The 57381-nt window shown below is 70.1% G+C and carries 52 protein-coding genes, 1 pseudogene and 1 riboswitch (2 of these 54 running past the window's edge); of the genes and pseudogenes, 34 read left to right on the top strand and 19 right to left on the bottom strand.

The annotated features are described in order from the left end of the window. The 3 genes in view from F8178_RS14955 to F8178_RS14945 are tightly spaced (at most 46 nt apart) and all read left to right on the top strand, a layout consistent with a single transcriptional unit that may run on beyond the window. Positions 1 to 815 carry the 3' portion of an MlaD family protein gene (locus tag F8178_RS14955; RefSeq protein WP_317495408.1) on the top strand. The gene continues 433 nt to the left of window position 1, outside the view, so the window shows 815 of its 1248 coding nt (coding positions 434-1248); its start codon lies off the left edge, out of view; it ends in the stop codon at positions 813 to 815. 3 nt (positions 816 to 818) lie between these two features. After that, the gene (locus tag F8178_RS14950; protein WP_317495407.1) at positions 819 to 1370 is read left to right on the top strand and encodes a hypothetical protein; all 552 of its coding nucleotides are present in this window, start codon (positions 819 to 821) and stop codon (positions 1368 to 1370) included. Positions 1371 to 1416: 46 nt separating this feature from the next. Continuing rightward, entirely contained in the window at positions 1417 to 1812 is a 396-nt protein-coding gene (locus tag F8178_RS14945; RefSeq protein ID WP_317495406.1) for a cupredoxin domain-containing protein, read from the top strand. Between the two features lie 62 nt (positions 1813 to 1874). Here the strand turns inward: F8178_RS14945 and F8178_RS14940 are convergent, their stop codons facing one another. Further along, entirely contained in the window at positions 1875 to 3656 is a 1782-nt protein-coding gene (locus F8178_RS14940; RefSeq protein WP_317495405.1) for an AMP-binding protein, read from the bottom strand. A gap of 574 nt (positions 3657 to 4230) precedes the next feature. Between F8178_RS14940 and F8178_RS14935 the strand changes: the two genes are divergently transcribed. After that, positions 4231 to 4569: an iron-sulfur cluster biosynthesis protein gene (locus F8178_RS14935; protein ID WP_317495404.1), complete on the top strand. Its 339-nt coding sequence runs from the start codon at positions 4231 to 4233 to the stop codon at positions 4567 to 4569. A gap of 25 nt (positions 4570 to 4594) precedes the next feature. Here F8178_RS14935 and F8178_RS14930 read toward each other — a convergent pair whose 3' ends face one another. After that, positions 4595 to 5554: a proline dehydrogenase family protein gene (locus tag F8178_RS14930; RefSeq protein ID WP_317495403.1), complete on the bottom strand. Its 960-nt coding sequence runs from the start codon at positions 5552 to 5554 to the stop codon at positions 4595 to 4597. A 130-nt stretch (positions 5555 to 5684) separates the two neighbouring features. Between F8178_RS14930 and F8178_RS14925 the strand changes: the two genes are divergently transcribed. From F8178_RS14925 to F8178_RS14880, 10 genes are all read left to right on the top strand, one after another. Continuing rightward, positions 5685 to 7334 carry a helix-turn-helix domain-containing protein gene (locus tag F8178_RS14925; RefSeq protein ID WP_317495402.1) on the top strand — a complete coding sequence of 550 codons (1650 nt, stop codon included), beginning with the start codon at positions 5685 to 5687 and terminating at the stop codon, positions 7332 to 7334. A gap of 61 nt (positions 7335 to 7395) precedes the next feature. Further along, positions 7396 to 9054, top strand: a complete 1659-nt coding sequence (locus tag F8178_RS14920) for an alkaline phosphatase D family protein (RefSeq protein ID WP_317495401.1) — start codon at positions 7396 to 7398, stop codon at positions 9052 to 9054. An 80-nt stretch (positions 9055 to 9134) separates the two neighbouring features. Then, positions 9135 to 12026: an FAD-linked oxidase C-terminal domain-containing protein gene (locus tag F8178_RS14915; RefSeq protein ID WP_317495474.1), complete on the top strand. Its 2892-nt coding sequence runs from the start codon at positions 9135 to 9137 to the stop codon at positions 12024 to 12026. Positions 12027 to 12105: 79 nt separating this feature from the next. Further along, positions 12106 to 13338: a hypothetical protein gene (locus F8178_RS14910; RefSeq protein ID WP_317495400.1), complete on the top strand. Its 1233-nt coding sequence runs from the start codon at positions 12106 to 12108 to the stop codon at positions 13336 to 13338. 13 nt (positions 13339 to 13351) lie between these two features. Then, a complete protein-coding gene (locus F8178_RS14905) occupies positions 13352 to 14281 on the top strand; it encodes an Abi-alpha family protein (protein ID WP_317495399.1) in 930 nt (309 codons plus the stop codon). Positions 14282 to 14364: 83 nt separating this feature from the next. Further along, complete coding sequence (locus F8178_RS14900; RefSeq protein ID WP_317495398.1) at positions 14365 to 14967, top strand: TetR family transcriptional regulator; 603 nt, start codon at positions 14365 to 14367, stop codon at positions 14965 to 14967. Between the two features lie 55 nt (positions 14968 to 15022). Further along, the gene (locus tag F8178_RS14895) at positions 15023 to 16180 is read left to right on the top strand and encodes a PLP-dependent transferase (protein ID WP_317495397.1); all 1158 of its coding nucleotides are present in this window, start codon (positions 15023 to 15025) and stop codon (positions 16178 to 16180) included. A gap of 39 nt (positions 16181 to 16219) precedes the next feature. Next, a complete protein-coding gene (locus tag F8178_RS14890; RefSeq protein WP_317495396.1) occupies positions 16220 to 17302 on the top strand; it encodes an alcohol dehydrogenase catalytic domain-containing protein in 1083 nt (360 codons plus the stop codon). A gap of 84 nt (positions 17303 to 17386) precedes the next feature. Beyond that, the gene (locus F8178_RS14885; RefSeq protein ID WP_317495395.1) at positions 17387 to 17650 is read left to right on the top strand and encodes a hypothetical protein; all 264 of its coding nucleotides are present in this window, start codon (positions 17387 to 17389) and stop codon (positions 17648 to 17650) included. Next, a complete protein-coding gene (locus F8178_RS14880; protein ID WP_317495394.1) occupies positions 17647 to 18057 on the top strand; it encodes a type II toxin-antitoxin system VapC family toxin in 411 nt (136 codons plus the stop codon). The genes F8178_RS14885 and F8178_RS14880 overlap by 4 nt, the downstream gene beginning before the upstream one ends. Before the next feature lie 36 nt (positions 18058 to 18093). On the opposite strand, the gene cobN is transcribed toward F8178_RS14880, so the two are convergent. Continuing rightward, positions 18094 to 21771 (bottom strand): cobaltochelatase subunit CobN, encoded by a 3678-nt coding sequence (cobN, locus tag F8178_RS14875; RefSeq protein ID WP_317495393.1) that lies wholly within the window; start codon positions 21769 to 21771, stop codon positions 18094 to 18096. 58 nt (positions 21772 to 21829) lie between these two features. Then, positions 21830 to 21974: riboswitch (cobalamin riboswitch) on the bottom strand. A gap of 91 nt (positions 21975 to 22065) precedes the next feature. Between cobN and cobG the strand changes: the two genes are divergently transcribed. From cobG to F8178_RS14860, 3 genes are read left to right on the top strand one after another with little or no spacing between them, the layout of a single operon-like run. Further along, complete coding sequence (gene cobG / locus F8178_RS14870; protein WP_317495392.1) at positions 22066 to 23373, top strand: precorrin-3B synthase; 1308 nt, start codon at positions 22066 to 22068, stop codon at positions 23371 to 23373. Further along, positions 23370 to 24020, top strand: coding sequence for a precorrin-8X methylmutase (locus F8178_RS14865; protein WP_317495391.1), 651 nt, complete (start codon positions 23370 to 23372; stop codon positions 24018 to 24020). The genes cobG and F8178_RS14865 overlap by 4 nt, the downstream gene beginning before the upstream one ends. Then, complete coding sequence (locus F8178_RS14860) at positions 24017 to 25567, top strand: precorrin-2 C(20)-methyltransferase (protein WP_317495390.1); 1551 nt, start codon at positions 24017 to 24019, stop codon at positions 25565 to 25567. The genes F8178_RS14865 and F8178_RS14860 overlap by 4 nt, the downstream gene beginning before the upstream one ends. Positions 25568 to 25579: 12 nt before the next feature. Here F8178_RS14860 and F8178_RS14855 read toward each other — a convergent pair whose 3' ends face one another. The 6 genes and pseudogenes from F8178_RS14855 to F8178_RS14830 all read right to left on the bottom strand — a co-directional run bounded on the left by F8178_RS14855 (position 25580) and on the right by F8178_RS14830 (position 29221). Continuing rightward, complete coding sequence (locus tag F8178_RS14855; RefSeq protein WP_317495389.1) at positions 25580 to 25993, bottom strand: hypothetical protein; 414 nt, start codon at positions 25991 to 25993, stop codon at positions 25580 to 25582. Positions 25994 to 26113: 120 nt separating this feature from the next. After that, a pseudogene (locus F8178_RS14850) lies at positions 26114 to 26614 on the bottom strand (alpha/beta hydrolase); the annotation flags it as partial. Positions 26615 to 26626: 12 nt separating this feature from the next. Next, positions 26627 to 27511 (bottom strand): hypothetical protein, encoded by an 885-nt coding sequence (locus F8178_RS14845; protein WP_317495388.1) that lies wholly within the window; start codon positions 27509 to 27511, stop codon positions 26627 to 26629. Then, a complete protein-coding gene (locus F8178_RS14840; RefSeq protein ID WP_317495387.1) occupies positions 27508 to 27699 on the bottom strand; it encodes a hypothetical protein in 192 nt (63 codons plus the stop codon). The genes F8178_RS14845 and F8178_RS14840 overlap by 4 nt, the downstream gene beginning before the upstream one ends. A gap of 113 nt (positions 27700 to 27812) precedes the next feature. Beyond that, the gene (bluB, locus tag F8178_RS14835; protein ID WP_317495386.1) at positions 27813 to 28475 is read right to left on the bottom strand and encodes a 5,6-dimethylbenzimidazole synthase; all 663 of its coding nucleotides are present in this window, start codon (positions 28473 to 28475) and stop codon (positions 27813 to 27815) included. Then, positions 28472 to 29221, bottom strand: a complete 750-nt coding sequence (locus F8178_RS14830; protein WP_317495385.1) for a cobalt-precorrin-6A reductase — start codon at positions 29219 to 29221, stop codon at positions 28472 to 28474. Before F8178_RS14830 ends, bluB begins: the two co-directional genes overlap by 4 nt. Before the next feature lie 12 nt (positions 29222 to 29233). Between F8178_RS14830 and F8178_RS14825 the strand changes: the two genes are divergently transcribed. Continuing rightward, positions 29234 to 30304 carry a cobalt-precorrin-5B (C(1))-methyltransferase gene (locus tag F8178_RS14825; protein WP_317495384.1) on the top strand — a complete coding sequence of 357 codons (1071 nt, stop codon included), beginning with the start codon at positions 29234 to 29236 and terminating at the stop codon, positions 30302 to 30304. 12 nt (positions 30305 to 30316) lie between these two features. Here the strand turns inward: F8178_RS14825 and cobM are convergent, their stop codons facing one another. Continuing rightward, the gene (gene cobM, locus F8178_RS14820) at positions 30317 to 31084 is read right to left on the bottom strand and encodes a precorrin-4 C(11)-methyltransferase (protein ID WP_317495383.1); all 768 of its coding nucleotides are present in this window, start codon (positions 31082 to 31084) and stop codon (positions 30317 to 30319) included. Next, entirely contained in the window at positions 31081 to 32319 is a 1239-nt protein-coding gene (gene cbiE, locus F8178_RS14815) for a precorrin-6y C5,15-methyltransferase (decarboxylating) subunit CbiE (protein WP_317495382.1), read from the bottom strand. The genes cobM and cbiE overlap by 4 nt, the downstream gene beginning before the upstream one ends. A 308-nt stretch (positions 32320 to 32627) precedes the next feature. Between cbiE and F8178_RS14810 the strand changes: the two genes are divergently transcribed. From F8178_RS14810 to F8178_RS14775, 8 genes are all read left to right on the top strand, one after another. Further along, entirely contained in the window at positions 32628 to 34697 is a 2070-nt protein-coding gene (locus F8178_RS14810; protein WP_317495381.1) for a putative cobaltochelatase, read from the top strand. Beyond that, a complete protein-coding gene (gene cobO / locus F8178_RS14805; protein WP_317495380.1) occupies positions 34697 to 35311 on the top strand; it encodes a cob(I)yrinic acid a,c-diamide adenosyltransferase in 615 nt (204 codons plus the stop codon). The genes F8178_RS14810 and cobO overlap by 1 nt, the downstream gene beginning before the upstream one ends. After that, on the top strand, positions 35305 to 36708 hold the full coding sequence (locus F8178_RS14800) for a cobyrinate a,c-diamide synthase (RefSeq protein ID WP_317495379.1): 1404 nt from the start codon (positions 35305 to 35307) through the stop codon (positions 36706 to 36708). The genes cobO and F8178_RS14800 overlap by 7 nt, the downstream gene beginning before the upstream one ends. Beyond that, entirely contained in the window at positions 36701 to 37753 is a 1053-nt protein-coding gene (cobC, locus tag F8178_RS14795) for an Rv2231c family pyridoxal phosphate-dependent protein CobC (RefSeq protein WP_317495378.1), read from the top strand. Before F8178_RS14800 ends, cobC begins: the two co-directional genes overlap by 8 nt. Positions 37754 to 37878: 125 nt before the next feature. Continuing rightward, positions 37879 to 38292: a hypothetical protein gene (locus F8178_RS14790; RefSeq protein ID WP_317495377.1), complete on the top strand. Its 414-nt coding sequence runs from the start codon at positions 37879 to 37881 to the stop codon at positions 38290 to 38292. Further along, positions 38293 to 38919 carry a DUF3558 domain-containing protein gene (locus tag F8178_RS14785; RefSeq protein ID WP_317495376.1) on the top strand — a complete coding sequence of 209 codons (627 nt, stop codon included), beginning with the start codon at positions 38293 to 38295 and terminating at the stop codon, positions 38917 to 38919. It begins immediately after the preceding gene. Then, positions 38919 to 40274, top strand: coding sequence for a hypothetical protein (locus tag F8178_RS14780; protein WP_317495375.1), 1356 nt, complete (start codon positions 38919 to 38921; stop codon positions 40272 to 40274). Before F8178_RS14785 ends, F8178_RS14780 begins: the two co-directional genes overlap by 1 nt. 42 nt (positions 40275 to 40316) lie before the next feature. Further along, complete coding sequence (locus F8178_RS14775) at positions 40317 to 41060, top strand: ESX secretion-associated protein EspG (RefSeq protein WP_317495374.1); 744 nt, start codon at positions 40317 to 40319, stop codon at positions 41058 to 41060. Here F8178_RS14775 and F8178_RS14770 read toward each other — a convergent pair. From F8178_RS14770 to cobU, 4 genes are all read right to left on the bottom strand, one after another. Beyond that, positions 41026 to 41937, bottom strand: coding sequence for a hypothetical protein (locus F8178_RS14770; protein ID WP_317495373.1), 912 nt, complete (start codon positions 41935 to 41937; stop codon positions 41026 to 41028). The genes F8178_RS14775 and F8178_RS14770 overlap by 35 nt on opposite strands. Before the next feature lie 101 nt (positions 41938 to 42038). After that, positions 42039 to 42797 carry an adenosylcobinamide-GDP ribazoletransferase gene (locus tag F8178_RS14765; protein WP_396345575.1) on the bottom strand — a complete coding sequence of 253 codons (759 nt, stop codon included), beginning with the start codon at positions 42795 to 42797 and terminating at the stop codon, positions 42039 to 42041. After that, positions 42797 to 43852, bottom strand: a complete 1056-nt coding sequence (gene cobT, locus F8178_RS14760) for a nicotinate-nucleotide--dimethylbenzimidazole phosphoribosyltransferase (protein WP_317495372.1) — start codon at positions 43850 to 43852, stop codon at positions 42797 to 42799. The genes F8178_RS14765 and cobT overlap by 1 nt, the downstream gene beginning before the upstream one ends. A gap of 2 nt (positions 43853 to 43854) precedes the next feature. Beyond that, the gene (gene cobU / locus F8178_RS14755; RefSeq protein ID WP_317495371.1) at positions 43855 to 44508 is read right to left on the bottom strand and encodes a bifunctional adenosylcobinamide kinase/adenosylcobinamide-phosphate guanylyltransferase; all 654 of its coding nucleotides are present in this window, start codon (positions 44506 to 44508) and stop codon (positions 43855 to 43857) included. 65 nt (positions 44509 to 44573) lie between these two features. Here cobU and F8178_RS14750 point away from each other — a divergent pair, with 65 nt between their 5' ends. The 3 genes from F8178_RS14750 to F8178_RS14740 all read left to right on the top strand — a co-directional run bounded on the left by F8178_RS14750 (position 44574) and on the right by F8178_RS14740 (position 48119). Beyond that, complete coding sequence (locus F8178_RS14750; protein ID WP_317495370.1) at positions 44574 to 45509, top strand: alpha/beta hydrolase; 936 nt, start codon at positions 44574 to 44576, stop codon at positions 45507 to 45509. Positions 45510 to 45573: 64 nt separating this feature from the next. Continuing rightward, a complete protein-coding gene (locus F8178_RS14745; protein ID WP_317495369.1) occupies positions 45574 to 46578 on the top strand; it encodes a cobalamin biosynthesis protein in 1005 nt (334 codons plus the stop codon). Continuing rightward, positions 46575 to 48119, top strand: a complete 1545-nt coding sequence (locus F8178_RS14740; protein WP_317495368.1) for a cobyric acid synthase — start codon at positions 46575 to 46577, stop codon at positions 48117 to 48119. The genes F8178_RS14745 and F8178_RS14740 overlap by 4 nt, the downstream gene beginning before the upstream one ends. 19 nt (positions 48120 to 48138) lie before the next feature. Here F8178_RS14740 and F8178_RS14735 read toward each other — a convergent pair whose 3' ends face one another. The 3 genes from F8178_RS14735 to F8178_RS14725 are packed head-to-tail and all read right to left on the bottom strand — an operon-like array spanning position 48139 to position 50940. After that, positions 48139 to 48621, bottom strand: a complete 483-nt coding sequence (locus tag F8178_RS14735) for a GtrA family protein (protein WP_317495367.1) — start codon at positions 48619 to 48621, stop codon at positions 48139 to 48141. 21 nt (positions 48622 to 48642) lie between these two features. Then, positions 48643 to 50655: an SDR family oxidoreductase gene (locus F8178_RS14730; protein WP_317495366.1), complete on the bottom strand. Its 2013-nt coding sequence runs from the start codon at positions 50653 to 50655 to the stop codon at positions 48643 to 48645. 60 nt (positions 50656 to 50715) lie between these two features. Further along, positions 50716 to 50940, bottom strand: a complete 225-nt coding sequence (locus tag F8178_RS14725) for a hypothetical protein (protein WP_317495365.1) — start codon at positions 50938 to 50940, stop codon at positions 50716 to 50718. 243 nt (positions 50941 to 51183) lie between these two features. Between F8178_RS14725 and F8178_RS14720 the strand changes: the two genes are divergently transcribed. The 3 genes from F8178_RS14720 (at position 51184) to F8178_RS14710 (ending at position 54463) form a co-directional block, all read left to right on the top strand. Next, positions 51184 to 52071, top strand: a complete 888-nt coding sequence (locus F8178_RS14720; RefSeq protein WP_317495364.1) for a hypothetical protein — start codon at positions 51184 to 51186, stop codon at positions 52069 to 52071. Continuing rightward, positions 52071 to 53846, top strand: a complete 1776-nt coding sequence (locus F8178_RS14715; protein ID WP_317495363.1) for a GMC family oxidoreductase N-terminal domain-containing protein — start codon at positions 52071 to 52073, stop codon at positions 53844 to 53846. The genes F8178_RS14720 and F8178_RS14715 overlap by 1 nt, the downstream gene beginning before the upstream one ends. Before the next feature lie 164 nt (positions 53847 to 54010). Continuing rightward, the gene (locus tag F8178_RS14710) at positions 54011 to 54463 is read left to right on the top strand and encodes a MarR family winged helix-turn-helix transcriptional regulator (protein WP_317495362.1); all 453 of its coding nucleotides are present in this window, start codon (positions 54011 to 54013) and stop codon (positions 54461 to 54463) included. A 23-nt stretch (positions 54464 to 54486) separates the two neighbouring features. Here F8178_RS14710 and F8178_RS14705 read toward each other — a convergent pair whose 3' ends face one another. Then, complete coding sequence (locus F8178_RS14705) at positions 54487 to 55776, bottom strand: MFS transporter (protein ID WP_317495361.1); 1290 nt, start codon at positions 55774 to 55776, stop codon at positions 54487 to 54489. A 74-nt stretch (positions 55777 to 55850) separates the two neighbouring features. Here F8178_RS14705 and F8178_RS14700 point away from each other — a divergent pair, with 74 nt between their 5' ends. Continuing rightward, positions 55851 to 56780 (top strand): LysR family transcriptional regulator, encoded by a 930-nt coding sequence (locus F8178_RS14700; protein ID WP_317495360.1) that lies wholly within the window; start codon positions 55851 to 55853, stop codon positions 56778 to 56780. Positions 56781 to 56818: 38 nt separating this feature from the next. After that, on the top strand, positions 56819 to 57381 hold the 5' portion of the coding sequence (hrpA, locus tag F8178_RS14695) for an ATP-dependent RNA helicase HrpA (protein WP_317495359.1). 3490 nt of this gene lie beyond the right edge of the window; 563 of the gene's 4053 nt are visible here — the first part of the coding sequence; it begins with the start codon at positions 56819 to 56821; the stop codon falls past the right edge of the window.

Below are 57381 nucleotides of genomic sequence, written 5' to 3'. Positions count from 1 at the left end.
AACTGCTGGTCAATCTGATGCGGTTGACCGACAACATCGACCCGGAGGCGCTGTCGCTGCTCTCCGACGAGGTCGCCACCGGGCTGGCTGGGACAGGGCCGGAACTGGAGCGGCTCGGCGATAACTCCATCGAACTCATCGAGCGGTTCACCGAGCTGGAGCCGACCGCGTCCAATCTGATCGACAACACGCTGGAGTTCCTCGCCGCAGGCGAGGACACCGCGGGGAGGTTGCCCGAACTCACCGCGACGCTGGCCGATGCCACCGAGCAGATCCGCAACCAGACACCGCACGGCATCGAGCTCGCCAGGACGGTCCCCGAAGTCACCGAGGAAGTGGTGCCGCTGCTGCGGGAACTCGAACCGTCCGTCGCGGTCCTGCTGTCCAACCTGGTGACTCCCGCGCAGATCGTCGCGCACCGCATCCCCGCGTTGCGGCACGGCTTGATCGTCATCCCGGACGCCTTCGGGCAGCTGTCCACCATCGGCGACGGCGACAGGGCGAACTTCGAGTTCGTCACCACTCAGGGCGGTACCTGCTACTTCCCCGAGGAGCGGCGCACACCGACCGACACCTCACCCAAGGACCCCGAGCTGACCTACCACTGCCCGTCAGAAGGCCCGACGGTGCGCGGGGCGGCCAACGCGCCACGTCCGGAAGGTGGCAGCGGCAACCCTGTGGTCACCTCGAACCCGGAGACGGGACGTACCCAGGTACCGGGTTCGGAACCGGTCCGGATGGGATCGGCGGGTGGCTATCGGGAGCTGCTCGGTGACCAGTCCTGGTACGGGGTGTACCTGAACGCATTGGAGTAGACGATGACCGATCGAGCGGGTGGCGATACGCCGTCACCGACGCCGCGCCCCCGGTCGGAGCCCGAGGAGACACGCCACCGGCGGTTCTCGCCTGCCGCGGTGGCGATGGTCGCGGTGTGTCTCGGGCTGCTCGCGGTCACGGGGACCTTCGGGTACCTGTGGTGGGGCCAGCACAGGGCCGAGGCACAACGTGCCGAGGCGCTCGACGTGGCGGAGACGTTCGCCGAGGAGTTCACGACCTACCACTACACCGAGCTCGATGAGAACTTCGAGCGCATCACGGCAGGCTTGACCGACCGCTACGCCGAGGTGTATGGGGATACGTACGAGTCTTTCGCCGAGTTGCTCGAAGAGAACCAGGCCGATTCGGAGGGCGAGGTCACCTATGCCGGTGTCGCCGAGTTCTCCGGGGACACCGCCGTGGTGCTGGCCTTCGTGGACCAGACCACGACGAACGTCAACACGCCCCAGCCGAGGATCGATCGCAATCGCATGGTGCTGACGATGGTGCAGTCGGAGGGCGAGTGGAAGGTCGATCAGGTGGAGTTGAGCTGAGTACGGGGGCGCCCGCGCGCCGTACGGTGAGATCGAGGTGATCACGATGAGTGCGCGTAGTACCGTGACGGCACTGGCGGCCACCGCCGCGCTGGCATTGGCCGCCTGCGCCGACGATCCGGAACCCACCGATGACAACGGCATCGCCGGCCCCGACGCCGACGCTCCGGAGGCCGTCGAGGTGGACCTGAACCTACGGGAGATGGAGTTCGTCCCTGACGAGATCGAGGTTCCCGCGGGTCAGCCCGTGGTGTTCCATCTCAGCAACGAGGGGGATGTGCCGCACGACCTGACGTTCGAGGGCGAGACCAGTGGCACCCTCGACCCGGGTGAGACGGCGACCTTCGAGGTGGAACCGTTCACCGACGACACGGTCGGGTGGTGTGATGTGCCCGGCCACCGGGGGCAGGGCATGGAGCTCGACGTTTTCGTGATCGGCTGACCGCGCACGCGAGGGCCCCTGGGCGGTTCACGCCCAGGGGCCCTCGCGATCCGGTCACCGGGTCACAGGCTGATGACGCCCTCACCGGGGGAGTCGGCGTACAGCTCCTCGATCTCGGCCTTGTACTTGTCCGCGATCGGCTTGCGCTTCAGCTTGAGCGTCGGGGTGAGCTCGTCCCCACCCGGCTGCCACTCGGCAGCGACGATGCGGAACCGCTTGACCTGCTCGACCCGGGACAGGCGCTGGTTGCCGTCCTGGATCGCCTTGGTGACCTCGTCACGCACCTCCTGCCGCTTGGCGACCGCCTCCACCGAGGTGTCCGACATGCCGAGCGTGTGCGCCCGCGCCGCGGCGGCGTCCGGGTCCAGCACGATGAGCGCGGCGATGTACGGCTTGTTGTCGCCGATCGCCACGGCCTGACCGATCAGCGAGGAGGCCGCCTTGAGGGCGTTCTCGATGTTGGTCGGCGACATGTTCTTGCCGGACTCGTTGATGATCAGTTCCTTCTTGCGGTCGACGATCTTCACGAAGCCCTGCGCATCCATCTCGGCGATGTCGCCGGTGTGCAGCCAGCCGTCCGAGTCGATCGTCTCGGCCGTCTTGTCCGGCTGCTTGCGGTATCCCCGCATCAGCACCGGACCACGCACCAGTAGCTCGCCGTCGTCGGCGATGGAAAGCTCGGCGCCGTTGACGGCCTTGCCGACCGAACCGATCTTGATGGCGTCCGCGGTGTTGGTCGTGGTCGCGCCGGTGGTTTCCGACATACCCCACACCTCGTAGACCGGGATGCCCAGGCCGTGGAAGTACACCAGCACCTCGGGCGGGATCGCCGAGGCGCCGGAAGCGGCCCAGCGCACACGGTCGAGCCCGAGGGTGTGGCGCAGCTTGGACAGCACCAGCTTGTCGGCCAGCTTGGCCTGCACGGCCAGCGCACCACCGGGCTGCTTGCCGTCCAGCCGCTCACGTGCGGCCTTGACCCCGGTGTCGATCGCCCAGTTCGCCAGCTTCTTCTTGACCGGGCTGGCTTCCTCGGAGATCTTGGCCTCGATGCCCGCCTTGATCTTCTGCCACACCCGCGGCACCGCGAACCAGATCGTCGGGCGCGCGTCCGGCAGCGCCTCGGCGATCGCTCGCGGATCGGCGACGCTGGTGAGCTGCATGCCGCGCATGACGTTCGCGTAATGGCCCGCCACCCGGTCGGCGATGTGCGCCGAGGGCAGGTAGGACGCGGTGGTGTCGTCCGGGCCAACCTCCAGCACCGGGATCAGCGCGTTGACCTCGGCCACGATGCTGCTGTGCGGGATCTCCACGCCCTTGGGCGGGCCGGTGGTGCCCGAGGTGTAGATCAGCGTGGCGATGTCACTCGGCTCGACGGCTTTCCAGTGCGCGTCGAAGTCGAAGTCCTCCGAGCCGCGGGACTCCAGGTCCTCGAGGCTCATGGCGTTGCCTGTGGCCCCATCGACGGTGACGAAGTGCTCGACATCGGTCTCCGCCTTGGTGATCTGCTCGAGGAACTGCTGCTCGGTGATGGCCACCTTGTTCTCCGCGTTGGAGAACAGGTAGTTGATCTGCTCGGGCGAGCTGGTGTTGTAGATGGAGAACGGGGTCGCGCCCAGGTGCAGCGCCGCGGTGTCGACGAGGTTGAACTCGGGGCGGTTGGTGAGCATGATTCCCACGGTGTCGCCGCGCTTGATGCCCAGCGCGGCCAGGCCCGCCGCGAGCTTGCGTACCCGCTGCGCGTACTCCCGCCAGGTGATTTCCTGCCTACCCCCAGGCACCCGAAGCGCCACAGCGTCGGGCCGCATGCTGGCGGTGCGCTGGAACGCTTCACAGAGTGTGCTCACGGTGCCACCTGCCGGGTGGGGGCAAGTGATCTCGTCAGCCTTGGTCATTTCCGGCCTCCGGTCGGTTGTCGTGTACGCACGGGCTGTGATGCCACGGCCTCGTCGTCGGCTACTGCGGCTACAGCGTCGTTCCGGTTCTGTCCTACTACTCCTGCGTCTTGTCCTACGGTGTGGCACCAGCCGCACCATGGCCGCTGCCGCCCGGTGTCCCGGTCCTGTCCAACGAGCGTCACAGCGTCGAGGTTGCCCGCCCCGGTCTCGCTGTCACGGTGTTGTCGTGCGGCTTCCCTGTCGCGGCCACGGTGTTCGGTTCGTGCTTCCCTGTGGTCTACGTCGTATGCTGGTGGCAGCATCCTAGTGGTGTGGATGCCCTGGTGCGATCCTCCGTCCCAAGATCGTGACAAGATCGCAGCAGTTCGTCGGCGCCGGCGGGTTCGTATACCGGCGGTATCGACAGTATCGACACACGCGTAACTCGGGGTCAACGACACTCCCCCGCGTGCGCGCCCGCGTGGCGAGAAGTACCGTGGAATCTTTACGCCAAGTACAGCTTCAACGAAAAGGGGACGTCCCCATGCTTGCGATGACCGACGTAGCCGCCGAGGCCATCCACGCCCTGACCGAGGGTGGCGACCAGGAATCCGACGGGCAGGTGGACCAGCAGGGCGAGCAGGGCCAGCAGCAGGCGGGCCTGCGGATGGCCGTGTCACAGGACACCGAGGGCGGTGCGCAGCTGTCCCTCGCGGTCGCCGATGGCCCGGAGGAAGGTGACCAGGTGGTCAGCAGCGAGACCGGAGCCAGGGTGTTCCTCGAGCAGCAGGCGGCCCAGCTGCTCGACGACAAGGTTCTCGATGTGCAGCAGGACGAGCAGGGCCAGCTGAACTTCACGATCTCCCAGCAGCAGCCGCAGTGAGGCCTGCCGCGGGCTGGCCTGCCCGCTAGCTCCTGGTGACCAGCGAGCGCAGGAAGAAGCCGACATTGGCAGGCCGCTCGGCGAGCCTGCGCATGAAGTACGGGTACCAGTCGCGGCCGTACGGCACGTAGACACGGACGGTGTGGCCGGATTCGGCCAGCCTGCGGTGCTCCTCCGGGCGTACCCCGTGCAGCATCTGGAACTCGTACTCGGACGGTGCCCTGCCGTGTTCGACCGCCAGCGCTTCGGCAATCGCGATCAGGCGCGGGTCGTGCGTGGCGATCATGGGGTACGCCTTGCTACTCATCAGGGTCTTCAAGCAGCGAATGTAGGACAGGTCGACGTCTGTCTTGCGGCCGAACGCGACCGAGTCCGGTTCGCGGTAGGCACCCTTGCACAGCCGCACCCGGGATCCGGCTGTGGCTAGTTCGGCACAGTCGGTCTCGGTGCGGCGCAGGTACGCTTGTAGCACCCCGCCGACCCACGGGAAATCCGCACGGAGTTCGCGCAGGGTTCGCAGGGTGGCGTCGACGGTGGTGTGGTCTTCCATATCCACCGTCACGGTGGTTCCCGCGCTGGGCGCCGCCCGGCAGATCTGGCGGGCGGCGTCCAGCGCGATGCGTTCACCGTCGGCGATACCTCCGTGTTCTTGGCGAGGACGGCCGGGAAGGCACAGCCCGAGCGCGGAGAGCTTGACAGATATCTCGACGTTGCCTGCCAGCCCCGTATCGGCGAGCGCGGCGAGGAGCTCCCGGTAAGCGGTGACGGTTTCGCGTACCTCGCCGGTATCGGTGACGCTCTCCCCGAGCCGGTCGAGGGAGACCGTCAACCCCTGCCCGGCCAGCTCTCCCGCCACACCGAGGGCGTCGGTGGGTTCGGTTCCGGCCACGAACCTGGCCACGACCGCCGCGGCGAGCGGGTTGTGTTCGACGAACCGGCGCAGTGTCGCGGAACGGCTGGCCGCAAGCAGGCTGGATCGCAGCATCTCGACCTCCAGAAAGTGTTCGCCCGGTGAGCTCAACGGTAGGCGCGAAACGTCCCGAATTCGTTGTCCGATCGGCTAAGGTTGGCGTGAGCGCTATGTTCAACACCACAACAGCCGGGGGTGGACCGGGATGGTCGCGCTACCGGAACAGCCGTGGGGCGTGTCGCTGCGGCGGATCCTGGAATCGCTCGGCGAGTCGGTGGTGCAGGTGCGGCTGGCGCCTCGTGGGCTCGACGTGCCGGTGCGGGACGTGGCCATCTGGGACGCCGAGGACCCCGTCGCGGGGCGGCCGGGGGAGCTCGGTCTGCTGATCGGTGCTCGGGGACGCGCCGCGGTCGCCGTGGTACGGAGCGCCGGTGCGCGCGGCGCCGTCGCGGTGGCCGTCAAGCTCGACACCGACGGTGCGGGCGATGCCGGTCAGGCGTTGCTGGACGGGGAGGCGCGTGACGCCGGGGTGGCGCTGCTCGGGGTCCCGCTGGACGTGCGCTGGGACCAGCTCGAATCCCTGGTGCGGGGGGTCATCGCCCCGCTCGCCGCCGAGTCCGGTGACGAGCGTTCCGGGGACCGGGGTGACCTGTTCTCGCTCGCGCAGACCATCGCGGCCGTCACCTCCGGCGCGGTCAGCATCGAGGACTCCGCGAGCCGGGTGCTGGCGTACTCGAGTACGGGGGACGATGTCGACGAGCTCCGCAGGCTGTCGATCCTCGGGCGCAAAGGGCCCGAGCAGTACCTGGCGATGCTGCGGGAGTGGGGGGTGTACGAGCGGCTGCGGACCCGACACGACGCGGTGCGCATCGCGGCCCGTCCCGAGTTGGGAATCTCGGAGCGACTGGCGATCGGCATCCACGCGGGCGGCAGGCAGCTGGGCACGATCTGGGTCGCCGCGGGTAGCGAGCCGATCCCGGAACGGGCCGAGCATGCCCTTGTCGGGGCGGCCCGCGTGGCCGCGGTGCAGCTCGCGCGGCGGCAGCACGCCCCGGATTCCGGGGGCCGGTTCCGGGAGCGCCTGCTGGTCGGCCTGTTGGAAGGCAGGGTGGCCGCCGACGCCGCGGCCGAACAGCTCGGAGTCGACCCGGACGGCAGCGTGGTGGTACTCGCGTTCACCGGCGCCGAGCACGGGCCCTCCGACCGCTCGCAGCTCGAGTTGTTGCGCGGCGAACTGCTCGACTTGATCGCGATGCACTCGGCGGCCTACCGGCGGGATGCGCTGGTCACTCAACTCGATGGACGTGCCTACGTGGTACTGCCCGATGTGGAGCGTTCACCAGCCGGTGAAGCGGCGGTGCTCGCGTTCGCCAGGGATGCGGTGGCCTCGGCACGGCGTCACCTGGGAAGCGAGCTGACACATCCGGTGCAGGCGGCGGTCGGCTCGGTGGCTCCCACACTGGCCGAAGCCCCACGGTCGCGGGGGGAGTGTGACAGGGTGCTGGATGTCATCGGGGGCGACGCGGGAACCACCGTGGCCGCCATCGACGAGGTGCGTGCCGAGGTGCTGCTCGCCGAGATCGCCGCGATGCTCGAGGCCCGCCCGGCCGCCCGCGATCCCAGGGTCAGCGCGCTGCGCCTGCATGATGCTCGTCACGGTGGTCAGCTGGTGCCTACGCTGCTGACCTATCTGGACCGGCTCGGGGATGTGCGGGCGGCGGCGGACGAGCTCGGGGTGCACCCGAACACGGTCCGGTACCGGCTGCGCAGGATCGTCCAGGTCAGCGGGTTGGATCTGGACGATCCGCCGCAGCGGCTGTTCGCGCACGTGCAGCTCGCGCTCACCGCGCAGTGAGCGCGGTGGCGGGAGACACCGGCGAATGAAATGTGGAAATGATTCACGATAAGCTGCCCCGGTGTTTTCTTCCGAATCGAGTGATGAGCGGGCACGGCTACGCAGACGGGATCTCCTCGCGGGCGGCGCGGTCGCCGGGACGGTGCTGCTGACCTCGGGCATGCACGCCCCGCGCGCGACGGCGCGGTCGCACGGCTCCTTCCGGCACGGTGTCGCCTCGGGGGACCCGCTGCCCGAGGCCGTGGTGCTGTGGACGAGGGTGACGCCGACCGAGGACGCCTACCCGGGGTCGGGGGCCGGTCCCAGGGTCGCGGTGCACTGGCAGGTCGCCACCGATGCCGAGTTCGACCATGTCGTTGCCAGAGGAACCGTCACCACAGGCGGTGACCGGGACCACACCGTCAAGGTGGATGTCACGGGGCTGGCTCCGGGAACCTGGTACTACTACCGCTTCCGCCACGCAGGCGAAACCTCCCCGGTCGGCAGAACCCGTACCGCCCCTGCCGCGCATGTGGTGCCGGAGCGACTGCGGATGGGTGTGGTGTCCTGCTCGAACTGGGAGGCGGGTCTGTTCGCCGGCTACGGCAGGCTGGCCGACCGGGGGGACGTGGATGTCGTCGTCTGCCTGGGTGACTACTTGTACGAGTACGAGACCGGGTACTACAACGCCGCGGGGTCCACCGTCCGCCCGCACCGGCCGGAACACGAGCTGCTCGACCTCGCCGACTACCGGATGCGGCATGCCCAGCACAAGACCGATCCCGACCTGCAGCGCTTGCACGCAAGTTGCCCGTGGGTCATGGTGTGGGACGATCACGAGTTCGCCAACGACTGGTGGCACAGCGGAGCGGAGAACCACGATCCGGAAACCGAGGGGTCTTGGGATTCCCGGCATGCCCGCGCATTGCAGGCCTACCGCGAGTGGACGCCGGTGCGGTTCGGGCAGGCCGACCGGATACACCGGCGGTTGCGCTTCGGCACGCTCGCCGAACTGACCATGCTCGACCTACGCAGCTACCGCGACGAGCCGATCACGACGAACTATGCCGACGCGCACGATCCCGAGCGCGGGATGACCGGTCCGGAGCAGATGCGCTGGTTGCAGGACGGGCTGGCGGGCAGCGAAGCGCAGTGGAAGCTGATCGGCAACTCGGTGATGTTCTCGCCGTTTCTCATGCCGCCGTTTCCCGACCTGATCGGAAAGCCGCTCGCGGAGCTCACCGGGCTGGTCTCGGCCGACGGTGGCATTATCGTGCACGGTGACCAGTGGGACGGCTACCAGCACGACAGGAACGTGCTGATCTCCTTCCTCGCCGACCACGGCATCACGGACACGGTCTTCCTCAGCGGAGACATCCATACCAGCTGGGCCAATGAGGTCCCCGTCGACGCGGGCGCCTACCCGCTGACTCCCCGCGTGGCCACAGAGCTGGTCTGCCCGTCGGTCACCTCGGACAACCTCGATGACATCCTCGGAGTACCGCCGCGCACCACGTCGGTGGCAGCGGAGAAAGCGGTTCGGCTGACGAATCGGCACGTACGGTGGGTGGAGCTCGACTCGCACGGCTACACCGTGCTGGATGTGCGCCCCGACCGGGTGAAGGCGGACTGGTACTTCGTCGACCGGTTGGATCGCGACAGCGAGGCTTCTTTCGCCACCTCGGTCGAGATACCGGCGGGGTCGAACCGGATCGTCGTCGCGAGCGAACCCATCGGCTAGCCCGCAGGCACGCGCCGGGCGGGAAGTACGGTGGGTGCGTGACCGACGCACACGCCGACGCGACGCGGCGGGAGACCGGGATGCAACCGCAGGACGAGCTGGTGGCGGAGCTGGCCGCCGAGGTCCGTGGCGATGTGGATTTCTCCCGCCGCAGACGCGCCGAGTACTCCAGTGACGCCTCCAACTACCGCCGCGTGCCCGCCGGGGTGGTCTATCCCCGTGACGCCGAGGACGCCGAGGCGGCCGTCGCGGTGTGCGCCCGGCACGGGATGCCGATCACGACGCGGGGCTCCGGAACCTCGATCGCGGGAAACGCGGTCTCCGACGGCATCGTGCTGGACCTGTCCCGGTACCTCACCAGGATCATCGAGATCGACCCCGAGGCGCGGACGGCGACCGTGGAGCCCGGGGTGATCCCGGACGTACTCAACGGTGAGGCGGCACGCTACGGCCTGCGGTTCGGCCCGGATCCGTCCACCCACGGCCGCTGCACTATCGGGGGCATGATCGGCAACGACGCGTGCGGCTCCCACTCCGTGGCTTGGGGCAGGACCTCGGATGCTGTCGTCGAGCTCGACGTCCTGTGCTATGACGGTACTCGGTTGCGCGTCGGCGCGGCGCGGGGCGTCGCTGCCGAGCAGCGATGTGCCCGCCCCGGCCGGGAGGGTGAGCTCCACACCGCGTTACGCGACCTCGCAGGCCGGTACCGGGCCGTGCTGCGCACCGAGCTCGGCCAGTTCTCGCGCCAGGTGTCCGGTTACGGGTTGCACCACCTGCTCGAGGAGAACGGGCGCGACGTGGCTCGCGCGCTGGTCGGTTCGGAGGGCACCTGCGCCATCGTGCTGGCGGCGACGGTGCGGTTGGTCGAGCGCCCCTCGGAGGAACGGCTGGTGATCGCAGGGTTCACCGATTCGGTGGCTGCCGCCGACGCGGTTCCGCGCGTGCTCGCGCGGAACCCGCTGACCTGCGAAGGCATGGATGACCGCATCCTGGACGTGCTCCGGACCCGCAGGCCTGAGTCCATTCCTGACGGGGTGCTGCCCGATGGCATGGCCTGGTTGCTCATCGACATCGACGGTCCGCAACGGACCGCTGACGAGCTCATCGCGGATCTGTCCGATGTATCCGGATGGTGTGGTGCGGTGACGGTGAGCGATCCTGCCACGCGCAAGGCCGTGTACCGGATCCGGGAGGACGGCTCCGGGCTGGCTACCAGATCCTCGGACGGCACCATGTCGTGGCCGGGCTGGGAGGACGCGGCCGTGCCACCGGAACGTCTCGGCGGGTACCTGCGGGACTTTCACCGGTTGTTGGAGGAGTACGGCCTGTTCGGCGTCGTTTACGGCCATTTCGGTGAGGGCTGCCTGCACGTGCGGCTCGACTTCGACCTGTCGAGCGAGCGCGGCGTCACGCGCTTCGAGGAATTCCTCGGTTCGGCCGCCGAGCTGGTCGCCTCCTACGGCGGGGCGCTGTCCGGCGAGCACGGCGACGGCCGGGCACGGTCGGCCTACCTGCCCGCCATGTACAGCGCCGAGGCGCTGGCGGCGTTCGCGGAGTTCAAAGCGATCTGGGATCCGGCGGGTAAGCTCAATCCCGGTGTGATCGTCGAGCCGGAGCGTGCCGGGCAGGGTCTGCGGATGGGGCCGGACCACCGGTGGCGGGAGTTGCCGACCGCGCTGGCGTTACACGCCGACGGCGGCAGTATCGGCACCGCGGTACACCGCTGCATCGGTGTCGGAAAGTGCCTGATGAGCTCGGGCGGGGTGATGTGTCCGAGCTACCGTGCCACCCGTAACGAGACCGACAGCACGCGGGGCAGGGCGCGGGTGCTGCAGGAGATGTTGCTCGGCGAGACCGTGCGCGACGGCTGGCAGTCCGCCGAGGTGGGGGAGGCGCTCGATCTGTGCCTGGCGTGCAAGGGATGCAAGAGCGATTGCCCGGTCGGTGTCGACATGGCGACCTACAAGGTCGAGTACCTGCACCAGCGGTACCGTAGGCGGCTCCGGCCGGCCTCGCACTACACGATGGGGTGGCTGCCGCTGCTGGCGAGGCTGGCTTCCCGCACCCCCCGGCTGGTCAACGCGGTGTCTTCCTCACGGGCGAGCGGCCCGTTGAAGCGCGCGGGCGGGATCGCCGCCGAGCGCGAGCTTCCCCGGTTCGCCGACCAGACGTTCCTGCACTGGTTCGCCCGGCGTCCCTACCCTAGCGGGACGCGGTACTCCGCTGATCCGGAACGGACGGTCCTGCTCTGGGCGGACACCTTCACCAACTTCTTCGCCCCGCACATCGGTGCCGCGGCGGTGGAGGTCCTCGAGGCAGCCGGGTTCGCCGTGCTGGTGCCGGAGCGCTCGTACTGCTGCGGGTTGACCTGGATGAGTACCGGTCAGCTCGGCATGGCGCGCAGGCAGCTCCGGCGGTCGTTGGGCAGTGCGGGGCCGCTGGTGGATGCTGGAGTGCCGCTGGTGGTGCTCGAACCGAGTTGTGCCGCGCTGTTCCGTGCCGATGCCACCGAGCTGCTGCCGACCGACGGCAGGGCGCGCACCGTCGCGGGTGGCACCTACACCCTCGCCGAGTTTCTTCGCGGGTACGCGGCCGACTGGCTGGCTGCCGAGGACGAGCGCCCCGTGGTGTCGGCGACCGCGCGGATCCAGGTGCACTGTCACCAGCACGCCATCATGGGAGCGGCCGCCGACGAGGAGGTGCTGCGCGCCGCGGGAGCCGAGGCGCGGCAGCTCGATGCGGGATGCTGTGGCCTCGCGGGCAATTTCGGGTTCGAGCGGGAGCATTACGAGACCTCCCGGCTGGTGGCCGAGCAGGGCGTGCTGCCCGCGCTGGCCGGCTGCCCCGAGGAGACTACCGTGGTCAGCGACGGGTTCAGCTGCCGGACCCAGCTCGCCGAGCTGGCGGGTGTCCCGTCGGCTCATCTCGCCGAGCTGCTTCGCGATGGGCTGCCGGATCGGCGGCCGGGCTGACGCCGGCTGAGCGGTTGATCAGGCAACCTACCGAGTGGTAGACATTCGTCACATTCTGCGGAGTCGCGAAGGGGCCAGGATGACGGTGTTCGGCACGGAGGTCGGCACCGGGACACTGCTGATCCCGGTGTTCGCGGGAGTGATCGGCTACGTCACTAACTGGCTGGCGATCAAGATGATGTTCAAGCCGGTCACGTTCACGGGCTGGAAGATGCCGTTCACCGTGTTCGGTTTCCCGGTTTTCGGCTGGCAGGGAATCATCCCGTCGAAAGCGGCGAAGATGGGCAGTATCGCGGTTGATACCGGGCTGGCCAAGTTGGGCACGATGTCGGAGTTCTACCGGGAGCTCGACCCCGAGGAACTGGCGGCCCAGATCGTCAAGACCTCGCGCAACGAGATCCACGCCATGATCGACGAGATCATCGCCCGGGAATACCCGGACCTGTGGGCACAGCTGCCGTTGGTGGTCAAACAGGGCGTGCACAGCCGGATCGAGGACGAGCTGCCCGCCGCGGTCCGGCGGGTCACCGACGAGATGGGCGAGCATATCGATCGCCTGCTCGACCTAAAACTGATGGTCATCCGCCACATGGAGGCCAACCCGCGGCTGATGAACAAGATCTTCCTGGAGGTGGGTGCCAAGGAGTTCCGGTTCATCATCCGGTCCGGCGCGGTGTTCGGATTCGTGCTCGGTGTGGTCCCGATGCTCGCCTGGCACGTCGCCCCGCAGTGGTGGACGGTTCCGGTGGGCGCCGCGCTGGTCGGATACCTCACCAACTGGCTGGCGTTGAAGGTGATCTTCACGCCGATCGAACCCGTGAGGATCGGCCCGTTCCGGCTGCAGGGCCTGTTCCTGCGGCGGCAACACGAGGTTTCCGAGGTCTACTCGGGCATCATCGCGCATGAGGTGCTCACTATGCGCAACATCGCCGCGGCGATGTTCCACGGTCCCGACGGGGATCGGACCTACCGGCTCATCTCCGACACCCTGCGCCCGATCGTGGACCGCACGGTCGGGATGGCGCGACCGGTGGTGCGCGCCGCCGCGGGCAGCCATTACGAGGCGATCCAGCGCAACATCGCCGCGGGGACGGTGGGGCACACCGTGGAATCGCTCACCGACGAGGAGTTCGTCAAGGGCCGTGCCGAGAAGCTGCACCGGTTGCTGGCCACCCGCATGCGGGAGTTGCCCCCGCGCGAGTTCGCGGACATGTTGCGGTCAGCGTTCCGTGAGGACGAGTGGCAGTTGATCGTCGTTGGCGCGGCGCTGGGTTTCTTGGCCGGCCTGGTGCAGATGGCGACCACGTTGTGAGGAGCGGACCGATGTGGCTTCTACCAGTGGGGGCGCGATGAGCGAACCGTCGGATACCGGGCGGCGCCTCGGGGCCACGGAAGGGACCAGCGGCGCGCTCGGTGTGCCGGTGAAGCTGGCGGGCACGGTACTGACGCTGGCACGCAAGGTCGGCGCAGGTACGGCGGCGCACGCCGTCGCGGTGGGCAAGGAAGTCGTCACCGGAGCGCGGCAGGGCCGTTCACCGTCGGAGCTGGCGGGGATGGTGGCACACGGTTGGGCGCGCGGGATGCGCAGGATCCTCGCGGGGGACGACGTCCAGCAGGAGCTGGGCGAGCTGGGGGACCAGCTCAGCAGCTTGCTCCACCCGGACGACGAACCAGGAGCAGGCGGCGATGCCACCCGATCCGAGCTCACCGATCACGAGCTGCATGCGTGTTCCGTGGAGGAGGTGCGGCGCGAGCTGCGGCGGCGCGGCCGCGAGCTGCTGCACCGCTCGGCGGCGTTGGATGATCCGGAGGAGCACCCGGCACTTGCGGTGATCCTCCGGGAGCTCAGCCCGGACGAGGCCCGTATCATCCGTTTCCTGGCCACCGATGGGCCGCAGGCGCTCGTGGACGTGATCGCACACAGCCCGATGACCCGCAAGCAGCGTGAGCTGGTCCACCACTTCACCCTCGTCGGCAGGGAAGCGGGGTGTATCCGCCCGGAGCGCGTCGCGGTGTACCTGGACAACCTGGTACGACTCGGTCTGGTGCACGTGCAGCCCTTCCGATTGCGCGGGCAGGAGCACTACGACCTGCTCTACGCGCAACCGGAACTGACCCGGATCGTCAAGCCGGCAGGCAAGCTGGTGCGGCTCAAGGTCGTGCACAAGGGGGTCGAGCTCTCGGAGTTCGGCAAGGAGATGTACCGGCAGTGCCTCGACGAGCACGATCCCGGACACGACGGTGACCGAGAGTGACGGACTGCTCCGTTCGCGGGGTCGGTGCCCCGGTTCCCGCGGGGTGCTTTGTGTCGCGCCCCCGCCGCTCATACAGTTGATTCGTGGCAAGTCGAGGCGCGTTCCAGCAGTCCGTTCGCTCGCTCCTCCGAGACCGCCTTCTCAACGCTGCTCGTGATGTCGTCATCACCTCGGGGTGGAGCAGGCTACGGATGGCCGAGATCGCCAGTCAGGTGGGGGTGAGCAGGCAGACGGTCTACAACGAGTTCGGCAACAAGACAGGGCTCGGCGAAGCGCTGGCCCTGCGGGAAGCCGAGACGTTCCTGTCCGGCATCGCCGAGAGGTTGGAAAAGCACTCCGACGACCTGAACGGGGCGATCCAGTCGGCCGTGGAGTTCACCCTCTCCGAAGCCGCCGAGAACCCGCTGCTCAAGGCGGTACTCACGGCCACGCCGGGTGGTGCGGGGCAGATGCTGCCGTTTTTGACCACCCGTTCCGAGCCGATCCTGACAGCGGCCAACGAAGTGCTGCTCGGGCACCTGGAGACCTACTGGCCGCAGCTGGAGCTGACCGCGCAGCAACGCCAGATACTGGTGGAATCGGTGGTCCGGCTGGTGGTCAGCCACGTGATGATGCAACGCGTGTCTGCTGGGGAGGTCGCTCGGCAGGTGGCGTGGTTGGTGGACAGGATCGCGGGCGTGGCGTAGTGGGGGCGGTGGCGCGCGTGCCGCGCCCCAGACATACCGACGGGGAGGTCACAGGATGCTCCATGACCATGATTTCGCGACGGCAGCGGTACACGCGGGCGAGCGGCGGCCCGGACCGGACGGCTCCGTGGTGTTCCCGATCTACCAGGGGACGGTGTTCTCCTCGGTCGACGGCGAGCGCTACGACGAGATCCAGTATCACCGGCTGAACTCCACACCCTCGCAGCTGTACCTGCACGACAAGCTCGCCGAACTGGAAGGTGGGCAGGCGGCGATCGCGACCTCGTCCGGGATGACCGCGGTGACGACCGCGCTGCTGAGCGTGATGCGCGCGGGTGACCACCTCATCGCCGGGGACGTGCTCTACGGCGGCACGGCGGGATTCCTCGACCATTTCGCCGAACGGCTCGGCTGGAGCTACACGCTGGTGGACCCCACCAGGCCGGATACCTGGGAAGCCGCGCGCACCGCAAGCACAAGGGCTTTCCTGGTGGAGTCGATCACCAACCCACTCGTCCGGGTGGGCAAGCTCGCCGACGTCGCCGACTTCGCCGCCGAGCACGGCCTGGTGAGCATCATCGACAACACCTTCGCCAGCCCGGTGAACTTCCAGCCACTGGCCACTGGGTTCGACCTGAGCGTGCACAGCGCGACCAAGTACCTCGGCGGCCACTCCGATCTGGTGGCGGGCTGTGTGATCGGCGGCGACGAGCTCATCAGCGGGGTACGCGGCACGCTGAACTACTTCGGCGGGTGCCTCGATCCGCATGCCGGGTTCCTGCTCGCCAGAGGCTTGAAGACGCTCGCGGTACGGGTGCGTGCGCAGAACGAGAACGCGATGGCACTGGCTCGGTTTTTCGAATCGCACCCCGAGGTGGCCGAGGTGCACTACCCCGGCCTGCCCTCGCACCCGGACCACACCGAGGCCGCCGCACTGATGACGGGGTTCGGCGGCATGCTCAGCCTGCGACCGGCCGGTGGGGTCGATGCGGCCAGGAGGTTCGTCTCCTCGGTGAGCCTGCCGTACTCCGCACCCAGTCTCGGCGGAGTGGAGACGCTGATCACCCGTCCGGCCGTGACGTCGCACGCCAGTCTCCCCCCGGAACAGCGGGAGGCGATCGGGGTGACCGACGACCTGGTCCGGATCAGTTGCGGGATCGAAAGCTCGGACGACCTGCTGGCCGATGTCAAACAAGCCCTCGAGGTGACATGATCATCATCGACCCATTGCCGAGAACCTGAGGGAGCGCACATGGTGCAGGCGATGATCGCACGTGGGGTGGACACCGAGCCCGAGATCGGAGAGGTGGTCCTGCCGGAACCGGGCGCGGAGGACGTGCGGGTCTCGGTCCGGGCGGCCGGCGTCTGCCACTCGGACCTGTCGATGATCGACGGGGTGCTCTCGCCATCGTTCCCGCTGGTGCTGGGCCACGAGGCCTCCGGCGTGGTCGCCGAGGTCGGTGACGAGGTCACCCGGGTGGCCGTCGGCGATCACGTGGTGCTCAACTGGACCCCGCCGTGTCGCGCCTGCTGGTTCTGCCAGCAGCAAGAACCGTGGCTGTGCACCGCCACGGAGGGCATCACCTCGGTGCCGCGCGGCGCCCTCCCGGACGGCACGCCCAGCCACGTCACGCTGGGTGTGGGAGCGCTGGCCGAGGAGGTAGTCGTTGGGGAGAACGCCGTGATCCCGATCCCTGCCGAGCTGCCGCTGGCCGAGTCGGCGCTGGTTGGCTGCGCGGTCGTGACCGGTGTCGGCGCGGTGCGCAACAACGCGCGGGTGCGGCCGGGGGAGTCGGTGGTCGTGATCGGCATCGGCGGCGTCGGCCTGTCCGCCATCGCGGGAGCGCGGCTGTGCGGCGCCGGCCCGATCATCGCCGTCGACGTCTCCGAAGCCAAACGGGACCTCGCGATGGCCGCAGGCGCGACGGAGTTCCTCGTCGCCGAGCAGGGCACTGCGAAGGCCGTCAGGGGGCTCACCGAGGGGCGCGGTGCCGACGTGGCGCTGGAGTGCGTGGGTCGCTCGCAGGCGATCCGTACCGCGTGGCAGTGCTCCCGGCGCGGTGCCCGCATCGTGGTGCTCGGCGTGGGGTCCAAGGACGACCACGTGAGCTTCAGCGGGCTCGAGCTCTACCACTTCGCCCGGTCGATCAGCGCCTCGGTGTACGGCTCCGCCGACCCGGACACCGACGTGCCGAAGCTCGCCACGGCGGTGCGCGACGGCGAGCTGGACCTGAACACCCTGGTCACCCACCGCATCGGGCTCGCCGACGTGCCTGCCGCATTCGAGCGGATGCGTCAGGGCGAAGGTGGCCGGTCGCTGGTGCTGTTCGGTTGAGCGAGGCTCCCACCCTTTGCCGGGTTCGGCGGCAGGGTTCGCGGCTATTTGTGCAGTCACTTCTTGCCGTCTAGCATTGACGTCATGGTCGACAAGTTGACGATCCGTGACGTGGACGAGCGCGATCTAGCCATCCTCAAGGCGGCAGCCAAGGATCAGGGCACGTCCCTCAACCGCTATGTGAGCAACGTGCTTCACGAACAGGCGCTGCGTGAGCACCACCGGCGGCTCTTCGCTGCGGTAGCGGAACAGGAGCGCGATATCGAGCCGTTCGATTCAGCGGCCGAGGTGCGATCCATGCGGGATGAGAAGGATGCCGATGACGCTGCGACGAGCTCGCATGCATGAGTAAGGCAGTCATCGATGCCTCCACACTCGTGGACGCATTGCTACCCGGGCGCGAGAACGACCGGGTTCGGCAGGCGCTCGACGGGGTCACGGCATTCGTCGGGCCGGAACACTTGGGAATCGAAGTGCTCAACGTGCTTCGTCGTAAGGCGTTCGCCCAGGACCCCGCTCCTCCTACGCTGGTCACGGCCCGCCGCACACTCGTGCAGCTCAATATGGACCTCGTGCCGCTCGGCGAGCTTCATGACCGGATCTGGGAACTGCGGCACACACTCACGGCGTACGATGCTGCCTACCCGGCAGCGGCTGAGTACCTGGACGTGCCACTGCTGACCAGTGATCGCGCACTGATCAAGCACCCGGACATCCGGTGCGCGGTCATCGATCCCCGGCGGGACGCGCCGTGACATCGGCCCGGCCTCGACGGGCGGCGGGGTTCGCCGTTAGCCTTCGCCTTCCAGGTCACCTTCGAGCTGGAGGTAGATCTCCTTCAACTGCGCCAGCAGCTCCGGGTCGGGATCGGACCACAGCTCGCGGTCGGCGGCCTCGGTCAACCGCTCCACGATGCCACGGAGTGCCCAGGGGTTCGACTGGCTGAGGAACTGCTGGTTCTGCTCGTCGAGCACGTAGGTCTCGGCGAGTTTGCCGTACATCCAGTCCTCGACGACCCCCGAGGTCGCGTCGAACCCGAACAGGTAGTCCACGGTCGCGGCCATCTCGAACGCACCCTTGTAGCCGTGCTTGCGCATCGCCGCAAGCCACCGAGGGTTGACCACGCGGGAACGGAACACCCGTGCGGTTTCCTCGCCGAGCGTGCGGGTGCGGACGGCGTCCGGTGTGGTGCTGTCACCGATGTAGGAGGCAGGTGCGCTACCGCTGAGCGCTCGTACCGTGGCGATCATCCCGCCGTGGTACTGAAAGTAGTCGTCGGAGTCAGCGATGTCGTGCTCGCGGGTATCGGTGTTCTTCGCCGCGATCTGGATGCGCCGGTAGCTGCTTTCCATGTCCTCCCTGGCGGGAACGCCGTCCAGTTCGCGGCCGTAGGCGTAGCCTCCCCACACGGCGTACACCTCGGCCAGATCAGCGTCGTCGCGCCAGTTCCCGGAGTCCATCAGCTGCAGCAGGCCCGCGCCGTAGGAGCCCGGTTTCGAGCCGAAGATGCGGGTGGTTGCCCGGCGCCGGTCACCATGCTCGGCCAGGTCGTCCGCGACGTGGGCGCGCACGAAGTTCTGGTCGGCAGGCTCGTCCAGTTGGGCCACCGCCTGCACCGCGTCGTCGAGCAGTTCCACCACGTGCGGGAAGGCGTCGCGGAAGAAACCGGAGATGCGGACGGTGACGTCGATCCGAGGGCGGCCCAGCTCCTCGAGCGGGATGACCTCGATGCCGCTGACCCGGCGTGAGGCCTCGTCCCAGACCGGGGTGACGCCGAGCAGCGCCAGCACCTCGGCCGCGTCGTCGCCCGCGGTGCGCATCGCCGAGGTGCCCCACACCGACAGGCCCACCGAGCGGGGCCAGTCACCGGTGTCCTCGCGGTAGCGCCGCAGCAGCGAGTCGGCCAGTGACTGGCCGGTCTGGTAAGCGAGCCTGCTGGGAATGGCTTTCGGGTCTACGGTGTAGAAGTTGCGCCCGGTCGGCAGCACGTTCACCAGCCCGCGCAGCGGCGAACCGCTCGGTCCGGCCGGGATGTAGCCGCCGTCCAGCGCGTGTGTCACCGAGTCCAGCTCACCCGTGGTGCCCGCCAGCCGAGGCACCATCTCGGTGGCCGCGAACTCCAACACCCGGGAGACGTCGGCGGCGGCACCGTCGTCCCCGAGTACCGCCCGGCACACCTGCGGTACGGCTGCCGCGTCCCACCGGCTGCGCTCCATCGCCGCGACCAGCTCGTGCGCGCGGGCTTCGATCGCGTCCACCTCGGTGCTGGCGGCATCGGAGTTCTCCTTCAACCCGAGCGCGGTACGCAGTCCAGGCACCGCACCGGCCTGGCCGCCCCACATCTGCTGCGCGCGCAGCATCGACAGCACCAGGTTGACCCGCTCCTCGCCTTCGGGTGCGTGGCCGAGCACGTGCAGCCCGTCGCGGATCTGGGCGTCCTTGACCTCGCACAGCCAGCCGTCCACGTGCAGCAGGAAGTCGTCGAATTCGGCGTCGTGCGGACGCTCGGTGATGCCAAGGTCGTGGTCCAGCTTGGCGGCCTGGATCAGCGTCCAGATCTGCGCCCGGATCGCCGGGAGCTTGGCCGGATCCATCGCGGAGATGTTGGCGTACTCATCGAGCAGCTGCTCCAGCCGCGCGATGTCGCCGTAGCTCTCCGCGCGAGCCATCGGCGGGATCAGGTGGTCGACGATGGTGGCGTGCGCCCGGCGTTTGGCCTGGGCGCCCTCGCCCGGATCGTTGATCAGGAAGGGATAGATCATCGGCACGCTGCCCAGCACCGCATCCGGCGCGCAGGAGGCCGACAGGGCCGCGTTCTTGCCGGGCAGCCACTCCAGTGAGCCGTGCTTGCCGAGATGGACCACGGCGTGCACGCCGAACCCGCCCTCGCTCCGCGGCGCTTCGAGCCACCGGTACGCGGCGAGGTAGTGGTGGCTGGGCGGCAGGTCCGGGTCGTGGTAGATAGCGATCGGGTTCTCGCCGAAGCCGCGCGGTGGCTGGAGCATGATCAGCACGTTGCCCGCCTGCAGCGAGGCGAGCACGATGTCGCCCTCGCTGTTGCGCGAGTAATCGACGAACAGCTCACCAGGGGGCGGGCCCCAGTGCTGCTCGACCTGCTCGCGCAGGTCGGCGGGCAGCTGCTCGAACCACGCGCGGTAGCGGGCGGCGGGTACCCGGATCGGGTTGCCCGCGAGCTGCTCCTCGGTGAGCCACTCGGGATCCTGGCCACCAGCGGCGATCAGAGCGTGGATGAACGCATCGCCTTCGGGCGCTTCGGAGCGCTCCACGTCCTCGCCAGGGGTCGGTTGCCGGGACGACTCGGCACCCGCCGGGGTGGTCTCCACCCCGGGGATGCCGTCACCAAGGTCGTAGCCGTGCTCGCGCAGCGTGCGCAGCAGCCGCACCGCGCTGGCCGGGGTATCCAGCCCGACAGCGTTACCCACCCTGGAGTGCTTGGTGGGGTAGGCCGACAGCACCAGCGCGATCCTGCGCTGTTCCGGCGGGGTGTGCCGCAGCCGCGCATGCCCCAGCGCGATCCGCGCCACCCGGCTCGCACGTTCGGCGTCGGGGAGGTAGCGCGGTAGGCCGTCCTCGTCGGTCTCCTTGAACGAGAACGGCACGGTGATGATCCTGCCGTCGAACTCGGGCACGGCGACCTGCGAGGCGGCATCCATGGGGGACACGCCCTCGTCGTTGTCCCACCACTCGTCCCGGTCGCTGGTCAGGCACAGTGCTTGCAACATCGGGATGTCGAGCTCGGCCAGCTCGGCGACGTCCCATGCCTCGTCGTCGCCACCGGCGCTCACCGCGGACGGTCGCGTCCCCCCGGCCGCGAGCACCGTCACCAGCACCGCGTCCGCCGCGCGGAGTTGCTCGATCATCTCCGGTTCGCGGGTGCGGAGCGTGGCGCAGTACATCGGCATCGCCTGACCGCCCGCGTCCTCGACGGCACGCGACAGGGTCTCCACGAACGCGGTGTTGCCTGCGAAGTGGTGTGCCCGGTAGTACAGGATCGCCACCACGGGCCCGTCCATCGACCGCGGTTCACGCTCCAGGAAACCCCAGGACGGCTGCTCGGCGGGCGGGTCGAAGCCGTCGCCGGTCAGCAGCAGCGTGTCGGACAGGAAGTGGTGCAGCTGCGTGAGATTCTCCGGACCGCCGTGCGCCAGGTACGTGTGTGCCTCGCGGGCGATTCCGGCTGGCACGGTGGACAGCTCCATCAGCTCGGCGTTCGGCGCCTGCTCACCGCCGAGCACGACCACGTGCGCCCCGCTGGCGCGTACCGCGTCGAGACCCTCTTTCCACGCCCGCTCGTCACCGAGGATGCGCACCACCACGATCGTGGCGCCGTCGAGCAGGCCGGGCAGCTCGTCGAGGTCGATACGCGCCGGATTGCCAAGGCGGTACCCCATATCGCTGGCACGTGCGCTGAGCAGGTCGGTGTCCGAGGTGGACAGCAGAACGATCACGGTGGTCTCGGCTCCTCTCGGGGTGTCCGCGCCCCGGTTGGTCGGTCGTCGCTGGTTGGAGTCTCCTGGCTGCAGGATCGTCGCTCGCCCCGGCCTTCCAGACGCTGCCGTTCCGGCGCCCGTGACCTCGGCCCGTGATCCGGGCTGGGGCTCGCTCCCCTCTCACAGTGGCGGGACCGCCCCGGACTCGCACCGGGTTCCTCCACTTCCAGCGGGCTTGCCCGCACCTCACTCTCGCCGGGGCCGGAGCCCGCGTCAAGCCGAGGTGCCAGCACACAATCTACAGTGACAGCCATGCCGGATCCGTACCCCGCCCCGTGGGCGGGCACCGCTCACCGGGAACGCCCCGACGCCTGCCCCGGCGCGCTGACCACTCACGACGCCGCCGACGGGCGGCTGGCCAGGGTGCGTGTGCCGGGAGGCAAGCTGGCAGCGGGCCAGCTGGTCGAGCTGGCCGCCTGCGCCGAGGAGCTCGGTGACGGTGTGCTGCATCTGACATCCCGGGGCAACGTGCAGCTGCGCGGGCTCGCGCAGGCGATGCTGGGCGAGCTGGCCGATCGGCTGGCCGAGGCGGGACTGCTGCCCTCGCCAAGCCACGAGCGGGTGCGCAATATCCTGGCCTCCCCGGTCAGCGGGCTGACCGGGGGTGTCGCCGACGTGCGTGCCCTGGTGGGCGAGCTGGATCGCGCGGTCTGCGCGCGGGCGGAGCTGGCCGGGCTACCCGGCCGGTTCCTGTTCGGCCTGGACGACGGCCGAGGCGACATCGCGGGTGACCGGATCGATGTGTGCTGGCGCGCGGTGACTCCGGACACCGGGGCGGTGCTGCTCGCCGGTGCCGACACCGGGCTGCGGGTGCGCACCGGCGACGCGGTGGCGGCGCTGGTGGCGGCAGCCGTGGCCTTCGCCTCCTCGCGCGGCGACGCCTGGCAGGTGCGCGAGCTCGTTACCGGGGGCGGGGCGTGGGGATCGCTGGTCGATGCGGTGGCAGCCGAGGTGACCTGCCACCCGCAGGCACCGTGCTCGTTCACCCCTGGCGGCGAGCTCGCGCTCGGCGGCCACCGGCAGGACGATGCCCGCGGTGAACGCTGGTGTGTCGTCGCTGGTGTGCCGCTCGGCGCGCTGCCCTCGGCGGCCGCTCGGTCGCTGGCCACCGAGGCGCCACGGCTGGTGATCACGCCATGGCGGTCGGTAGTGCTTCCGGATCTCGAAGCGACCGCGGCAGCGAGCGTCACAAGGCGGCTGGCCGCCGACGGCCTGCTGGTCAGCGACGGAGAGCCGCGGCACCGGGTCACCGCCTGCATCGGGGCACCCGGCTGCGACAAGGCGCGCGCCGACGTGCGCGCGGACGTGAGCGAGCTCATCCGCACGGCAGGTGGCGCGCTGGCCGGGACAGCCGCGGCGGCACACTTCTCCGGGTGCGAGCGCCGCTGCGGGAAGCCGTGGGCGGCGGGAACCACCGTGGTCGACGTACTGGCTGCCGAGGAGGGCGGCTACCGGGTCGACGGGCGGTGGGTGCCCACCGTGACGTTGGCGGCGTCGTTGGCGCGCGCCATGGGCGATGGCAGGAACAGCACCGACTCCAGGGAAGGACGCCGATCGTGACCGATCACCCGCTCGAGTCCCCTCTCGAGTACCTGCGCGACGGGTCCGAGATCTACCGGCGCTCGTTCGCCACGATCCGCGCCGAGGCCGAACTCGGAGACCTCCCCGCGGACGTGGAGCGCGTCGCGGTCCGCATGATCCATGCCTGCGGGATGGTGGACCTGCCCGGTGACCTCGACTACGCGCCGAATGTGGTGGCTGAAGGGCATCGGGCGTTGGCCACGGGTGCACCGGTGCTCACCGACGCGAAGATGATCGCGGGAGGGGTTACGCGCAAGCGCCTGCCCGCCGGGAACGAGGTGCTGTGCACCCTGGCCGATCCCTCGGTGCCCGAGCTTGCCGGGCGGCTGGGTACCACGCGCAGCGCGGCCGCGCTGGAGCTGTGGCGGGAGCGGTTGCCCGGATCCGTGGTGGCCATCGGCAACGCCCCGACGGCGTTGTTCCGGCTACTGGAGCTGCTGGCCGAAGGGGTACCCGCCCCTGCGGCGATCATCGGTACCCCCGTCGGGTTCGTCGGCGCCGCCGAGTCGAAGACCGAGCTGGCCCGCCAGGCGCCCGCGCCGTATTTGGTGGTGCACGGCAGACGCGGCGGCAGCGCTATGGCTGTCGCCGCCATCAACGCGATCGCGACGGAGGCTGAGCTGTGAGCGGGGCACGAACCGGCAAGCTCTGGGGTGTGGGGCTCGGGCCGGGGGACCCGGAGCTGGTCACCGTGAAGGCGGCACGGCTCATCAGCGAGGCGGAGGTCATCGCCTACCACTGCGCGCGCCACGGGCGCAGCATCGCCCGCTCGGTGGCCGAACCCTACCTGCGGGACGGGCAGCTCGAGGAGCGGCTGATGTACCCGGTCACCACCGAGACCACCGACCATCCCGGGGGGTACGAGGGCGCGATCGCGGAGTTCTACGAGCATGCCGCCAAGCGGCTCGCCGAGCACCTGGATGCGGGTAGGGATGTGGTGCTGCTCTGCGAGGGTGATCCCTTCTTCTACGGCTCCTACATGCACATGCACGAGCGGCTGCACGACCGCTACGATGCCGAGGCGATCCCGGGCGTGACCTCGGTGAGCGCGGCCGCCTCGCAGCTCGGACGCCCGCTGGTGCAGCGCGAGGAGGTACTCACCGTGCTGCCCGGCACGCTGCCCGGCCCCGAGCTGGCGATGCGACTGGCCGACACCGACGCCGCCGCGGTGCTCAAGCTGGGGCGTACCTTCACCTCGATCCGGTCGGCGCTCGCGGAGGCAGGCAAGCTCGACGAGGCCTACTACGTAGAACGGGCCACCTGGGGACAGCAGCGGATCGAGCCGATGGCCGAGGTGGACCCGGAGTCGGTGCCGTACTTCTCGGTTGCGGTGCTGCCGAGCCCCGCGTATACGGCGCGCACCTCAGGGGAACAAGCCGACTCGCCGGAACCGGCTCAGGCGGCGGGGGCCGCCTGCGGTGAGGTCACGGTGGTCGGGCTCGGCCCCGGCGGGACCCAGTGGCTGACGCCCGAGGCCGACCAGGCACTGGCCGAGGCCGAGCACCTGGTCGGTTACGGGCCCTACCTGGCGCGAGTGCCGCAGCGCGCGGGTCAGCAGCGCCACACTTCCGGCAACCGGGTCGAGGCGGACCGGGCGGCGCACGCGCTGGAGCTGGCCGCGGCAGGCACCCGGGTGGCGGTGGTGTCCTCAGGGGACCCCGGGGTGTTCGCGATGGCCGCCGCCGTGCTGGAGCGGGCCGAGACCTCCCGGTGGGGTGACGTGCGGGTGCGGGTGCTGCCCGGGATCACGGCTGCCCAGGCGGTGGCAGCGCGGGTGGGCGCGCCGCTGGGACACGACTACTGCGTGCTGTCGCTGTCCGACCGGCTCAAGCCGTGGGAGGTGATCGAGCGCAGGCTGGAGGCTGCCGGAGCGGCCGACCTGGCGGTGGCGATCTACAACCCGGCCTCGCGCAGCAGGACCACCCAGCTCGCCGACGCGCGCGAGGTGCTGCTGCGCCACCGCGACCCGGCGACACCGGTAGTGGTGGCGCGCGACGTCGGCGGCGAGGACGAGTCGGTGCGGGTGACCACCCTGGCCGAGCTGGACCCGGCACAGGTGGACATGCGGTGCCTGCTGATCGTGGGTTCCTCGACGACGCGGGTGGTGCGGCGCGACGGCAGCACCACGGTGTTCACGCCCCGGTGGTACGCGGCAGGACACGAGCCAGCATAGCCTGCGGCGCGTCTACTGTGGATCGGGTGTTCCCTCGGGCCAGACACAGGGGGAGGAAGCGCCGATGCGCATCGCCCCTTGCTGGTTGGCTTTGAGGGTCATGCGGAAGCTGTCATCGTTGTTTTCGACCCAGAGGAACTCGTATTCTGGTTCGTTGTCGAGGACGCGGAAGTTGTTGTTCTGCCACCATGTCTTGAGGGTGTCGAAGTACGTGGGGATCTCGTCGGGATCCAGTCCGACCACTTCGTAATCGCGGCTGGCGAATTTGCGGCCTTCTGGGCCGTGGTCGTCGGGGTCGGTGCAGTCGCGGTCGTGGTAGTGGTGGGGGTTGGTGAGTTCGGCGGCGTCGGGGAGCTGGGCGAGGGCGCGGTCGATGTAGTCGTCGAGCCGGTCGTTGGCTTCGTCGAGGGTGATGGTCGGTTGCATCCCTGCTCCTAGTGTGGTGCATCCGAAGAGTACAAGCGATGCGAGGATCGCGATCAGTCCGAACGTTCTGGGAGCTGGCGCCTGCATCTCATGGTCCTCCTGCATCTTCGCCCGGCGGTGTCAGCCGCCAGTCGGCGCTTGACCGGCGATGATTCGCCCCATGTTCGTGAGCGCCTTATTGTTCGGGTCCCAGTACTGACTGTGCGCGCCGAGGCTCTTTCCCAAGAGGAGGCCGCTATCACCGGGGTCTGATGCGAACGTCACGGCCCCGAAGTCATCGGCTATGGGTTGCTGTTCGTGGATGGACTGGGGTGTTCCCCTGATGACGTCGTTCTCGGCGGTTGTCGCGTAGACGTTGCCGGGATCGATGCCGAGGTCGCTGGCGTGCTCGACGCCGACGCCGGGGCTTCCGACGAATACCATCCGATCGACGTCGAGCTCCTCATGTCTGGCGGTGTGTCCGATGGTGGTGCTGCCGTAGCTGTGCCCGATCAGCGTGTGTTGCGAGCGGCCCGGCTCGTCGTAGGTGGCACGGAGCCCGTCCTGGAATCCGGCGAGGTCGTCGGTGGCCTGCGCGGCGTAGTGCTCACGGGTGGCTTCGGTGACCACGTTCTGCGGGGCGTCATAGCCGACTCAGGTGATCACCGACGTGGAGCCGGTTCCATGGAACGCCGCCTCTCGCTGCATATCCTCCCCGCGGTTCATCAGCTCTCCGATGCCGTCCAGGCCTGCGCCGGTGCCGGGGACGTAGGTCGCGGTGTGCTCGGCGGTGTCGGGGTTGCCTTTGGCGATGATGGCCTGACCGTTGCCCGCAGTGTCGATGCCGAGCAGGTAGTGGCGCTGATCGTCCGGGGCGTTGGCGGTGCTGGCGAGCCGGTCCTCGATCGCATTGATGCCGCCCAGCTTGCTCTCGATCTCGGCGATCTGGTCGCGCAGGTGGCGCTGTTCCTGCGAGCCGAACCGGCTGAACGGGGTGTCATCCAGCCGCTGCTGGAGCTCCTCGCTGCGGTCGATGAGCTGCTGCTTCTGCTCAGCCAGCACGATGCGGTTGGCGGTGTCCCTGGCCTCGGCGGGGATGCCGTCGGTGGCGCCGACCCATTGTGGGTTGGCCTCGAGGACCTGGGCCTGCTCGGCCTCGGACAGGCCCGTCCACCAGCGGTGGACCTCCTCCGGTTCGGCGCCGCGCGGGGGTTCCAGCCGGGCCGGGTCGCCCTGGCGGGCGTCGACGATCTCGCCTTGCTCGGCGCGGTCCAGGATCGCGGCCAGTTCGACGTCGATGTCATCGGCACGCTCCAGGATGCGGCGGATGGTGTCGATCAGCTCTGCCCTGACCTGCCCGCGCTCGGCCTGCACGGCGGCGACCTGCTCGGCGGGCACGTCCGGTCCCGGCCCGTGGTCGGTGAGGCTGCCGTCGGCACCGATGGTGAAGTTGTGCGCCGCCGCCAGGTGCTCGGCGTCGCCGTGCTCGCGCTGCAGCGGCACGATCTCATCAGCCGCGCGCTGCAACGCCCGCATCACCGCCCCGGCCTCGTCACCGACCGACTCGATGCCTCCGGCGATGCGCTTGCGCCGCTCCCGGGCGGCAGCGGCGCCGCCACACCGGAGATCGCCCCTGCCAGGTCCACCTCGGCGAGGCTCTCGCTGGTAGCGACCGCGTCGGCGCCCCGGCTTCGGATCTCGGAGATGATCGCCTCGAAACCGCTCACGGTCGGTGCCCCTCCTCTCCCGGAACGAACACAGCATGCCAGGCGCGGACGTCGTCACGCAGGCTCATCGCCGGGAAATGAGTAAAAGTACCGAGACGGGATGTCGCAGCGCGCTACTGCCCGTAGCGTTCCCGGTGCACCGCATCAGCCAGCGGCCTGCGTTCCCGCCAGCCGTGCCGTTCCAGGTCCGGCTCGCTCGCGAGCTCGTGCACCGGCCCGAGACACAGCCACGCTACCGGACGCACGCCCGGGGGCAGCCCGACGAGCTCGGCAAGGAACTCCTCCCGGTAGAAGCTGACCCAGCCCACGCCGAGGTTCTCGGCCGTGGCCGCCAGCCACAGGTTCTGGATCGCCAGGCACACCGAGTACAGCCCGGCGTCGGCGATCGCGTGCCTGCCAAGCACCGCTGGTGCCCCGCGCTGTGGGTCGTAGGTCACCACGATGCCGAGGCTGGATTCCAGGATGCCCTCGATCTTGATGCGGCTGAACGTGCCCTTGCGCTCGGCGTTGAGCGACTCGGCGAACACCTCCCGCTCGGCGAGTACGTGCCTGCGGAACTCCTCGCGCGTGTCCCGATCCGAGACGAGTACGAAATCCCACGGCTGGGACAGCCCCACGCTGGGCGCGGCATGCGCCGCCTCCAGGACGCGCCGCAACACGTCCTCGTCGACGGGTTCCCCGGTGAATTCGGCGCGCACATCACGCCTGCGCTCCAGCACCCGGTAGAACTCCTCCAGCGAGGCATCCAGTTCGTTGCGGGTCGGTCGGTCACTCACGCTGTCGTATCCCATCTGGTCAGCACCCATGCCACGGCATCGCTGACCTCGGTGACGGTCGGTACGTCGGCGCGGTGCGGCCTGCGCACCGCGAGCACGGTCACGCCGAGCTGCTGCGCCGCCTCGAGCTTGGCAGCGGTCATCGAGCCGCCACTGTCCTTGGTGATCAACACCTCGATGCCGTACTCGCGCATCAGCTCCCGCTCGCCCTCCACGGTGTACGGACCGCGGGAGAGGACGATCGAGCAGCGCTCGGGCAGCGGCGGGTCGGGCTGTTCCACACAGCGGATGAGGAACCACTGCTCGCGGTTGTCCGCGAACGCGGCAAGCCCCTGCCTGCCGGTGGTCAGGAACACCCGCTCGCCCAGCTGCCCCGCGAGCTGGGCGGCCTCGTCCAATGAGCTCACCCAACGCCACTGCTCGCTGTCGGTCCGGTCCCAACCGGGGCGTTCCAGCCGGAGCAGCTCCACCCCGGCCTGCCTGCTCGCGGCCACGGCGGCGGCGCTGATGCGCTCGGCGAACGGGTGGGTGGCGTCCACCACGGCCCGCACCCGCTGCTCCCGCAGCCAGGCAGCCAGGCCCTCTGCGCCGCCGAAGCCGCCGATACGGACCTCACCGGCGGGCAGCCGGGGTCGATCGACCCGGCCCGCGAGCGAGGAGATCACGCGTACGCCCCGGTCGGTCAACTCGGCGGCCAGCGTGCGTGCCTCGGCGGTGCCGCCAAGAAGGAGCAAGGGATAATCCACAGGCACGAGACTATGGCAGACGAACTTCGCTACGGGTGGACCACGGGGGCATGTGCGACCGCGGCCACCACAGCCGCCTACACCGCACTGCTGACCGGCGCGTTCCCCGACCCGGTCGAGGTGCTGCTGCCCAAGGGCAAGCGGCCCTGGTTCGCGCTGGCCACCGAAGGTATGACCGGCGACACCGCGCACGCCGGTGTGGTCAAGGACGCGGGTGACGATCCCGACGTCACCCACGGCGCGCTGGTCGTGTCCACCGTCGGCCACGGGGAGTCTGGCAGCGGTGTCACGTTCAAGGCAGGCTCGGGCGTGGGGACGGTGACCCGGCCTGGGCTGCCGGTGGCGGTGGGCGAGCCTGCTATCAATCCGGCGCCGCGCCGGATGATGCGTGAGGCGATCGAGCGGGTGGCCGGCGAGCACGGCGGCAGCGGTGACGTGGTGGTGGAGATCGCGATCCGGCACGGCGAGGAGATGGCACGCCATACCTGGAATCCCCGGCTCGGCATCGTCGGTGGCCTCTCGGTGCTGGGTACCACCGGGGTGGTGGTGCCGTACTCGTGCTCGGCGTGGATCGACAGCATCCGGCGCGGCATCGATGTCGCCCGCGCGATGGGGGTGGGGCATGTCGCCGGCTCCACCGGCAGCACCTCCGAGCAGGTCGTGGCCGAGCTGTACGGGCTGGACGACACCGCGCTGCTCGATATGGGCGACTTCGCGGGCGCGGTGCTGAAGTACCTGCGCAAGCACCCGGTGCCCCGGCTCACGGTAGCGGGCGGGTTCGCGAAGATGTCCAAGCTCGCGGCGGGGTACCTCGACCTGCACTCGCAGCGTTCGCAGGTGGATCTCGGCATGTTGGCCGAGCTGGCGGACGGGGCCGGGCACCCCCGACTGGCTGGGGAGGTCAAGGAGGCCAACACCGCGGCGCACGCCCTCGAACTCGCCACCGCCGAAGGCTTCGACCTCGGCGGGATGGTGGCTGAACGCGCGCGGCGTGCCGCGGTCGAAGTGCTCGGTGACGCCCCCGTTGAGGTCGACATAGTCGTCGTCGACCGCTCCGGCACCATCGTGGGCCGCGCCCCGTAGCCGGCTGGCCCGCTACAGCGAGCCCGGTTGAGCGCGGCGGTCGCGTCCCTTGGAGTAAAGGAAGCTATCGGGGAAGGCTTCCGCGTCCAGCACCCGGCCCACGAAGATTGTTGCCGCACGGCTCAGGCCAGCCGCGCGGACCTGCTCGGCGATATCGGCGAGGGTGCCGCGCAGCACCGTCTCCGCCGGCTGGCTGGCGTGGGCGACCACGGCGACGGGGCAGTCCGGCCCGTAGTGCGGCAGCAGCTCCTCGACCACCTGCTCGATACGGCCGATCCCCAGGTGCACCGCCAGCGTGGTGCCGGTGGCGGCGAACGCCGACAGGCTCTCCCCCTCGGGCATCGGGGTCGACCGCGCCTGGGTGCGGGTGATCACCAGGCTCTGCCCGACCGTGGGTACCGTCAGCTCGCGCTTGAGTGTGGCGGCAGCGGCGGCGAAGGCGGGCACTCCCGGAGTGACCTCGTAGTCCACGCCCGCAGCGTCCAGCCTGCGCATCTGCTCGGCCACCGCGCTGTATACCGACGGGTCACCGGAGCACAGCCGCGCCACCACCGGGTTGTGGTCAGCCGCGTGGGCGGTGACCAGCTCGTCGACGATCTCGTCGAGGGTGAGTTCGGCGGTGTCGACCAGCCGCGCCTGCTCGGGACAGTGGGCAAGCAGGTCGGTCGGGGTGAGGCTGCCGGGGTACAGGCACAGCGCGCAGCGGGCCAGCAGGTCGCGCCCGCGAACGGTGATCAGGTCCGCCGCGCCGGGGCCGGCGCCGATGAAGTGCACGGTCACGCTCGATCCCTCCTGAGGTGGTACTGGGTGACGGTGCGGGCCGGTTGCCAGCCGGTGTAGCCCCCGAGTGCCGTGGCGTGTTCGACGGATATGCGGGTGAGCTCGCCGCCGTGGATGCGGTAGGCCTCGACCAACACCGCCTCCGATTCCACGGTGACGCCGTGGGCGACCAGCCTGCCGCCCGGCGCCAGCCAGCGCAGGCAGGTCTCGACCATGCCGGGTGCGCTGACCCCGCCGCCAAGGAAGATCGCGTCCGGTCGCTCGTCGCCTGGCACGTCCTGCGGCGCGCGCCCGGTGATCACGCGCACGTCCGGCACGCCGAGGTGGGTGGCGTTGCGCGTGATCCGCTCGGCGCGCACGGGGTCGCGCTCGATCGCCAGCGCCCGGTTGGCCGGGTGGGCCCGGCACCACTCGATGGCCACGCTGCCCGCGCCCGCCCCGATGTCGGCCAGGAGCTGGCCAGGAACGGGCGCCAGCCGGGCAAGGGCGCTCGCCCGCAGGTCGCGCTTGGTGAGCTGCCCGTCGTGCTCGAACGCGTCGTCCGGCAGGCAGGCAGCGATGCCGTACAGCGGGGCGTCCTGGTCGGCGTGGCACTCGATGGCCACCACGTTCAATGCGGCACCAGGCGGGTGGGGCCAGTCCCGCGCGGTGCCGTGCAACCGCCGCTCATCGGACCCGCCCAGGTTCTCCAGCACGGTCACCGCGCTCGACCCGTAACCCCGGTCGGTGAGTACCCGCGCGATCTCGGCGGGGGTCGCCGCGTCGGCCGAGAGCACCAGCACCCGCCGTCCCGGCGCCAGTGCCCTGCTGACCCGGTGCACGCTGCGGGCGACGGAGCTGACCACCTCGGTCTCCTCGAACGACCACCCGAGCCGTGCGCGCGCGAGGGTGGCCGAGGACACCGTGGGCAGCACCCGTACCGAGGCAGTGCCGTAGCGGCGTACCAGGGTGGTGCCGATACCGGACAGCAACGGATCGCCGCTGGCCAGCACGCACCGGCGGCGCCCGGCGTGCTCGGCGAGCAGCCCGTCCAGCGCGGGCAGCAGCGGGCTCGGCCAGGTCACCCGTGTGGCGGACACCTCGTCGGGGATGAGGTCGAGCTGCCGCGCGCTGCCGAACAGGACCTCTGCCTCCATGATCGACGCCCTGGCTTGCTCGGCCAGGCCGGGCCAGCCGTCGGCGCCGATGCCGACGACGGTGATCACGCTGGGGTCCGGTTGGTCTGCGGTGGGCACGCTGGCACGGTATCGGAGCCGGGTGCCATCACGGTGGGGTACCGTGCGGCTGCCATGGGACTTCTCACGCCCACCGCCGTGACCGGCTATGCGATGATGCGCCGGACGGCCATTCGAGGAACCTGGTGAGCGCGCGCCGCGCGAGTCCAGGGCGGTCCCGCCACTGTGACCGGTCGCGCCCGGCCAACCGGCCAGCGCGGCGACCGGGAGCCAGAGCTTCGGTGGTCGTTGCCCGTGCCGGGGGTCTCCCGGGCGTGGCCGAGCTGGAGAGCGGGCGTGGATACCCGTCGATAGCGAAGGAGTCGTAGGTGCGACCGTTTCCGTTCACCGCCGTGGTCGGCATGGCCGACCTGCGGTTGGCACTCGTGCTGTCCGCCGTGTCCCCCGCGATCGGTGGGGTGCTGGTGCGTGGTGAGAAGGGCACGGCGAAATCCACCATGGTCCGGGCGCTGGCCGGGCTACTGCCCGAACTGGACGTGGTCACCGGCTGCCGGTTCTCGTGCGATCCCGCCGAGGTCGATCCCGAGTGCCCCGACGGGCCACACCAACAGGGGGGCGAGCACCACCGGCGGCCTGCGCGTTTGGTGGAGCTGCCGGTCGGCGCGGCCGAGGACCGGGTGGTGGGTTCGCTGAACCTGGAGCGGGCGCTCGGTGAGGGTGTGACCGATTACCAGCCGGGCCTGCTCGCCGCCGCGCATCGGGGACTGCTGTACGTCGACGAGGTGAACCTGCTGCACGATCACCTGGTGGATGCGTTGCTGGATGCCGCGGCCATGGGGCGAGCCACGGTGGAGCGGGAAGGCGTGTCGGTGTCGCACGCCGCGCGTTTCGTGCTGATCGGCACCATGAACCCGGAGGAAGGCGAGCTACGGCCGCAGCTGCTGGACCGCTTCGGCCTCACCGTCGAGGTGGCCACCAGCCGTGACCCGCAGGAGCGGGTCGAGGTGGTGCGCAGGCGCATGGCCTACGAGAACGACCCGGACGACTTCGCCGACAGCTACGCCGACGACGAGGCGGAACTGGCCAAGAAGATCGACGCGGCGCAGCAGTTGCTGCCGTCGGTGCGCATCACCGACGACGCTCTGGTGCGGATCGCCGAGGTCTGCGCCTCGTTCGAGGTCGACGGCATGCGCGCCGACATCGTCATGGCGCGTACCGCCGCGGCGCACGCCGCGTGGTCGGGTTGTGAGGAGGTCACCACCGAGGACATCCGGGTGGCGGCCCGGCTGGCGCTACCGCACCGCCGCAGGCGCAACCCCTTCGACGCGCCGGGAATCGACGAGCAGGAGCTCGAGCAGGCACTGTCCGAGGCCAGCTCCGGCACCGAGTCGGGGGAGGGAACCGGCTCGGAACAGTCCGATCCCGACGGTCCGGATGACGATCCGCCGCCCGGCGGGCCGGGTGGGCCCGGCTCGGGGGCGCCGGACCCCGGCGAACAGGAGCCGCCGCACCAGGGCGTCGGCAGCCCACCCCGGGGTGGGCAGGCCGGTGAGCAGGGCGCGGGTAGCGAGCAGGGCCAGCAGCACACCGTGGAGTCCGGCAACCCCTACCGGGCACGGCTGTTCAGCGTGGCAGGCAGCGGCACCGGGGAGCAGGGCAAGCGGTCCAGGGCGATTACCGAGACCGGGCGGACGATCGGGGTGCAGCCCGTTGGTGGCCGGGACGCCGGGCGGTCCCGCACCCCGCACTTGGTTGGCACGCTGTACGCGGCGGCTCCACACCAGCGGGCGCGGCGTGGCACCGGCACCGGGCCGGTGATCACCCCGCGGGACGTGCGCTACGCGCTGCGCGAGGGCAAGGAGAGCAACCTCGTACTGTTCTGTGTGGACGCCTCCGGATCGATGGGGGCGCGTGAGCGGATACGTGAGGTCAAGTCCGCGGTGCTGTCGCTGCTGATGGATGCCTACCAGCGCCGCGACAAGGTCGGCATGGTCGCTTTCCGCGGCAGCGAGGCCGACCTCGTGCTGCCACCGACCTCCAGCGTGGAAGCGGCGGCCGTCCGGCTGGAGGGCCTGCCGACCGGCGGACGCACCCCGCTCGCCGAAGGGCTGGTGAAGGTATCGGAGGCGCTGCGGATCGAATCGATCCGCGATCCCCGCAGGCGTCCGCTGGTGGTTGTGGTCACCGATGGCAGAGCGACCAGTGGCGAGGAGCCGGTCGCCAGGGCGCACCGCGCGGCGGAGAAGCTGGCGAGCAATGGCGTGGCCAGCGTGGTGATGGACTGCGAGACGGGCCGCATGCGCCTGGGGTTGGCACGGGAGCTGGCTGCCCGGCTGGGCGCCGAGCACGTACCGCTTGGCGCGGTCGCCGCCGACACGCTGGCAGGCGAGATCAAGGCACGCACGGCGCGCGGGAACGACGTACGGAGGGCAGCGTAATGCCGAAAGGGCAACCGGATGTGGTCCCGGACGACGGGCTGACGACCAGGCAGCGCAGGCACCGGCCGATCTTGGCGGTGCACACTGGGGAGATGAAGGGGAAGTCCACAGCGGCCTTCGGCATGGCGTTGCGGGCGTGGAACCAGGGCTGGTCGGTGGCGGTGTTCCAGTTCGTCAAGTCCGCCAAGTGGCGCGTCGGCGAGGAGTCCGCGCTGCGCGCGCTCGGCGAGGTGCACGACAACACCGGCCAGGGTGGCCCCGTCGAGTGGCACAAGATGGGCGAGGGCTGGAGCTGGGCGCGGAAGAAGGGCACCGAGGACGACCACGCCGCTGACGCCCGCGAGGGCTGGGAGGAGATCAAGCGCAGGTTGGCCGAGCAGCGGCACGATTTCTACGTGCTCGACGAGTTCAGCTACCCGCTGCACTGGGGCTGGGTGGACACCGCGGACGTCGTCGAGACGCTGCGTGACCGCCCGGGACGCCAGCACGTGGTGGTCACCGGCAGGAACGCGCCCGCAGAACTGATCGATGTCGCCGACCTGGTGGTGGAGATGACCAAGCGCAAACACCCGATGGACGCGGGCCAGAAAGGACAGCGGGGGATCGAATGGTGACCCTGCCCCGGCTGGTCATCGCCGCGCCCGCCTCGGGGCACGGCAAGACCACCGTGGCCACCGGCCTGATGGCCGCACTCCGGCAGCGCGGCCTGACCGTCTCCGGTCACAAGGTGGGGCCGGACTACATCGACCCCAGCTACCACGCGCTGGCCACCGGCAGACCCGGCCGCAACCTCGACCCGTACCTGCAAGGGGAGGAGCGGGTCGTGCCGCTGCTGCTGCACGGCGCCCATGCTGGACGGCAGGCCGAGGTGGCCGTGGTGGAAGGCGTGATGGGGCTGTTCGACGGGGCACTCGGCTCCGAAGGCTACGCCTCCACCGCGCACGTGGCTCGTCTGATCGACGCGCCGGTCGTGCTGGTGATCGACGCCAGCGCGGCGGGCCGCAGCGCAGCCGCGATGGTGCACGGATTCGCCACCTACGACCCGCGGGTGCGGCTGGCCGGGGTCATCCTGAACAAGCTGGGCTCGCCCCGGCACGAGACCGAATTGCGGGACGCCATCGAACCGCTCGGCGTGCCGGTGCTCGGCGCGCTGCACCGCGAGGACGGTATCCACGCACCGAGTCGCCACCTCGGACTGGTGCCCGTCGGCGAACGGGAGTCCGAGGCGTCGGCCGTGCTCGGTCGGCTGCGCGACTGGGTGGCGCACGGCATGGACCTGGACGCGGTGATGCGGGTGGCCTACCAAGCCCCCGGCGTGCACGGCAGGCCGTGGGACCCGGCCGAGCAGCTGGAACCGGTCGGCAACACCGGCGGCGTAGCCGGGCAGAACGGGGTGACCGTCGCCGCGGCGGCAGGCCAAGCGTTCACCTTCCGGTACGCGGAGAACATGGAGCTGCTGCGTGCCGCCGGGGTCGAGGTCGTCGACGTCGACCCGCTCGCCGACCAGTCGCTGCCACCCGGCTGCGCGGGCCTGTACTTCGGGGGCGGGTTCCCCGAGGTGCACGTCGAGGCGCTGGCGAGCAACGCCGCGCTGCGCGCGGAGATCGCCGCCGCGGTGGGGCGTGGTGTGCCGGTGGTGGCCGAGTGCGCCGGGTTGACCTACCTGTGCCGCGAGCTGGACGGCGAACCGATGACGGGAGTGCTGGACGCCACCGCCACCATGACCGGGCGCCGCACGCTCGGCTATCGTGCCGCGACCGTGGCCAGCGAGAGCTTCCTAGCCCCCGCCGGGGCGCGGGTCACCGGCCACGAGTTCCACCGCACCCAGGTCACCCCGCGGCACGGCCAGCGCCCCGCGTGGCGCTGGCAGGACAGTGAGGAAGGCTTCGTCACCCCCACCGTGCACGCCTCCTACCTGCACGTGCACTGGGCCGGTCATCCGGCGCTGGCGTACCGCTTCGCCGCCGCCGCGCACGCCCGAACTCTCTGGCTGGTGAGCGACCATGGCTGACACCGGCGATCGGGACCTGCGCCACCACGGCGACCAGGACATCGCCGACGGTCTCGTGGACCTCGCCGTGAACGTGCGGCTCGGCGAACCGCCCGCGTGGCTGCGGGAGGAGCTGACGGCGAGCCTGCACCGGCTGGCCGCCTATCCCGACGTCTCGGAGGCGACCAAGGCGGTGGCGGCGCGGCACGGCCGCAGCCCTGACGAGGTCCTGGTCACCTCCGGCGCCGCGGAGGCGTTCACGCTGCTCGCCAGGGCGCTGCGGCCGCGACACTCGGTGATCGTGCACCCCCAGTTCACCGAGCCCGACGTGGCGCTGCACGAAGCGGGGCACTGCGTGGAGCACGTGATCCTCGACGCCCATGATGGCTTCCGCCTGCGGCCCGAGAAAGTCCCCGCCGATGCCGACCTGGTGGTGGTGGGCAACCCCACCAACCCGACATCGGTGCTGCACCCGGCAGGGGCGATACGGCGGCTGTGCAGGCCGGGCCGGGTCGTGGTGGTCGACGAAGCCTTCGCCGATGCCGTGCCAGGCGAGCCGGAAACGCTGTCCGGCGAGCGCGCGCCCGGGGTGCTCGTGATCCGCAGCCTCACCAAGACCTGGGGGATCGCCGGGCTGCGCGCGGGCTACGTGCTCGGCGAGCCCGAGCTGGTGGAGCAACTACGCGCCGCGCAGCCGCCCTGGTCGGTGTCCACCCCCGCCGCTGCCGCCGTTGTCGCCTGCACCGGCCCGGCCGCGACCGCACAGGCGGACGAGCTGGCCGTAACCGCTGATGCCGACCGGAAGGCGCTGGTGGAGGGGCTGGCAAGGCTGGAGCCGCTGGGGGTCCGGGTCGCCGGTCAACCGCGTGCGCCGTTCGTGCTGGTCACCGTGCCCGAAGGGGAGCGGGTACGGCTACGGCTGCGCGAGCTCGGCTACGCGGTGCGCCGCGGCGACACGTTCCCCGGCCTGTCCAGCGACTGGATGCGCATCGCGGTACGCGACCCGGCTACCACCCGGGGGTTTCTGGACGCCTTGGCGGTGACGGTGGGGTGGAACCGGATGTGACCGTGGTCCGTCCGAGAGGTGATTGCTGTGGTAGCAGGGACTGGATACGGTACGTGTGCGTGAGGTGTGCGCGGTGACGTTGGGGTGTGTTCGCGCTCTGGGGTTGCCGGTCAGGGAGGGATCTGATGGGTGAGCAGGATGCTGCTGGTGGGCCGGAGCTGCCGCTACCGCAAACCGGTGAGGCGCCGGTGCCGTTGGGTCCGCAGCAGGCACCGAGTGGCGGTGCTGGCGGCGGCCTGGAGGACATCGCTTTCGACAGCGAGGGTGTGCAGAAGGTCATCGACCGGCTGGAGGACATCCGGGAGCGGTTGATGGACGCACAGCGGGATGCGGATGGTCTCGGTCGGGTGCAGGCGCCGAGTGACCCGGCGAGTAGCAGTTATGCCGATACAGCGGGAAAGGGCGCTAGAGCCTACCAGGCTTGCGTGCGGAAGGAGGTCGCCGCGTTGCAGGAGTTGATCGACGAAGCGAGGGAGATGAAGGCTGAGCGGGAGCGGCACGAGGACGAGGTCGCCAGGAGCTTGGAAGGACAAGCCTGAATGAACGCGCGGAAAGCAGTTCTGGCGGCTCTGGCGTGCACGGCGATGCTGGTGGCAGCAGCGTGTTCGGATGAGACGGCCGGTTCTGCTGAGCGGGACGGTGCTGACAACGGCCAGCAGTCGGAGGACCTGCCTCATAGTGGGGCTCCGGCTGTCGGTGATCCGATCGAGGATCTCTCGACGTTCGAAGACGACATGTGTCGTGTACTCCGAGATGACCAGCTGGAACAGCTGCCTGTGCACGTCAGCGAAGCTGAGCCAGGGTATCTGGACACCGTGGGTCCCAAGTGCAGCTGGCGAACCGAGTCCCGTAGCGAGTCGTTCGGGGCCTATCTGGTGACGGGGAATCCTGAAGGGCTCAGCCACGTGTACGCACAGGATGCCGAAGGCCTCTTCGAGTACTTCGAAGAGCTGGATCCCGTAGTAGGCCATCCGGCAGTAGCGGCGAACTATAACGATGACCGTAAGGACGGCTACTGCACTGTGGATGTTGGGCTCAGAGATGAGCTCCACTTTTATGTTGCCATGAGCGCTGTGGACGACTCCAGCCCGTATCACGATGATCCTTGCGGTGCGGCGTATGAGATCGCGGAGTTGGTTGTGGAGACGATGAAGGGGGATGGGTGATGTCGGGTCATCCTGCGACGGGGCATGGGTTGTCCGGTGCGGATATCTTCCGGATGATCAGGGAGCCACGCCCGTTCGCTGAAACGCTGGGTACGGGTGAGGACACCGCCCGCGACCTGCACAGCAGGCACAGCGAGATCGCCGAGGATGTGGCCGCGCTGCGGCGCACCATCAACGAGGTATGGCGGGGTGAGTCGGCCGAGGCGTTCAAGGTCAAGCTGAGCACGGTAGAGCGACGCAGCAACGAGACCGCGACTGCGGTCAGCCCCTCCACATTCAGCATGTCCAGCCAGCGCGGCGCGTACTCGCACATCTACAACGAGGTCGAGGACATCCCGGGAGAAGTGGATGACGCCGTCGGCGGTAGCTGGCGCAACTACGCCAGCTGGACAGGCCTGGTGGACTCGCAGGAAGACCAGCGCAACGCGTGGTACGAGGCCGACGCCAAGAACCGCAGGCTGTACTCGGCCTATTCCAGTGAATCGGGGGAGAACCAGGTCCGGATCTCGCAGGAACGGGACTACCCCGACCCGGACGAGGAGGAACCGGGCTCGTCGAGCGGAGCAACCGGGACCACCTCACCGTCCGGTGTAGCCCAACCGGGCGTCGCGGCACCGACCGCCGCGGCTGGTGCGGGCGCAGGTACTGCTGGTGGTGGGGGTGTGGCGCCGTCGGGTGGTGTTGGTGGTGCTCCGGGTGTGCCGGGGGGTGCGGTAGCCGGTGCTGGTGCTGGTGCGGGTTCCGGTACAGGTGCTGGGGGTGGTGGTGCTGGTGTTGGTGGTCGTCAGGGTGGGGTGCGGTTGCCGGATGGCAGTATCCGGTATCCGGATGGCACGATCCGGCGTCCGGATGGGAGTCTGGTGCGTCCGGATGGGACGGTGATCCCGCCGAGTGGTACCGGCGCCTCGGGCCTGGGTGGCGCTGGTGGTGCTGGTCGTGCTGGGGGTGAGTTCGGCCCGATGGGTTCGGGTGCTGCTGCTGGGGGTGCTGGGATGGCTGCCGGTGGGTTCGCTGGTGCGGCCCCGGGTGGTGCTGCCGGGGGCGCTGCCGGTGGTGCGGCTGGTCCTGGGGCGATGAGTGGTCAGGGTGGTTTCGGTCCGACGGGTTCGGGTGCGGCCGGTGCTGCCGGTGGTGGCCAGGGTGCTGCTGCCGGGGGGCGGGCGCCGATGGGCGGCATGATGGGTGCCGGTGGTGGTCGTGGTGGCCAGGGCAGTGAGGATGAGCAGCATGAGCGGAAGTTCATCCAGGATGAGCAGCTGGATACCGGGCTGCCGGTGGTGCGTGACGAGCACGGGGAGAAGGAGTACGACCCGGTGACCGGGATGGTCATCATCGACGGCGTCATCGGCGAGTAGTCACCGTACGAGGAGTCGACACTCGGAGGGGGAGTCAGACCTGTGATCACGCGACCGGTCACGATCAGCCTGGAGACCTACGCCACCCTGCTGGACAAGGAAAACCTCGGCGAACCGCACGTCACCCTGCTCGGCGGCGATCGCTGGTACCCCCCGGAGGCCGCAAGGGAACGTGACGTGCGGGTGCTGCGTGAACTGGCCGAGCAGGGGCTGACCTCGGGCAACCGCGCCAGCGACGACTTCCGCGACACGCTGGTCACCATGCAACGCCCCGCCGTCGAGTACTACACCATCGCCTCCATCGGTGAGTCCACCAAGACGGTCCGCACCGTCAGTCATGGCCGCGACGCGCTGCTGATCATCCAGGAAGGACAGCGGATCGACATCTCCCCGATCCCGGCCGAGCAGCTCGGCGTGCGACTGGTCACCGCCCTGCCGGAAACGCCTGCCGCGCGCATCCACTCCACGAACTGCGCGACGGCGGACCTGGATGCCGCGGAGAAGGGCGAGGCGTTCGGCTCGGATGCCAGTTCGCGCGACGCCAAACGCATGAAGCGCTTCCTCGACCAGGACCGCAGCGCGGCCGGGCAGCTCTACGCCGCCATCCGCGACGGGCACGGTCGCCGGTACGTCAACCGCACCCCGGTGCCGTGCTGGATCGACACCAACTCTGGCAGGGCGCTGCTCAGCGTCAGCGAGGGAGGCTGGGTGACCCTGGTCAGCGGTGATTCGATGACGCTGGCCGGCAAGCTCACCGAGCTGGAGCAGCAGTTGCGGACTCGCTAGGGCCGCGTCCCGGCCCGCCGCGCTCGCTGCCGAGCGTGCCCTCGCGGAGCGCGCGGGCGAAAGCCAGCACCATCGCCAGCATCAACGCGGGAGCGATCAGCTCGATCGATTCCTCCAGGACCGAGTCCACCAGGAAGTAGTGCGCCAGGCCTTCCGGCTGGCCGGGTTCCGGCGGGAAACGACCACCGAAGACCCACCGGTCGATCACGGCTCCCAGCTTGACGTAGAACAACCCGACGTGCGCCAGCAGCGCGGTCGACGCCACGACCCCGTAGGTGCTGTACGCGGCCACCAGGTAGCGACGCACCCCCGGCACCCGCCAGATGTGTTTCCCGTAGCGCAGCAGCGCATACACCGGGAACCAGGCGATGATCGCGAACACCGGCGCGTGGGCGAACAGCGCGTGGTGGGTCCCGAGGATAGTGTCGCCGAACGTCCCGCTGACCCACGCGCCGATCAGGTGCCGGACGTCACCGGCCTCCTCGATCAACATGAGCCCCAGCCCGATGGCGAGCAGGAAGAAGAACGACGCCGCGGCGGGCCATCGCCGCTCGCCGAACGCCAGCGCCCCCGCGAGGTAGGCGGCCGCTGCCACGGTCAGCGCCGACAGTACCCACTGAACGACCTCGGTCACCCCGCGGTTGAACAGCCCGGACCACACCGGCCCGGACAGCGAGTCCCCGATCCCGCCGAGGTTGACGATATCGACCGCGAGGAAGACAGCCCAGACCGTGGCGAGGAAGGCCGCGGTCGCCAGCAGCACCTGCTGCGGCCTCACCCGCAGCAGCCAGGGCCAGTGCCCGCGCTCGCCGTCAGCGTGAGCGCCGCGCGCGGGCCCAGCGGCGCCACCGGGCGTGGCCAGTGGTGTGTCCGGCATACCGGCGGAGAGTACACCAGCGGAACCAGCTACGTAGCTGGAATGGGCGGTATCGAAACGGATCAATGACCCGATCGCGACCCTGTCGGGACGGCCGGGGATCACCAGGCGAGAGCGACCAGTACGGCCGCGGCGGCCACCTCGACGCAACCCCCCAGCACGTCGCCGGTCACCCCGCCGATCCTGCGCACGCATCGTGCCGTCAGCAGCGCCGCGGCGATCGTGCCCGCCGCCGCAGCCAGCACCCCGCGCCACCACGGCAGCCCGGTCACCACCGCCGCCGCGGCGCACAGCGCCCACCACAGGGCGGTGCTCGCTACCACCTGCCACACCGGCACGGTGCCCGCGACCGCCCCACCGAGGCCGTCACGCCGGGCGGCCGGGACACCGCTGGCACAGCACAGCACGAGCACCTGCCTGCTCGCCAGCGCGGCCAGCGCCGCGGCGACCACGCCGTGCCCCGCCGAGATCGCCCCGGCCAGCGCGGCCACCTGCACCAGCACCACCAGCAGGAGCGTCACCGCCCCAGCAGGGCCCACGTCGCCGCGGCGCATCACCTCCAGTGCCCGCTGGCGGTCGTAGGAGGCGCTGAGCCCGTCGGCGGTGTCGGCCAGGCCGTCCAGGTGCAGCCCGCGGCAGGCGAGCACCACCAGCGCGATCGCCACCGTCGCGGTCAACAGAGCGGGCGCGCCCGCCGCGGTGCCCGCCAGCACAGTGCCACTGCTGAGCAGGGCAAGGGGAATGGCTGCCACGGGAGCCAGCACCATCGCCCGGCGCGCCACCCGGACGTCGATCACGCGCGGCGCGGTCACCGGAACGGCCGTGAGGGTGCCAACGGCCATCCGCAACCCGTCCATCATCAGCCGAGGCCGAGATCCGCCAGCGATCCCATCTCGGCCAGCACCGCCCGTGCCGCGCGTAGCGTCGACACCGCCTGAACGGCCCCGCTGCCCTCGCCCAGCCGCAGCCCGAGGTCGAGGATCGGCTCGAGGCCAAGCGCCTTGAGAGCGTACGTCTGGGCCGGCTCCGTCGAGCGATGCCCGGCCAGCCACCACCGCGCCGCTTCCGGTGCGATGTCACGGGCGACCAGCGCGGCGGCGCAGGAGAACACACCGTCCAGCACGACGGGCACGGCCCGCTGTGCCGCGCCGACCACGAATCCCGCGGTCGCGGCGGCGCAACCGCTGCCGAGCGCGGTGAACAGCTCGAACGGGTCCTCCACGCGGCAGGCAGCACGGCTGACAGCAGTGTCGATCACCGCCGCCTTGGCCTCCAGGCTTGCTTCGTCGATCCCGGTCCCCGTGCCGGTGAGCTCGCGGGCTGGCACCCCGAGCGAGGCGGCTACCAGCGCCGCGGCGACCGTGGTGTTGCCGATCCCCATGTCCCCTGGGATGAGGAGGTCGGCGCCCGCTTCGATCTCCGCCTCGGCGATCGCGCGTCCCGCGTCGAACGCCCGGCGCGCCTCGCCGGGCAGCAACGCGTCCTCGCGATCGATCGCCCCGGAACCGCGCCGGATCTTGTGTGCCGACACCTCGGGCGGTACGCCATCGAGGTCGTCGTCGACCGCGATGTCGGCGACCCGCACCGTGGCGCCGACCTGACCGGCGAGCACGTTCACCCCGCTGCTGCCTGCCACGAAGGCGCGCACCATCGCGCCGGTGACCGCGCGCGGGTAGGCGGAAACGGCCGAGCTCCCGGAATCACCGGCCAGGGTGACGCCGTGGTCGCCCGCGAAGACCACGACGCGCACGTCCTCGATCTGTCGAGGGGGAACCGTGCCGTGCGCGGCGCACAGCCACGCGCCGAGTTCTTCCAGCCTGCCGAGCGCACCGAGCGGTTTGACCAGGCCGTCGAGCCGTTGCTGCGCGGCACGGCGCGCGGCCTCGTCGGGCACCGGTATCGCGAACTCCGTCATCGTCACTCCTGGTTGTTCCGGGGCGGTCCCGGTGGTTCGGGTAGGGCTATGGCGCGCCCGGCCACGACCAGGTGCACCACGTCCGAGGCGGCCGAGACGCGGCTGTTCAGCGAGCCAAGCACATCTCGGAACAACCTTCCCGCGGGTGTAGCCGGGACCACACCGCTACCGACCTCGTTGCTGACCGCGACGGCAGGCACCGGCAGCGAACGCCACACCCCGATCAGCTCGTCCATCCTGCTCGTCACGTGCTCCTCCCACCGGTCGGCGCCGTCCCAGGCACCCGCACCGTCCAGCTCTCTGGCCAGCCACGTCGCCAGGCAATCGACCAGCACGGGGGCCTGCGCCCGGCGCAGCGCCGCTGGCAGGTCGGCGGTCTCCACGGTGTGCCAGTGCGGGGGTCGACGCGCCCGGTGCCGCCGTACCCGCTCGGCCCACTCGGAATCCTGCCCGTCCGGTGCGTGGCCGGTGGCAATGTAGACGACCTCGCGGTAGCCCGCGAGCAGCCGTTCCGCGTGCTGTGACTTACCCGACCGCGCGCCCCCCAGCACCAGCACCGTCGCAGGCGGTCGTGCCGTGGTCGCCAGCATCGCCAACCGGTGTGACAGCCGACTGGCGACCCCGGCGAGGAACCGCCGGGCGGGTGAGTAGGGCATGGCTCGCATTGTCGCAGCGCCGCGGGCGCGCATAGTCTGTTGGTCCTGGATCGAGGGAGGTGCCCGTGCCGCTGGACCCGGTATTCGAGCAGCTGCTGCCCACCATGCCCCCGCTGGTCGGCGAGTCCGACACCGTCGAGCAGGTGCGGCAGCGGTTCGAGGAGATCGCGGCCCATCCGATCGTCGTCGACGCCGCACCCGGCGTGGGTTCGGTGAGACAGATCACGGTCACCGGCGCGGCCGGGCCGATCGATGCGCGGGTGTACCGCCCCGAGCGGGAGCAACCCGCGCCGACGGTGGTCTACTTCCACGGCGGTGGATACGTGATCGGCAGTCTCGACACCCACGACCTGGTATGCCGCGAGATCTGCAGGCAGGTCGGCGCGGTGGTGCTGTCCGTGGACTACCGGCTCGCGCCGGAGCACCCGTTCCCCTCCGGTCTCGAGGACTGCCTCGCGGCGACACGCTGGGCCGCAGGCCACATCGACGAGCTGGGAGGCGACCCGTCGCGGCTGGCGGTGGCCGGGGACAGCGCGGGCGGCACCTTCGCCGCCGTGACCGCCCAGGAACTGGCGGTGGCCGGGCACGCCCCTGCGCTCGCGGCCCAGCTGCTGATCTACCCGGCGACCGACGTCAGCCGCGACTACCCGTCGCGCGAGGCGTTCAACGAGGGGTATTTCCTGGACAGCGCCGCCCTCGAGCTGTTCGCCGAGGCGTATGTCACCGACCTGTCGTTGCTGCCCGACCCGCGCATGTCGCCGATCCTGCACCCCAAGCTCGCCGCGCTGCCGCCGACGGTCGTGATCACCGCTGAGTACGACCCGCTGCGGGACCAGGGGGAGGCGTACGCGGACGCGGTGGAGGGTTCCGGGGTCGAGGTGTACCGGCGCCGGTGCGAGGGCCTGATCCACGGCTTCGCCCATTTCGGTCCGTTCGTTCCCGCTGCGGCAGCGGCCGTGGCGGACAGCTGCGCGATGCTGCGTGCGGCACTGCGACTGTGAGCTGGCCCGCGCGGTCACGCCCCTGCCGCCGCTGCGGCGCGGCCCGCCACGATACTGGTGACTCATGTCCAGCAGGCCGGTGACCGTGCGAGCGCTGCCCACCGTGGCGGGACTCGTTGCCGGGTACCTGGCGGACACCGCCTTCGGTGACCCCCGTCGAGGCCACCCCGTCGCGCTGTTCGGCGCGGGCGCGGAACGGCTCGAGCGGCTGCTGTGGCGCGACAGCCGCGCGTGGGGAACGGCCTATGCCGGGCTGTGCGTCGCCGCAGGCACGGCGATCGGTGTCGCGGCGCACGCGGGCACCGGCAGGCGCCCGCTGGCGCGCGCGTCGGTCACGGCGCTGGCGACGTGGGTCGTGCTCGGCGGGCGTGGCCTGGCCGAGGAGGGCCAGGCCATGGCTGAGCTGCTCGACGAGGCCGCCGCCTGCGGCGATCCGGGGCCCGCCCGGGCCAGGCTGTCACACCTGTGCGGCAGGGACGCGAGCGAGCTCGACACGGTAGCCCTGACCCGCGCCGCGACCGAGTCGATCGCAGAGAACACCTCGGACGCGGTGGTCGCGCCGCTGCTGTGGGGTGGTGTCGCTGGTGTGCCCGGCCTGCTCGGCTACCGGGCGCTCAACACGCTCGATGCCATGGTGGGGCACCGCTCACCCCGGTACCGCCGGTTCGGCTGGGCAGGCGCGCGCGGGGACGATCTCGCCAACCTGGTGCCCGCGCGGTTCGGCGCGTTCACGGCGACCGTGGCCGCCCCGCTGGTTGCCGGGCGCGTTCGCGACGCCGCACGCGCCTGGTGGCGGGACGCGGGCAAGCATCCGAGCCCGAACGCGGGACCCGTCGAGGCGGCCTTCGCTGGTGCGCTCGGGGTGCGCCTCGGTGGGGTGAACCGCTACGGCACGACCGTGGAGGATAGGGGCAGCCTGGGAATCGGGCCCGACCCGAACACCACCGACCTGCGCCGCTCGGTACGGCTGTCACGGATCGTGGGGGCGGCAGCGCTCGCGGGTGGCGCGCTCCTGGCGGTCGGTCGTGAGGTGGTGCGGGCCGGATCGACGCGAGGGAGGCGCGGATGAGCGGGCTGCTGGTGGCGGGAACCACATCGGACGCGGGCAAAAGCCTGGTCGTCGCCGGGATCTGCCGCTACCTCGCCAGGCAGGGATACTCGGTCGCGCCGTTCAAGGCGCAGAATATGTCCAACAACTCGATGGTCTGCCCGGATGGTGCGGAGATTGGACGCGCGCAGTGGCTGCAGGCGCGCGCCGCGGGCGTGACTCCGGAGGCCGCGATGAACCCGATCCTGCTCAAGCCAGGCAGTGATCGGCGCAGTCACATCGTCGCTCTCGGTAAGCCGTACGGCGCTCTGGACAGCGGTGAGTACGCCACGGGACGGGGGGCCCTTGCGGAGATCGCGCACGACACGCTGGCCGATCTCCGCCGCCGGTTCGACGTGGTGATCTGCGAAGGAGCGGGTAGCCCCACCGAGATCAACCTCCGTGCCGGCGACTACGTCAACCTGGGGCTGGCACGCCGCTGCGGGTTGCCCGTCGTGGTGGTCGGCGACATCGATAGGGGAGGGGTATTCGCCGCGATGTTCGGCACGCTGGCGCTGCTCGCCCCGGAGGATCAGGCGTTGGTTTCCGGTTGGATCGTCAACAAGTTCCGCGGTGACCCCGGGCTGCTCCGGCCGGGGCTCGATTCGCTGTCCCGAGTCACCGGCAGGCCGGTGCTCGGGGTGCTGCCGTGGCTGGAGGGCGCCTGGATCGACTCCGAGGACGCGCTCGCCGCGGCGGGTTGGCAGCGCGATACGGGGGTGTCCGGCCGGGGCAGTGGGGCCGGTCCGGCGGCTGATGGGAACCGCCCGCTGCAGGTGACTGTGGTCCGGTTGCCCCGTACCTCCAATGCCACTGACGTGGACGCGCTGGCCGCCGAACCCGGAGTGTCGGTGACGCTCACCGACTCACCGGAGACGGTGCACTCCAGTGACGTGGTGGTGTTGCCCGGTACCAGAGCCACGGTGGATGACCTGCGGTGGGTGCGCGAGCGCGGCATCGACAGGGCGGTGCTGGCCAGGGCGGCGGCCGGCAAGCCGGTGCTGGGGATCTGCGGTGGGCACCAGATGCTCACGAGCACCATCCACGACGAGTGGGAATCGGGCAGCGGCGTGGTGCCCGGGCTCGATCTACTGCCCGCCACGGTCACGTTCGAGCGGGACAAGGTGCTGGGCACACCAGAGGGAGCGTGGCGTGACCACCCGGTGCTTGCCTACGAGATCCACCACGGCAGCGCCGCACTTGACCGGCGGGATCCGCGTGCCGATCGGGTGGAGCCGTTCCTCGACGGGTGGCGTCTCGGCGCGGTGTGGGGCACCACCTGGCACGGCGCCTTCGACAACGACGGGTTCCGCCGGGCCTGGCTGGCTGCCGCGGCCGAGCAGGCCGGCCTGCGGTGGGAGCCTGCGCGTGACGCGCCGGGTTTCGCCGAGCTGCGGGAGGGGATGCTGGACCGGGTCGCCGACGCCGTCGCCGAGCATCTCGACACAACCGGGCTGCTGCGGACGGTGAGCCACGGCGCGCCAGCGGGGTTGCCGTTCGTGCCGCCGGGCGCTCCCGGCTGAATCCCCGCTCCGGTGGGGTTCAGCCGGAACGCTGATCGCGCGGGATGCGGCTGCGCCTGGTGTGCGCGAACACCCATACCCGGAGCAGGGTGAAGCGGGCCACGCCGAAGAGCATCGCGGCCGTGATGATCGTGGCGGTCTGCTGGGTCGCGGTCGGGTTGTCGATGGCGGTCTGCAACGCCAGCAGGGCCGCCGAGCTGTAGGTGGCGTAGAAGCAGATGGTCACCACGATCGCGATCGCGCGCCGGAGTTTCGGGCTGCCGCGCGCGTTGAACGTGATGTGGTGGTGGAACTCGGTGTTGGCCACCGTGGCGATGGCGATGGCCGTGAGGTTGGCGGGGTAGGTTCCCAACGGTTCCCGGAGGAGCAGGAACAGCAGCGCGTGTACTGCGGTGGCACCCGCCCCGGCCGCGACGTACCACGAGCCCTGCCGCAGCAACTGGACCAGCAGCGGCTCTTGCTGGGTGCGCGCGGGCGGCGAGGCCGACGTTCCGGCTCCCATAATCCCGACGATAGACCTTCGTTAAGCCCGACGCCGCCATGTCAGGCGGGTGACGGTACGGGCGGCCGAGACCAGCGGGTGGGGCGGCCGGTGGTGGCGCGCCTCCGGGGCGGATTCGGGCATGATCCGGTAGAGCACGTTCGCCACCGCCCGAGCCAGCCTGGGTGAGGTGCGCGCGGCGAGCTCGGCTGCGGTGCCCGCGGGCAGGCTGAGGATCACGGGTTTGCGCGCCAGCGCCTTGAGCACGAGCTTGGCCGCTTGGTCGGCGCTGATCGCGGGCAGCGAGCGGTACACACCGCCGGAGGCGATCATCTCGGTCCGCACCAGCGGCATCCGCAGCGACGTGAACGTCACCCCCTCGTCGTAGGTCTCCCGCCCGGCGCACAGCCCGAATTCCTCGAGCGCCGCCTTCGACGCCAGATACGCGGAGAAGCGTGGGGTGTCGGTCTCGAGCCCCTGGCTGGTCACGTTGACCACGTGCCCGAAGTGCCGGTGCTGCATCGCGGGCAGCAGGCCGAGGGTGAGCCGGACGTGGCCGAAGTAGTTGATCGCCATGGTGCGTTCGAAGTCGTGGAAGCGCTGCGTGGACAGGTTCAGCGAGCGACGGATCGACCGGCCCGCGTTGTTGACCAGCATGTCCACCCCGCCCAACCGGTCGAGGACGTTCTTGACCATGGCGTCGACCGCTTCGCCGTCGGTGAGGTCGCAGGGGAACGCGTGCGCCTGACCGCCGGCCTCGGCGATCTCGGCACGCACCGCTTCCAGCTCGTCGGCGCGGCGCGCGACCAGCACCACCGTGGCTCCCTCGCCTGCCGCTCGTAGGGCCGTGGCCCGACCGATCCCCGAGGAAGCCCCGGTGATCAGTACGGTCCTGCCGTGCAGGGGAGACGACCGGGCGTGCTGGCGCGCGTGGCGGCGGGCGCGGTCCGGATCGAGGTGGTCGGCCCAGTACCGGTACAGCGGGCGCGCGTAGTCGGCCAGCGCGGGCAGCTCGATACCGCTGCCCGCGAGCGCGTCCCTGGTCGCCGCGGTGTCGAACCGGACGGGTGACGACAGGTGCGGCAGGACCTGGCGCGGCACGCCGAGCTCGTCGAGGATCGCTGCCAGCACGTCGGCGCCGGTGCGGGACCGTTCGATCGCGGAAACCACCGGCCTGCCGAGCGCGCCGCCCGCGGCCCGCAGCGCCGTCGAGACGGCGGCGGGGGCGACCGCGGCGACGCGGGGAGCACCCGCAGCGGCGGCGAAGGCGTTGTACACCTCGTGCAGCGGTTGTGGTTCCGGCGCGGCGAGATGGTAGGTCGCCCCGGACGGCGCGTCACGGTGCATCAGGTACGCCATGGCGTCGACGACGTAATCCACCGGGACCAGGTTGGTGGCGCCGAGATCGATGCTCGGCAGCGGCAGCCGTCCCGGCAGCGAGGCGAGACGCGTGATGGCAGGCAGGAAGTAGTACGGCCCGTCGATTTTGTCCATCTCGCCGGTGCGTGAGTCGCCGACCACAGCTGACGGGCGGTAGACGGTGACGGGTACGGCTCGCTGCCTGCGCACCAGCCGCTCCGCCTCGAACTTGGTGGCGTGGTACGGCGAGGGCAGGGATTGCCCGAGATCGAAGTCGTCCTCGGTGAAGCGGCCCGCGTGGTCGTCAGCGACCGCGATGGATGAGACGTGGTGGAGCCGGGGTGAGCCGAGTCGCTCGGCCAGCGTGAGCACGTTACGGGTACCGGCGACGTTGGCCGACCAGTTGTCCTCTTCGGCAGCGGTGAGGTCGTAGATCGCGGCCAGGTGCACCACGTGGTCCACGGGGCCCAATGCGCCCAGCGTCGCCTCGTCGATGCCGAGGGCTTCCTCTGTGAGGTCGCCGACCACCGGAATCAGGGCGTTATCGCGGCCGAGCTGGCAAGCCAGTTCGGTGACGCGGTGCTTGGAGGAGGCTCGTACGAGCGCGTAGACGGTGGCTTCCGGCGTGGTGAGCAGCCGGGCCACGAGGCGCCGACCGATGAAACCGGTCGCTCCGGTCACGAAGTATGTGGTCATCCTCGACCTCCTCGGCAGGGGCACGCGGGCATGACCTTACCTACTCGCGAGTAGATAACGCTAGTCGATGGCGGGTGGTTCCGGCGGCTCGGAGGTGGGGTCGGTGCTGAGTACGGCATCGCGTAGCGCGGCGCGGAGCCTGCCGACGTCGAGGCGGCTGAGGACGGCGGATTCCCCAGGTGGAGCGGTGAGCACGATCGTGTCCCCGATCGCGGACACGGTGACGGCTCTTCGCCTGCCTGCCAGGTCACGGCAAGTGATGCGCCAAGTGTCGGGAGCGGGCATGGTGTCCTCCGGCGTGGTCCGCGGCTTGTCCGGTGTCCTGCCGTGAGACGGCGGCGCTGTGTGCCCGTGACGCCACGGTTCGCAGGCGACTGTCCCTGGATCGGGTGACAGTGCCGCAGGTTCCTTCCAATGGAGGAAGACCGGCAGGTTCGGATGGACTAAACACCGGGACGACATATCTCGTGATTCACATCACAGCTACGTTCCGCTGGGCTCGCCGCTGAGATGCGGCGGAGGAGGTCGATGACCATGGCTGTTCCGGTCGGCAGGCGCGCGTTTCTCGCGCGCCTCGGGGTACTCGGCGTCGCGCTCGGTTCTGGTGCCCTGCTGCCGCGTTCGGTGCTGGCGGCGGCACCCGCCGGTCGCTCCCTGCACGAGCTCGTGTCGCTGGTGCGGCCGGTGCTGGCAGAGCTGGCGCGCGACACCATGAACGGTCTGGCGGTGTTCACCTGTCCCGGACCGGACAGTTACTCGAGGGCGCAGGGGACGCCGAGAGAGGAACCGGGCGCGATGGAGGCGGAGACGCCGGACTTCCTGCTGGAAGCCCTCGACAGCTTCGTGCCGTTCCCCGACCAGATCGCCCAGCCGGTGGGCGCCGCGCTGGTCACCGGGCTGTCGGACAGCGAGGTGCCGTTGGACGGCCTGGAATCCTTGCCTGCCGAGCTCCGTGCGCTCGACGAGGCGCTAGCTGCGGTCCTGGTCAACGACGCCACCCTGCCGCTGTCGTTTCCCGTCGCCGGAATGCTGAACCTGATGGCCACCAGGGTCAACCCGGCGGCGGTCAACGGCGCGTTCCACTCCCCCTTCTCCCGGCTGACCTATGAGGAGAAAGCGGAGGTGTTCCGGCTCATCGAGGGGCCCGATGCCGATCTGGTGGCGCTGCTGGACGCCGAGTTCCCGCAACCGCTGCGCAACTCGGTGTCCGGGCTGCTGCGCTTCGTCGGTGGCGCACTGATCGAGTTCGCCCACTTCGGGGCTTACTCCGAGTACGCGGTCTTCGACACCGACAGCAGGCAGCTCACCGGCAGGCCCGTCGGCTGGCGACTCACCGGGTACCAGCCCGACGGCCCGGTGGAGGGCTGGGATGACCTGATCGGCTTCTACCAGGAACGGACGGAGGTCAGCGACTGATGCGCGACGTGATCATTATCGGTGCGGGTGGTGGCGGCCCGGTGGTCGCCAAGGAACTGGCGGCCAGGGGCCTCGACGTGCTGGTGCTCGAGGCGGGCCCACGCCACGACGATCCGCGCCAGCAGTGGACCTCCTTCGAAAACGACGCGAACAACCCGTTGACCGGTTACTTCCGGCTCGGCCCCTCGGATCGTTCGCGTCCGGCCTGGTTCAAGGAATGGCCGCAGAATTCCTTCGTGTGGCAACTCGCCGGAGTTGGCGGTACAACGGTGCACTACTACGGCAACTCGCCAAGGGCGCTGCCGGGAGTGTTCGCTGGGTACGACGGCGCGGACCGCGACGAGTACGACGTCGAGCATCGCTTCCCGTTCCCGTACTCCGAGCTGGTGCCGTACTACGAGTGGGTCGAGCAGACCCTGCCGGTGCAAACCGCTGTGATGGCCACCAAGGAGCGGGTGTTCTTCGACGGTTGTGAGACGCTCGGGCTTCCGGTGCAGACCACCAAGACCACACTGGAGCCGTCCTACCGGCCGCAGGAGAACGCCATCCTGCAACCGGGAGGTAACGCGGGTCGCACGACCGACACCAACCTGCTGCATCACCCCGATGCCACCGGTTGCACGCTGTGCGGGTACTGCTTCCAGGGATGCATGCGGCCGGTCAGCGCGCCACGCAACCAGTTCGCCAAGCGGTCGACGGACAACAGCTACATACCGATGGCCCTGACCGCCGATGCCTGGGCAGACGGCGGCAAACCCATCGAGCTGATCACCGATGCCTACGTGACGCAGGTGCACGCCGAGAATTCCGGTGGTGCGCTCACCGCGACCGGGGTCACCTGGCGCGACAACGTCACCGGTGACAGCCACCGGGAGGAGGCCCGGGTCGTGGTCATGGCAGGCGGCTGTACCGAGAACCCGAGACTGTGGTTCAACAGCGGGCTGCCCAACCCGAACGACTGGGTCGGTCGCGGCTACACCGACCATTTCTTCGACTGGATCACCGGTGTCTTCGACGAGCCGACCGGTAGCTCCAAGGGCCCGGGTTCGGCTGCGCGCCTCGACTACCCGCCGTACGGCGGCCTCGAGAACGTGGGGTTGCCACCCGCGTTGCAGGCGTTCGCCACCACACTGTCCGACAGCGGCATCCGGGGGCAGTACACCAACGGGCGCGGCATGACCGGACCATGGGACGGCGCGGCCGGTCGGATCATGGGACCGGAGTTCAAGGATCTGCTGGACGGCGGCCTGGACAACCTGCTGAACGTGCTCGTCATCACCGACGACGACGTCGAGCCGCAGAACAGGGTGGTGCCGTCGGCCTTTCCCGCCGATGAACACGGCCCGGTCGCCAAGGTCTCCTTCCCCCGCCGCAGCCGTTCGGCGCGGACCAACCGCAACCGCGAGTTCCTCGCCAGGAAGGCCACCGAGCTGTTGCGCGGGGCAGGCGCGAGGAAGGTGTACCGGATCGATTGGGCACCCTTGATCCTGCACGTGCAGTCGAGCATGCGGATGGGAGCGTCCGAGGCCAACTCGGTGCTGGACGCCGACGCCGAAACCCGCGCGGTCAGGCGGCTGTTCATCGCGGACAACTCCGCGCTTCCCAATGCCGTCGGAGGTCCCAACCCGACGCTGACCAGCCAGGCGCTGGCCACCCGTACCGCTGAGCGGATCTTCCAGCGCTACTTCGGAGGTGACCCCTGGGTGGCAGGCGAGGCACCGATCGTCTCCACCGATGCGCGCGTCAGCGATCGTCTCGCCGAGATCGGCTACTGAGCCGGGCGAGCAATTCCTTCGAATCGCCCACAGTGATCGTCCGCCGCTGGCAGGATGGTGAACCTGCCCGGAGTTCCACGTTTTCCCTGCGGCGTGGGAGTGGCGCGGAGGTGTGACAACCTCCGGGGGAGGCGCCGCGCGCACGATACATCGGAGGTGGGCGAATGGAGTACGGCCACAAACAGGCCGTCTATGCATGGGAAGCGTTGTTCCGTTCTCAGGTCACGTTGCTGCGCCGGTTCAAGCGGAGCTTCCGTTCTGCCGAGATCAGCCTCAGCGAGTACGACGTGCTCTACAACCTCACCCTGTTCCCCGGTTCGCGGCTGCGGCTCAACGAGCTCAACGAGCACGTGCTGCTCGCGCAGCCGAGCCTGAGCAGGCTTGTCGAGCGGATGGAGGCGGATGGGCTGGTGCGTCGCGAGCGTGACCCGACCGACGGGCGGGGCACGGTGGTCGTACTGACCGAGCACGGTTCGCGCGTGCAGCGCAGAGTGGGACGTGGCCACGCGGAGGCTATCGCGAAGTACGTCGGAGGTGCGTTGGATGAGGAGGAGCTGCGCACCCTCGAGCGGTTGTGCGACAAGCTGCGGATGTCCCAGCCGGGGATCCCGGAGTAACCGTGCGATCCGGGTGCCGCCCATCAGGACCGGTGCCCGCGCTGGCCGGTGGCCAGCGCGGGCACCGGGATCAACGGGATCGCCAGGAAGCACAGCAACAACACGAACACCACGATGGCGGTGCTCAGCGGCAGGATCAGGCTCAGCGCACCCACCCCGATCGCGGGCAGGCCCGCGCCCAGGTAGCAGAGCACGTACAGCGCCGAGGTGATGCCCGCGCGGTTCCGGACGGCGCAGGCGTCCACATCGGCCGCGGCACCCCAGTAGGCGAGGCCGTGACCGATGCCTGCTAGCACCGCCGCAATGCCGAGCAAGCCGAGACGCAGTGTCTCGCCAGGGACGACCGCCAGCTGTGAGGCTGCGAGCACCACGAGCCCGAGGCTCAACGTGACCAGCCCGAACGCCTGAGCCACGCCTGCGGCCAGCCGGTAGCCCAGCGGCAGTGCCAGCGCCGAACACAGCAGTAGGGCGGCGACGATCCCGCCGGATAGCGCGTGGTCGATCCGTCCCGTCACCTCGGCGGCCACCGCGGGAAGCAACGCGAGGAACACCCCGGCCACCGACCACGCCGCGAACCCACTGGCGGCCGCTACGGTGAACCGCCGTCGCACGGTGGCCGGGATCTCGGGCACCCGCGGCCGCCACCGCGCGGGTGCGCCGTGGGACATGGCGCCCGCGTCGTCGATCACGCATGCCGCGGCCACCGTCACGGCGAGCAGCGCGAGCGTAGGCAGGTAGGCCACCAGTAGCGGGGACGAGCCCAAATCGGCGAGTACGCCGGTGACCAGCGGCCCCGCTCCGGTGCCCGCGAGGACGGCCATCGTGGCCAGCAGCGAGGCGCGCGGCGCGCGCCCGGGCGCCGCACGCTCGACGAGCACGGCGACCCCGGCCCCGGTTGCCGTGCCGAGCGCGACACCGAGGAGCGCGCGACCGGCGAACAACCACGCGAGCGAGGAGCTCGCCGTCAGGCACGCGGTTCCCATCGCCGCGGTGAGCGCGCTCGCGACCAGCACCGGCCTCCGGCCGAGCGTGTCGGCCACGGGGCCGAGTACCAGCAGCGCCACCACGGCCACCACGGCGTATGTGGTGTGCAGCGCGGTGATAACCAGATCCGAGGTACCGAGTACGGCCCGGTAGGTGGGGTAGAGCGGGCTTGCCGCGTTGGCCGCCGCGGACAGCGCGGCAAGCGCCAGTATCGCCGCCACCCGCTCCGCCGCGAGCCGCGCGCGAGCGGCCGCGAGGCCGGTACAGCCTGCGCGGCGCCCGGGACGGTACCTGCGAGGTGCGGGGGAGTCCACGTGTGACAGGGGCACGGCGTCCAGCGTGCAGCGGCATAACAGTGAAAGAAAAGCGAACGTTTCGCAATAAAATCGTGCAAAATAACCGCATGATTGACTCGCGACTCCACGTCCTGCGGCTGCTCGCGCACCACGGCACGGTGACGGCGACGGCCGGTGCGTTGAACTACACGCCCTCGGCGGTCTCACACCAGCTCAGGCAGCTGTCAAGGGAACTGGGCGTGCCGCTGCTGAGCCAGCGGGGACGCCGGGTGGTGCTGACTTCGGCGGCACGGGCCCTGTTGGAGCACGCGGACGTGCTGTTCACCCAGTGGGAGCGGGCGCGGGCCGAGCTGACCGCCCGCGCGGGCGAGGTCACCGGAACTGTGGGGCTGTGCGGGTTCAGCACGGTGGCCGCGCCGTTGCTGCCCGAGGTCGCTCGGGCGCTCACCGAGCGCTACCCCCGGCTGCGTACCACCGTCATCGAGGCCGAGCCGGAGGAATGCTACAGCCTGCTCCTCGCAGGGGAGGCCGATCTCGCCGTGGTGGTCCTCACTCCGACCACACCACCCACCTCGGACGCGCGCTTCGACCAGCGCCCCCTCATCGACGAACCGCTGGACCTACAGGTACATCGCGAACACCGGTTCGCGCACCGGGCGAGCATCTCGCTGGCCGACGCCGCGGCCGAGCCGTGGATCGTGGCCCGGCCCGGCACGGCATTTCACCAGCTGGTGCTCGGCGCCTGCGCGCAGGCGGGCTTCGCCCCGGCGGTGGCGCACTACAGCAACGACTGGGACACCGGGACGGCGCTGGTCGCGGCGGGATTCGGCGTCGCGCTGGTGTCACGCCTGGCGCGCTGGTCAGGCGAGCACGATGTGGTGCGGGTGCCGCTGCACGGCGATCCACCGCCGTCCCGGCGGGTGCTGGTGGTCACGCGGGCAGGTGCGGGAGAGTCACCGCCGCTCGGCGAGGCGCTGGACGTACTCGACAGCGCGGCGCGGCGGGTGCTGGCAAGCACACCCCGAGCGGGAGTGTGAACAGGCGTCCGCGGCGGCTCGATACCCTGGACAGCGGTATGGCCACGACACGATCGGCGGCGACCAGTGACGCGGCCGCCGCGACCGAGAAATCCGCCGACGCACCAGGTGCGTTGCGCGCACGCCTCGACGAGGTGTCGCTCACCGACCGGCAGCGACTCCGCCGCAGGATCGACCGCACCCGCAAGATGCGCGATCGCGCGGCGCGGCAGCGGGCGTGGCAGGAGCTCACCGAGGAGGTCGCCGCGGCCGAGGCGCGTATCGCCGCACGGCACGCGGCCGTTCCCTCTGTCAGCTACCCAGCCGAACTTCCCGTCAGCCAGCGCAGCGAGGGCATCGCCGAGGCCATCCGGGACAACCAGGTGGTGATCGTGGCTGGCGACACCGGCTCGGGCAAGACCACCCAGCTGCCGAAGATCTGCCTCGAACTCGGCAGGGGCGTGCGCGGCATGATCGGCCACACCCAGCCGCGGCGCATCGCGGCACGCTCGGTGGCCGAGCGGCTGGCCTCGGAACTGGGAACCGAACCGGGCGGGGCCGTTGGCTGGAAGGTGCGCTTCACCGACACCGTCGGTCCGGAGACACTGATCAAAGTGGCCAC

The organism is Haloechinothrix sp. LS1_15, from assembly GCF_033042135.1.
Classification (GTDB): Bacteria; Actinomycetota; Actinomycetes; order Mycobacteriales; family Pseudonocardiaceae; genus Haloechinothrix.
The sequence above is the reverse complement of the archived record's forward strand: the minus strand, read 5'-3'. Positions and strand labels throughout refer to the sequence as shown.

Bases quoted from the DNA above. Each gene is read 5' to 3' on its own strand.
- F8178_RS14925 (WP_317495402.1), top strand. From the start codon at position 5,685: ATGGTCGCGCTACCGGAACAGCCGTGGGGCGTGTCGCTGCGGCGGATC.
- F8178_RS14800 (WP_317495379.1), top strand. From the start codon at position 35,305: ATGGTGACCCTGCCCCGGCTGGTCATCGCCGCGCCCGCCTCGGGGCAC.
- cobO (WP_317495380.1), top strand. From the start codon at position 34,697: ATGCCGAAAGGGCAACCGGATGTGGTCCCGGACGACGGGCTGACGACC.
- F8178_RS14740 (WP_317495368.1), top strand. From the start codon at position 46,575: ATGAGCGGGCTGCTGGTGGCGGGAACCACATCGGACGCGGGCAAAAGC.
- F8178_RS14720 (WP_317495364.1), top strand. From the start codon at position 51,184: ATGACCATGGCTGTTCCGGTCGGCAGGCGCGCGTTTCTCGCGCGCCTC.
- F8178_RS14785 (WP_317495376.1), top strand. From the start codon at position 38,293: ATGAACGCGCGGAAAGCAGTTCTGGCGGCTCTGGCGTGCACGGCGATG.
- F8178_RS14730 (WP_317495366.1), bottom strand. From the start codon at position 50,655: ATGACCACATACTTCGTGACCGGAGCGACCGGTTTCATCGGTCGGCGC.
- F8178_RS14725 (WP_317495365.1), bottom strand. From the start codon at position 50,940: ATGCCCGCTCCCGACACTTGGCGCATCACTTGCCGTGACCTGGCAGGC.
- F8178_RS14915 (WP_317495474.1), top strand. From the start codon at position 9,135: ATGCAACCGCAGGACGAGCTGGTGGCGGAGCTGGCCGCCGAGGTCCGT.
- F8178_RS14950 (WP_317495407.1), top strand. From the start codon at position 819: ATGACCGATCGAGCGGGTGGCGATACGCCGTCACCGACGCCGCGCCCC.
- F8178_RS14735 (WP_317495367.1), bottom strand. From the start codon at position 48,621: ATGGGAGCCGGAACGTCGGCCTCGCCGCCCGCGCGCACCCAGCAAGAG.
- F8178_RS14765 (WP_396345575.1), bottom strand. From the start codon at position 42,797: ATGATGGACGGGTTGCGGATGGCCGTTGGCACCCTCACGGCCGTTCCG.
- F8178_RS14890 (WP_317495396.1), top strand. From the start codon at position 16,220: ATGGTGCAGGCGATGATCGCACGTGGGGTGGACACCGAGCCCGAGATC.
- F8178_RS14700 (WP_317495360.1), top strand. From the start codon at position 55,851: ATGATTGACTCGCGACTCCACGTCCTGCGGCTGCTCGCGCACCACGGC.
- F8178_RS14715 (WP_317495363.1), top strand. From the start codon at position 52,071: ATGCGCGACGTGATCATTATCGGTGCGGGTGGTGGCGGCCCGGTGGTC.
- F8178_RS14880 (WP_317495394.1), top strand. From the start codon at position 17,647: ATGAGTAAGGCAGTCATCGATGCCTCCACACTCGTGGACGCATTGCTA.
- F8178_RS14895 (WP_317495397.1), top strand. From the start codon at position 15,023: ATGCTCCATGACCATGATTTCGCGACGGCAGCGGTACACGCGGGCGAG.
- F8178_RS14745 (WP_317495369.1), top strand. From the start codon at position 45,574: ATGTCCAGCAGGCCGGTGACCGTGCGAGCGCTGCCCACCGTGGCGGGA.
- cobG (WP_317495392.1), top strand. From the start codon at position 22,066: ATGCCGGATCCGTACCCCGCCCCGTGGGCGGGCACCGCTCACCGGGAA.
- F8178_RS14790 (WP_317495377.1), top strand. From the start codon at position 37,879: ATGGGTGAGCAGGATGCTGCTGGTGGGCCGGAGCTGCCGCTACCGCAA.
- F8178_RS14885 (WP_317495395.1), top strand. From the start codon at position 17,387: ATGGTCGACAAGTTGACGATCCGTGACGTGGACGAGCGCGATCTAGCC.
- F8178_RS14825 (WP_317495384.1), top strand. From the start codon at position 29,234: ATGGCAGACGAACTTCGCTACGGGTGGACCACGGGGGCATGTGCGACC.
- F8178_RS14710 (WP_317495362.1), top strand. From the start codon at position 54,011: ATGGAGTACGGCCACAAACAGGCCGTCTATGCATGGGAAGCGTTGTTC.
- cobU (WP_317495371.1), bottom strand. From the start codon at position 44,508: ATGCCCTACTCACCCGCCCGGCGGTTCCTCGCCGGGGTCGCCAGTCGG.
- F8178_RS14910 (WP_317495400.1), top strand. From the start codon at position 12,106: ATGACGGTGTTCGGCACGGAGGTCGGCACCGGGACACTGCTGATCCCG.
- F8178_RS14935 (WP_317495404.1), top strand. From the start codon at position 4,231: ATGCTTGCGATGACCGACGTAGCCGCCGAGGCCATCCACGCCCTGACC.
- cobC (WP_317495378.1), top strand. From the start codon at position 36,701: ATGGCTGACACCGGCGATCGGGACCTGCGCCACCACGGCGACCAGGAC.
- F8178_RS14945 (WP_317495406.1), top strand. From the start codon at position 1,417: ATGAGTGCGCGTAGTACCGTGACGGCACTGGCGGCCACCGCCGCGCTG.
- F8178_RS14770 (WP_317495373.1), bottom strand. From the start codon at position 41,937: ATGCCGGACACACCACTGGCCACGCCCGGTGGCGCCGCTGGGCCCGCG.
- F8178_RS14780 (WP_317495375.1), top strand. From the start codon at position 38,919: ATGTCGGGTCATCCTGCGACGGGGCATGGGTTGTCCGGTGCGGATATC.
- cobT (WP_317495372.1), bottom strand. From the start codon at position 43,852: ATGACGGAGTTCGCGATACCGGTGCCCGACGAGGCCGCGCGCCGTGCC.
- F8178_RS14930 (WP_317495403.1), bottom strand. From the start codon at position 5,554: ATGCTGCGATCCAGCCTGCTTGCGGCCAGCCGTTCCGCGACACTGCGC.
- F8178_RS14855 (WP_317495389.1), bottom strand. From the start codon at position 25,993: ATGCAACCGACCATCACCCTCGACGAAGCCAACGACCGGCTCGACGAC.